Origin of the sequence: Dyadobacter sp. LHD-138, assembly GCF_030929615.1 — a bacterium.
Classification (GTDB): domain Bacteria; phylum Bacteroidota; class Bacteroidia; order Cytophagales; family Spirosomataceae; genus Dyadobacter.
On the sequence record NZ_JAVFVU010000039.1, the window covers coordinates 1 to 57,671 of the forward strand.

Consider the following 57,671-nt stretch of genomic DNA (forward strand, 5'->3'; position numbering starts at 1 on the left):
AAAAACGTGTCAGCGGCGAAACACGGGCTGCTGTCCAACCCTGTTAAACAACTATCTCAAAATTGCACTTTTCTCAACAATTTCAAAGAACTTCAAAGATATGCGCGGCGGACCGCCAAACAAATATCCTATTGGAACAAAAACGTCGAAACATCCGAATGTCCTGGTCCCATCGGTACATTTCGTTGGTCGAATAAATAGATTGATGTGGCTTTCGTCTTCCTATTGGAACAAAAACACCGAAACATCCGAATGTCTTTGTCCCATCGGGACATTTCGTTGGCGGTCCGCCGCGCGGTAGCATGGATAGATCGATGTGGCTTTCGTTCCATTGGAACGTTTCGTGGTATTGATATAGCCAATTAAATTAATGAGGAATGAAAAGAATCTTCAACGACGGGTGAAATGTGGGATAATGAAATGTTAAAAAATCTTCGGGTAGCGTAGCCGGTTGTTAAACACTCATAGTTTTAATGCAAACACAGAACGGATCCGGTATGACAGAATTAACTATCCCAACTATACCCAAATCGGGGAGTATTACCGCAATAAGTTTCTACCAACGCAATGTGCCGATGGGACAAGGAGATAAAGGATGTTTCCCTATTTTTGTTGTAATAGGAACATTTCGTTGGGGTCCGCCGCGCGGTAGCAAGGATATTGAAAAGCATCGTTCCTGTGTAACCAAATGCCAATTTGCGTATATGCCTGTCGTTTCATTGCCGTAAACCACAGTGGATCCGGCATCTTCCACCGTACCATTCGTTAGTATCCAGCCATTGGCGGCACCTTCCTCAAAGCCAATGTTGCCACAATCCACCTTTTGTCCGCAACACACCACAGAAGTAAATAAGACGAGCCCAATCATGAATAGAACTTTTCCCATAATTGTACCAGGTGATGTACGGACGAAAGACGAAAGATGCCTCTGTATCGTGATTACGTCAAAACATATTGAACCGTTGCAGGCATCACTGCCCATGTCTGGCACGGATTTTATAAGTGTAAACAGGATTTTGCTGTGACCCGGTATTATTTGTAAAATTTTAACGATGTAAAAAGTCATAGTAAGTCTACGGGGTACTGAAATTCAGTTTACAAGTTTACGCGAAAAATGTTTAGTGCAGAAAAAAAGCGGAATACTTCAATAGAGATCAAGAAATTATGAATTTTGTATTATTATTGAAATATTCCAAGCAATATTCTGCTTTTTCTGCCATTTTTTGCATTAAATTTGCTCTACCCTTAGATACACAATATTCCTGAATAAAGTAATTGCACCCATTGCGACATGTCCGTGGTGTGGCTTTTTCAGGACATTAATAATGCCTATGCTCAACTGGTTATTCGATAAAAAGAAGAAAGAAATAAATCTGGGACGAATTGGAATGGACATCCATTCTCATTTAATTCCTGGCATTGACGATGGTGTAGAAACCGTCGAAGAAGCCGTACAAATGGTACAAAAGATGCAGGAACTTGGTTATTCGCGCATCTATACCACCCCACACGTGATGTGGGACTGTTACAGAAATTCGCCTGAAACGATATTATCCGGTCTTGAAGATGTCAGACTGGCCTGTAAGACTGCCGGACTAACGGTTGAAGTAAATGCCGCCGCCGAATATTTTATCGACGAGCATTTTATGGAAATCCTGAACACTGGAAAGCAATTTTTAACTTTACCGGGAAACCGGCTTTTGGTGGAACTTCCCTATTCCACCCCCCTGATGAATACCTCCGAAACCCTTTTTAAGATTATTGAAAAAGGATATCAACCCGTTCTGGCACATCCGGAACGTTACACATACTTCTATGCTGATCCGTCTGTTTATAAAAAATACTGCGATCAGGGCTGCGAACTGCAAGTCAACATACTATCCCTGGGCGGTTACTACGGTGAAAATGTGCATAAAATGGCAACATGGCTCTTGAAAAATGAACTTATCACTTTTCTGGGAACCGATGCCCACCGCATGCAGCATTTAGACTTGATCGCAAAGAGTGATAAAGCGTCCTGGCTAACGAAGTACCCTTTCCAAAACGAAAAACTTCTAAGTCAATAAGTTAACCAATTAGTATTTATTCTACATGGGCGATAGAAATATTTAATATGATTTAGTAGCATTAAAAATAAGTTTATATAACTTTGCCGTGATTACAAGATTTTACAGATACTAAAACACCTGAAATCGACCCTTTATACCTCTTTTATCATTATTTCGTCTTGCTTGTTTAATTATGTACATATCAGTCCGTTAATAATTAACAAACAACCAATTTAATCTCAACCTATGAAGAACATGAATTCCGTATTGGCCCGATACAGCGTTTTAATAGTACTACTTTACATAGCCGTATGGGGCGGGACCTCATCCTGCGTATCCCCCAAATCAATTGTATATTTCCAAGGAGACACCCAGAAACATTCTTCACAGGATGTAGTGCAGAATTATATACCGACAATTCAAAGTAATGACCTGCTTTCAATCGTGGTAGGAAGTTTAAACTCGGAAGCGAACGAAATGTTCAACACAGCCAATACGGCGATGACCGCGAGTGCCAACTACTCGGCCAACAGCAGTGGTGCAAGATTACAGCCATTAGGTTATTTAGTGAATTTAGACGGTTTTATTGAAATGCCAATGATTGGTAAAGTGAAAATCAAAGGCTTGACCACCACCGAAGCAGCTGATACCATCCGTCATAAACTTCTAAATTTCTTAAAGGAACCATCTGTGATGGTTCGAAACCTGAACTTTAAAATTTCCGTACTTGGTGAGGTGAAATTACCTGCCGTATATGTCATTCCTGATGAAAAGATTACCCTGCCGGAGGTTCTAAGTCTTGCCGGTGATTTAACCATTTACGGTAACCGCAGCAACGTCATGATCATCAGAGAAGAAAATGGGAAACGGGAATATGCAAGAATCGACTTAACATCCAGGGACATCTTCAACTCTCCGTTTTATTATCTGCATAAAAATGATGTCATCTATGTAGAACCTGTTAAATCAAAAATGCTGGATACCGATAGCCGCGTCAGAACCGTGCCGCTGATTGCCACCATCGTGGGCGGAATCAGCACCCTGGGCATCCTGATTCTTAACATTACGAAATAGTATCAATTAGTACAGACCGAAATCTCAACAGAATGTCACAGGATTTTTTAGAAGACGAGGAGCAGGAATTTAATTTACAGGACTACATCCGTCGTTATTTGCGGTATTGGTATCTGTTCCCCATTTTTATCGCGCTGACGCTGACTGCCGCTTTTTTCTATCTGCAGATCACCCAGCCCGTATATAGCGCTAAAACCAGTATCTTAATCAAGGATGAGAAAAAAGGTCTGGGTGGATCCCAGGGAGACATTTTATCAGAATTAAGCAACCAATTCGGCGGGAACAAACTCGTTGAAAACGAGCTGGAAATCCTTAAATCCCAAACCCTGATGGAACAGGTGATTAAAGATTTGAGCCTGGATGTAGCCTACACGAGCAAAGATGGACTAAGAACAGTCAATCTGTATCAGGAAAGCCCCGTGATCGTTAAGCCTGAAATTGTGACAGAACGAGGACTTGAAGAGCCACTTGTTATTCACATGGCAGACAGTACCCACTTCACCTTTAATGACGAAGACAAATTACATACCTTCGGGCAACGCTTTAACAACGCCTGGGGTGCATTTATTGTATCTAAAGGCAAGCCCAGTGAATTTACCGACATCAAGGTCTCTTTTGGTGATGTGAAGAATCTTGCTGAGGGCATGTTATCACGCCTGACGGTGCAGCAGCCTAACATTAAAAGTACTGTTATTGAGCTGACCTATGAAGACGTCTCTGTTCAGAGAGGCAAGGATGTGCTGAATAAATTACTCGATGTGTATGTACAATCGTCTTTAAGCGATAAAAACAGCGAGGCAAGCAATACCCTTAAATTTATCGAAACCCGTCTGGGACTGATCACCGGCGAATTGGGTGATGTCGAAAGGGATGTAGAATCCTACAAAACCAACAAGGGAATCACAGACATCAGCGCAGAATCTCAGCTTTTCCTGGAAAACATCAAGGAGAATGATGCCAAACTCAATGAAGTAAACACCCAGATCAGTATTCTGGAAAGTGTTGACAGTTACATCAAAAATGCTGGAGACGGCGCAGTAGCACCGGCCACCTACATGATCAATGATCCGGTACTGGTATCCCTGCTGACCAAATTCAATGAACTGGAATTGCAACGCGAAAGGTATGCACGTACCACGACGGCCAACAACCCCCTTTTACAAACCATCAACACACAGCTGGACGGCACCCGCCAGGCGATCCGGGAAAACGTACAGAACCTTCGCCGGGGGATGGATGTAACCAAACAGAATCTCCAGGGGATCAATACCCGTTTCTCTGCCGGTCTGAGAAGTATCCCGCAAAAAGAACGTGAGTACGTGGGTATCAAAAGGCAACAGAGCATCAAGGAAGGCCTATACCTTTACCTATTACAAAAAAGAGAAGAAACTGCTTTGATGTACGCTTCCACTGTTACAGACAGCCGTTTGATCGATGCACCAATCTCGACCTATAAACCCATCAAACCAAAAAGATCGCTGATCTGGGCAGGCGCTGGAGCCGCAGGAATCGCCATTCCGCTGCTTTTAATCAACCTGATATTTCTGTTAAACAATACGGTTCAAAACCGGGAAGAAATAGAAAAAACGACCCACGCTTCTATTCTTGGTGAAATTGGTCACATGAAAACAGCCAAAGGCGAACCTGGTGAGGATGCCATCATTAAAATGACCAGCCGGAGCGCCGTGGCGGAGCAATTCAGAGCCCTTCGAACAAACCTCCAGTACCTTGGAGACGGTAGTTGCAGAGTTCTCATGTTTACCTCCTCCATTGGCGGCGAAGGAAAGAGTTTTGTCAGTATCAATTTAGCAGCCAGTTTGGCGTATTCTGACAAACGTGTACTACTGATCGGTCTGGATCTGCGCAAACCTACGCTACATGACCGTTTACAGGTGCCTAACCAGTATGGTGCGTCGAACTGTCTGATTGGACAAGGAAAACCATCTGACTTTATTCAATCGACGATTGTCCATCCGAAGTTTGATATATTAACCAGTGGGCCGATCCCGCCCAACCCATCGGAACTTTTAAGTAATGGGCGCCTGCCGTTGTTATTGGCGGAACTTCGCAAGGAGTATGATTACATTCTGATCGACTCCCCTCCTTATGGATTGGTAACGGATTCCTCGCTGATTGCCGAGCATGTAGATGCAACCCTATATCTGGTTCGCTACAATTACACCCTGGTCGACCATCTGAAACGCATTGGAGAATTACAGCGCGCCAAACGTTTCTCAAATCTATCCGTGATATTCAACGGCGTCAATTACGGAGCCGGGTACGGGTACGGATATGGGTACGGAGGATACGGATACGGGTATTATGGTGATGATCAAGAAACCAAAGTGCAGAACGTCGGGTACCGTTTAAAAAAACTAGTCGGAAAAGTATAACGACAAATTTGTAGGGTATTTCAACAACAAACTGATGACTTACCCTACAAGTTGAAACAGGACAGCACATCGTCCGGATCAGCAGACGCGGAATATTCTTTTGGCATAATTATCATATTGGCATTGAAGACTATCTTAAAATAAAAATGTAAAATTCCAATAACTACCTCTTTCAATTTGAATTTGTAAAAGTATCTATTGAACTAAAACAAGAAATTGTAAATACATTTTGAATACGATTAAAATAGTATTATTTTCAGTAGTCCTTTGAAATATCTGTACCGTATCTATGTTCGCATAGCCCAAGTCTGCCTGATAAAAAACTTAAAGTGACCATTTTACTCAACGTTATATATGAAACAAGAAACCTATCGCAAAACAAAAGACGCATGCAGACCGCTGGATGGTCTACACGCGTCTTGCTGTGAAATCCGAAGACAAAACCGGTTTCACCTGTCCGTTTCAAAGTACTAACCTCCTTATATCGATGAAAATTGCAGTAGTTGGAACCGGCTATGTAGGCTTGGTTACGGGCACTTGTTTTGCAGAAACCGGCAATCAGGTGATCTGTGTAGATATTGACAGTCAAGAAAGTGCACCTACAATGATAATGAACGACTAACGGTTTCTAACTATACATCTTTTTATGAGCGTTATACATGTTATTTTATCCGGAGGTATAGGCAGTCGTTTGTGGCCCGTTTCCCGCAAATCAATGCCTAAGCAATACATCCCGATGTTCGGCGACAAGTCACTTTTCCAACTGACAGCCGAACGGAACAAACTTTTTGTAGACAACACAATCATTGTTGGCAATAAAGATAACTATCTTTTATCCCAGGCAGATATGATTCGGGCTGGTTTACCCGAATTTACCGAAATCATTGAAGCCGCACCTCGCAACACTGCCGCGGCCATTGTCTTCGCAGCTTTAGCCGCACAACCCGACGACATTCTTCTTGTAACCCCGTCCGATCATATTATTACCAACGAAGTGGCTTACGCTCGGGCAATTTCCGAAGCAATCGACTTAGCAAGAGAGAGTTATCTCGTTACTTTTGGAATTAAACCAACCAAACCAGAAACTGGTTATGGCTATATAGAATACAACGAAAACGAAGTGTTGTCTTTCAGGGAGAAGCCAGATATGGAAATTGCTCGTTTTTTTTTAACCCAGGGAAACTTCTTGTGGAACAGCGGCATATTTTGTTTCAAAGCAAGCACTTATTTACAAGAATTAAGCGATTTAGAACCTGAAATCCTGAAAACTTCTCTAACGTGTTGGGAAAGTAAACAAGACAGTTTCCTTCAGGAAAAAGAAACAATGCAAATTCCCTCCAAAAGCATTGACTATGCGGTGATGGAGCGGTCGGAAAAAATTAAGGTAGTGCAGGCCAATTTTGGCTGGTCCGACCTTGGATCTTTTGAATCCATATGGGAGCATTGGCGAGAACAAGGGGAAGATCACCGTTTCGTTCAAAATAACATGATTGTTGGTTGTACGAAGCATGTCGAGTTTCTAGGCGTGGATAATCTGGTTCTTGTAGAAACTGCTGACAGTATACTGGTGTTGGCAAAGAGCAATTCGCAAGGGGTTAAAGCATTATATGAACGATTAGAAAAAGAGATGCCGGAATTGGTAAAATGACGAACCGGTTAACTTAATAAAAAATGAACCAAGTATCTAAATTCAAATATTTAACTAAATCCGTGCATTTCCCGGGGCTTTCCGCCAATGCGGTTTATACTGCCTCTGTTCTCGGCAGACAAGGACTAGGTTTTTTGATCAATTTACTTCTGGCCAAATTTACTCTACCCGACGTCTATGCTGATTATGCATCTTATTTAAATATAGGAACCTATCTTTTGCTTGCCGGAAACTTTGGGTTCAGTGAATACAGCTTAATCCAATCGGTCAGGAGATCGATCCAAATTGAAAACTATATCTCATTTTTTTTGGGTGTGGCTACATTGGTTCTGGGTATTATTATCACTGGTGGTCACTTATTAGGTTATAGTTTGTTGTTTATGTTGGTCGTCGGGAAAATATTTTTCGATACAGTGCTAAATGAAATTTTACTTCCCTGGTATCAAAAATACAATTTGTTTGGGCGCCTGGCCAAAATCAATTTTGTATACTCCGCATGCTTTGTATTTTTAATTGGTGTTCTTTGGGTTGAACATATTTCAATAGAAGCGTTTCTTTTCGGGGCTATTTTGATTTCTTTGATTTTAACAGTAATTCAAATCATTCCAATAGTCGGTAAAATCTTCACCGGTTCTGAGTTTAAAATCCCCCCTCCTATTGACAAGGATTTAATTTATTACGGGTTGAATTATGTAACGGTGCCAATTTATATGAGATTGGTCCCCCTGCTGGTTGTCTTAATGCTGGATAACAAGTCAATTGCAGAATTTCATCTTGGTTTCACTATTGCTTCCGCATGTTTGGTGGTTGCCTTATCTCAGATCAAGGTAATACTACCAAAACTCATTAGTAGCCAAGATATTAAACCTATTCTTATAAGCAATATTAAAATCCTGACGATTTTTAATATCGCCATATTGTGCGCCTTCATTCTGATAGGGAATTTTGTTATTAATTTACTTTATCCGGGCGAAAACTTTTCCCGATTGTATATGATCACTATTGGAATGATATTGGCTAACATTCTTCAGACTATCAGCGGGGTACTGGCGTGTGTTTTAAGTGCTAAAAACTTTCAACGGAAAAAATTAATGATTCAGATAGAAATTATTTTCTTCTCTTTTCTGGTTGGCTGGGTATTGATTCATTACTGGGGAAGTATGGGTGGTGTTTTGACCATATTTTTGACTTACTCATACGTAATTGTCCGTAATTTTTTAATGTTGCACAAACTGGGGCTGCTGACAAACACAAAATAATTGAAAAATAAATTACCCGGCTCTTTTCTGTATGACAATAAAAACGAAGCCCCCTATAAACAGATCAAAATTTAAAAAAGATGGCCATAATCAGAATTGATAATTTAGTTGTATTCAGTTTTAAATATGCTCTTTCACTGATCAAAAAACTTATTATCAGATTACTTAAAAGGAGGGAGATGGAATCGCAGATTCTCAGCACAATTTTTCAGAAAGAATACAACCTAAAAATTGGACAATATTCTTATGGATACTTTGATACTGCGCGAATTTCAAATGGAACCACCATTGGCAGGTATTGTTCCTTTGGGCCTGGAGTAAGGATGTTTAATGGAAATCATGGAATAGAATGGGCTTCCACACATCCCTTTCTATATAACCCTTCCCTGAATATGGTTGCAAAGAGAAAATTAAGAGAACTAAAGTTACGATTAAAAATGATGTTTGGGTTGGAGCAAACGCAATAATACTGCCAAATGTAAAACGCTTTGGAAATGGAGCAATTATTGGTACTGGAAGTGTGGTAGGTAGAAACCTCTCTAAAATCCTAAAATATAGATTTGAAGAGAAATATCAGTCGATAGTTACAAACAGCACTATTTATGAGCAGGATAAACATCAATTTAAACAGAAAATTAAATATATGTATTCCGTGGATACTTTCCGGTATATGTAATTATCAAATGGCATTTATACTTATTTCAAGATTAACCTAAAAAAATTTAAACTTTTGATTTATGTCAGTACACCTGGTTGATAAAGATAACAAAGGCAATAACTTTCTATTATTAGGAGTCTCCTTTAATAGTGATAACAGAGGCGTAAATGCTCTTGGAATCGGTGCAGCTACCATTATTTACAATGAAAGACCGAACAGTAACATTAGTATACTTTGTGTAAAAACCGGCCCCTGGAAAAGCAATTTTAGTCTTGATTATAATGGAGGCAAAAAAAATATCGATGTATACAATATCCGGTTGCGGACTATAATCTGGTATGTTTTCCAATTCAAGTTATTAAGCCTGTTCAAGATCCAGCCCAATAATGAGTTTGCAAAACTTATTATGAGCAAGGATCTGGTATTTAATGTTAACGAGGGAGACTCATTCAGTGACATCTACGGGCTTCGGAGAATTGTCAGACATTTTTGTGATTCTTATCTGGTTCTTCTTCTGGGTAAAAAGTTAACATTTTTGCCTCAAACCATTGGTCCTTTTAAAACTCCAATTGGCACCTATCTGGGTAAGTATATTTTAAAACGTTGTCATAAGATTTTCGTAAGGGACACCAAGGCATTTAACTTTCTGGATAGTATACCAGTTAAATACAAACTTCACAAAGACATGGCTGTATTTATGCAACCAAAATTTGTTCCTTCGGTGTCGGTGCCACCAGCAACTATTGGTCTGAATATTAACGGGCTCATGTATTTCAATAGTTATGCCTCTATGAAAGGAAAATATGATAACTATAAGGAATTCATCCATCAACTTATCAAGGCCTTAATGAAATTGGATTATCCGGTTCTTTTAGTTCCGCATACATACAATCCCACAACACCGAACGGAGAGGATGATCTGTTGGCAATTAAAGAATTGAAAAAAGATTTTTCAGCAAATGACCTTGTATCTATCCTGGAAGGTGATTATAATGCCCAGGAGTTAAAATATATCATTTCACAATGTGATTTCTTTTTAGGATCGCGCATGCATTCTTGCATAGCAGGTTTATCCACCTCTGTTCCAACGATCGGCTTGGCTTATAGTTATAAATTTGAAGGGACATTTGCTAATTTCAATCAAAAGGAGCAAGTTCTGGATTTGTCTTCTTTACACGCTGAAAATATTGGTCAGATTGTCGATCAAGTACTTTCCACTATTCACGGAAGAGCAAAAATAAGAGAAGAATTGACACAAGTTAATGAAGAGCTCGTTCATTTTTCGGTCATTTAATACCTTGTTCAGTCATAGTAAATAGTATTTTTTTGATCAAATAAAGGTTTTATGTCAATTGAAAAGGTTTTAAAAAATGATTTATGCGTGGGCTGTGGTCTATGCGAAAGTGTATTTGAATCCAAAGTGCAAATTCGGTTGGATGAAAAGGGATTTTTACGGCCTATGCAGCTTAATTCACTGACCGATCAAGAAACAAGTCAACTTAATACTTTTTGCCCCGGTGTAACTATTAAAAATGACATACCAAAAGAAATTGGTAACATCAGCCATCCGATCTGGGGTGAATACAATCAGATTGTGACTGGTTATGCAGAAGATAAAAAAATACGTGAGCAAGGTTCATCTGGTGGTGTACTAACGGCCCTGGCCAGTTATCTTATCGAGTCAGGAGAGGTGGACATAGTACTTCACGCAGGTCAATCGACAACTACCCCGATTTTAACAGAATATAAAATAAGTAGCTCCCGGGAGAACGCAATGAATAATGCCGGATCCAGATATGCGCCTTCTGCTACGCTGATTAACCTGGATGAAATTTTAGATACTTTTTCATCCATTGCTATTATAGCCAAGCCATGCGAGATAGCAGCGGTTCGCAAATACCAGCAGTTGTTTCCTGAAAAAGGCAAAGGCATAAAATACTTGCTTTCATTTTTTTGTGCTGGTGTTCCCAGTATGAAAGGCACAGAAGCCAGTATAAAGAGTTTAGGAGCGGATCCAAAAAACCTTTCTTCGCTCAGATATCGGGGAGAGGGCTGGCCGGGATACTTTAAAATAACAGATAAGGAGGGAAAGGAATTCAAAATGACTTACAATGATTCCTGGGGAAATATTTTGAACAGACACCTTCAATTCAGATGTAAAATTTGTCCTGATGGCACCGGAGAACAAGCGGATATTGTGTGTGCCGATGCTTGGGAAGAATCAGAAGATGGTTACCCCAGCTTTGAACAACGCCCAGGCCAAAGTTTGATCATGACGCGGACGCTGAAAGGTAAACAACTTTATAGTAAAGCGATAAATGAAAAATACGTTTCAATCAGCGACTCAAATTTTGATATTAACACATTAGAAAAAATACAACCCTATCAGTTTCTAAGAAAGGCGAATATCATTCCACGTATACTTGCGATGAAATTGTTTTTCAGGCTAACTCCTTCGTACGAATGGTCCATATTAAACAAAGCATCCAAACAGGTTTCTATGTTTCAGAAAGTAAAGAATTTTATGGGAACCGTGAAGCGATTGTAAATAAAAACTTAACACCTTTAACGTTGAGCGGACCGATCATAATGCTATGACTTACAAAGAAATACATTCTGTATATTATAAATTGGCTAAGACAAAATGTTAACAGTAATATTTTTACCACTCTTGATAATTTCATTATTATTTACCTTTTATAAGGGTTTAAATAAGGGGGTATTCCTTGCTATATCTTTTGCGTTTTCTATACCCAGCTATATGCCGGTTTTTTTTATCGCCGGCCTTCCTATTATCAGTTTTAACCGAGTTTTATCAATATTGCTTTTCCTTGCGGTTATTGCAATTCGTTGGAAAAAGAGCATCAGAGATATCAATAAATTCCCTCTTTTTTTTAGCTATAAATTAATCCTGGCGATTGTTGCAATTTCTGCATTTTTTTCATTTGGAGAAGCCTATTTCTCAATGAATGTGAATCTGGTGCTCTCTATGTTCTTTGATTATTTCATACCTAGCTTATTACTGTGGTGTTTTATTGAAACCGAAAAAGATTTACAAACACTTACTAAGTATATCAATTATTCAATGATTCTGGTAATAGCTTATGGTTTGATAACTTATTTTATTAGTTATAATCCAATAGTAGATTTTTTTAAGTACAACAATCCTTTTCCAAATTCAAAAATTGTTTTTGCAGATTTTTCCGACAAAATGCGAGGGAATGTAAAGGGACGACTTCAGGCCTACTACGCCAATGCTATTTTATACGGAGGGGTATTGGCATTGCACATGGTATTTTCATTTTTGTTCCTCGCTTCTGACTATACGAAAATATTCAGAAAAAATAAAACTGTTGTTCTGATCACCATGATGGGTTGTGTTCTGAGCTTGTTTCTGATCAATTCAAGATCTTCTTTGGTTTGTATGTTTGCTTCCCTCTTTGTGGTTGTTTTATTAGGCAAATTAAAACAATCCCTCCAGTTACTTCTCACCGGTTGCACCTTAATGATTGTGATATTTCTTTTCTTCGGGGATTTACTTGAGAATTATATGCCTACGATTAACAACATCTTCTCTCTTGGAAAAGAGGGCAATGTGTCTGGAAGTAGCTTTGAAATGCGATACATGCAATTTTACAGTGCAATGGCTATTTTTCTCAAGAAACCACTGTTCGGCTGGGGATTTAATTATATACAATACTTACTTGAAGCCGGCAAGACTGGGGATTTACTTGGTGCAGAAAGTATATTATTTCAAGTAATGATCAGTGGTGGTATCACAGGGTTACTTGTTTATATTATTTGGTACTATAAAGTTTATTCCAGTCTGTTTACTTATTTCAGAAAGTACAAAAGTTATGCTGCTGTCATTGGGATTGCCCTTTTTACAGGTTATTTATCCTTTTGTATTTTAACAGGAGATCTGGGACTTATGAAATACATACTTATTTATCTCACCATTATTTACAAACTTAATGTTATACATCACAAAAATAAAAGACGCCCTCGTCCTGTGGTAAATGTAAATAGTGTACAATTAGCGGTGAACTAATATTAATTATCAATCAGAAAATCATATTTATGCAGCCTTGTGTATGTATCATAATTCTCAACTGGAATGGTTACGAAGTAACAAAAGAGTGCTTGCATTCGCTTTACAAAATCAATTACGCCAATTATAAAATCATACTGGTTGACAATGGTTCGGTGGATGGTTCGGTGGATAAATTAAGAGCAGATTTTTCAGATTTCCCTGTTGACTTCGTTGCTTTGGATAAAAATCATGGCTTTACAGGTGGAAATAATTTGGGAATAAAATACGCGGCGGAAAAATACACCCCGGATTACTTCTTACTTCTCAACAACGATACTACTGTGAACGAGTCCTTTTTGGAGATCATGGTTGGGACTTTTTCAACCAATTCCAAATGTTATGCAGTGGTACCTAAAATTTATTATTACGACCGCCCGGATATACTTTGGTACGCTGGGGGTGGTATTTCAAAAATAACAGGAATTGTTCAACATTATGGAATAAATAAAAAAGATTCTCCTGAATATAGTATTCCAAAGGAAGTTGACTTTATGAATGGATGCACGGCTTTGATCTCCAAAGAATCAGTAGCGGACCTGGGTATATTAGACGAAATATTTTTCGCCAATTCAGAAGATGCGGATTATAGCCTAAGAATTTTAAATTCAGACCATATCATTTTATATGCTCCGGAAGCGGTTATATATCATAAGGTTAGTCATTCATTTAAATCAAATAAAGGCAAGTGGTTTACTTTTTATATGGCTACAAGGAACATCATTTTTTTACAGAGAAAACATTTACCAGGTTTTCTGATGCCAGCCTTCTTCCTGATTTTTGGAATCCGATGGATGGGGTATCTCACCATAAAACTCTTTTTTCTGCGAGATTTTAAATCCATTAAGGGCATATACGTTGGATTAGTCGACGGGTTCCTTAACCGTAAACAAATTCGAAGCAGCTTATGAAGCTTACTAAAAATATTAAATTCTTATGCAACGAAGACTCGATTTTCTGGATTTCCTCCGGTTTGTAGCCGCATTTTCGGTTTTACTCCAGCATGGAGGCGAAAAATTGTTCCCATGGTTTAGAGATTTCAGCACCAATTATTTTCAGTTTGGTGTTTTCGGAGTTACCCTCTTTTTCCTGTGCAGCGGCTTTATTATTCCGGTTTCTCTGGAGAAAAATGGATCTCTTAAAAAATTCTGGATAAGCCGGATTTTCAGGCTTTTCCCCTTATACTATGCGAGTATTATCTCAACCTTGATCTTTATATACTTTGGTTTCATGGATGCGTCATTCCCGTCCATAAAAACCATCTTTTGGAATTCAACCATGCTGATGAGATTCGTGGGACAACCTTCCATTTTAGGTTCCTATTGGACCCTTTCGCTAGAAATGTTATTTTACTTTCTTGTCTCCCTTTTATTTCTCTTTAAAATTTTAAATAAAACGGTTGTTCTATCCATTACTGCCCTATGTCTATGTTTGATTTTTGGAGTATTTGCTACCACTATGTTTCATCTTTTCACTAAAGGTTGGGGCACTATGTTTTATCTTGCTACTATGTTTACGGGTACAGTTTTTTATAAAAACCATAAAAGTGAAGTTTCAAATAATACTCTCAGAGCAGTTCTCTTATTTGCCATATTTACTTTAATAACCAATACCTACTCTAATCTTTATGGAAGGCCTAATATTCCTGAGTTAGTAGGTTCTTTGAGTTTCATCCCTGTAACAAGTGCCTTGCTGGCGGGCTATGTTTTATTCTACCTATGTTTTAGCATTAGAAATATAAATTATCATCCGGTCTTTCTAAAAATGGGTGTGATTAGTTATTCCCTGTATCTCGTACAAGGAGCTATTTACACCACTGTCCCCGCAATCACTAATCAACCGGTTTTAAGTTTAATTATGTGGCTCGCCTTGATCATCGCAGTTTCCTTTATCACTTATAATTTCATTGAGAAGCCCTTTTTGAATTTAGGCAATTCTCTCAAAAACAATGTAAAAAGATATGAAGAGGTAAAAGTTACCTCGTGACACCTGATTTGAATTTCAGGATTTATTTAATTCTGGTTACCTCTCTGTTTACGAATCATTCGACAGTAATTAAAAACATATATGCGGATTGGAATTGATGCAAAATGGTATTTCAACGGACCACCAAGTGGGCGTATTGTTGTAAGAAACCTTATTGACCAGATTATACTCAGTAAGGCCAAAAACAATACTATTTATTTGTTTGTAGAGAAAAAGAATGCACCGGAAGCACTGGAATTATGGCAAGAAGAAAGCGTCAAGCTCATTTTTTTACCAAAAATACTCAATCTGATTTCAAATGTATTTTTGGTTTACCATTATGCTTCTATCCATAAACTGGATGCCGTTCTCTTTCAGAATTTTTCTACTTTTTTACCCAGTAGGTGGAAAAAAATCGTTTACATACACGATCTGCTATTTATGGACTTTCCTGAGTATTATACAAAAAAAGAATTTCTATATTTCAAACCTATGTTATGGCTGGCTAAAAAATCTGATGCCATTATTACAATTTCTCAGTCAGAAAAAAACCGCCTTCTAAAATACCATGTTGCCCAAAAATCTGACATTTTCGTAGTGCATCATGGTATCAATGAAAAGTTTGTTCCTGTTTCTGCTTATTCCGACAAGACGATAGAAGATATAAATTCAAAGTATAATTTACCTGCCAACTATTTATTATACGTAGGAAGAATTAACATTAGGAAAAACCTATTAAACTTAATAAAAGGTTTTTTGCTTGCCGGTAAGACTGATCAACATTTGATCATAGTAGGAAAAGTCGACCATAAAAACATAGATGTTACCATCTATGTAAATGAACATAAGCTCGAAGACCGTGTTCATTTCTTAGGCCACGTATCCGATGAAGATTTATATGTTATTTATGCACGGGCGTTCGCATTTTGTTTCCCTTCTTATGCAGAGGGTTTCGGCTTGCCTCCATTAGAGGCCATGAAATGTGGAATTCCTTCAATTGTATCGGACAGAACTTCTCTGCCGGAAGTTTGCGGAAAGGCTGGGATCTATATTAATCCTGATGATCCGAATGATATCGCCAACAAAATAACCAAACTTTTCGAAGAAGAAAGTTACTACGAAAAAATGAAATATGAAGCATTGTCTCAGAGTAGTAAGTTCTCTTGGCGGAAAGCGGCAAATGAGATAATGAATGTAATTACAAACTAAAATGATCGAGAAACTAATCAGGAAAATTAAAGGAAACCCAGATTATCGCTGGGAAAATTCTTATTCTCTTATTGATTTATTGATCATCACTGGGGAGAGAGCGATACAATTACTACGCGGCCTATTATTTACAAAGCTGTTTCTAAAGCATTCTAAAGGACTTTTATTTGTTGGTAAAGGCGTAAAAATCAGGCATTCAGGAAAAATTACAGTCGGCAGCAATTTTATAATAGGAGATTTCAGCGTCATGAATGGTCTTTCTAAAGATGGGATCATTATCGGTGATAACGTATCCATCGGGAACAATGCAACCTTGATTTGTACAGGAGTGATATCACATATAGGTGTGGGAATAAAAATAGGAAATGGGACTGGTATTAATTCATCTGCTTTTCTTGGTGGACAGGGTGGAATTAGTATCGGAGAAAACGTAATTATTGGTCCTGGTGTGAAAATTTTTTCCGAAAATCACATTTTTTCTGACCCTGCAGTCCCCATCAAAGATCAGGGCGTATCCCGGCTAGGAGTTGTGATAAAAGATAATTGCTGGATAGGCTCAAACGTAACCATATTGGATGGGGTAATCATTGAAACTGGATGTATCATTGCAGCGGGTTCGGTTGTTACAAAGTCAATCCCTGCCATGTCAATCGCAGGAGGCATACCAGCTAAAATAATAAAAACCAGGGTTCTATGAAATTACTATCCTGGTTTCTCTGAATCATGCTAAGTACATTTAGCATGTAGTTTTAAAAAATTGATGCCATAATATTTTAAAAATAGTAATTGTTATACTATGAAAAAAAACATCATTTCCAAAATACATAGGATCTCTGTATTTTCAATTTGGCTTTGCCTACCAACGATTTGCAATGCTGTAAATCTGATAAATAGCGGACACCCCGTAAATATTTTTTCATATGATAAAAACAAAATCCACAATGTATTAATCTTAGGAAATAGTATTACACAACATGGCCCTAAGCCATCCATTGGCTGGCAAGGAAACTGGGGAATGGCAGCAAGTGCACAGAATAAGGATTTTGTACATCTCCTGGAAACCAGATTTCATGGGTATAGTTCAGATATTAAGGTTAACTATGGAAGTATTGCAAATACATTTGAAAGAAAGTTTTGGCAAATGGATACATCTGACTTCAGTAAATACAAATCAAGTAAACCAGACCTGATTATTTTAAAAATCGGAGAAAACATTAAGGACTCCCTGGCTCAGAATAGATCTTTGAATATTTACCTTGAAAAACTCGTGGGTTATCTTAAAACAACCCCCAATGCCTATGTTTGCCTGGTAGGAAGTTTTTGGCCTAATAAAAACATAGATACTATTATGCAAAAAGTATGTCAAAAAAATAACTGGTTGTATGTGAGTTTAAGAGGCTTATATGACAATCCGGTCGTTAATACTGCAATGAATAACTTTGCTGATAAAGGAGTTGGTATGCATCCGTCTGATACAGGGATGAAGAATATAGCGGATAGAATATGGGATAAGGTAGGATACCTTTTTAATGGTCTCTAGGCTATACTATTAGCTTATACAAAATAATTTCCCAATGAAGGAATTTAAAAACATATTCATAATTTTTTCCTTTTTACTTGTGTTTATTTCGACCGTAGAAGGACAAAAGAAAAACCAGTCTTTTAAATTAGGTGCCTTCTATTTTGATGGCTGGACAGGGCTAACCACACATTTAACTCCTAAATTGCAAAATGATTTTCCTGACCGAAAACCCATTTGGGGATGGAAAACAAGCACTTCGCAAATCATGCAAAAACAGATTGATGTAGCTGCAAGTGCGGGTATTTCCTTTTTTGATTTTTGTTGGTACTATCAGAAAGGCGGTAACTATGAGAACCCGGCACCACTGAATAATGCCTTGAATTTATATCTTAAAGCTCCCAATAAAAAGAAACTTAATTTTACAATAATGGTGGCAAATCATCCAGGTTTCATATTCAAAGCTGATGAATGGGAACAATTATCAAGATACTGGTGCTCATTATTTAAAGATCCCTCCTATCTCTTGGTTGACGACAAGCCCATAATTACATTTTTCAGTATGCAATCTTTAATTGAAACCTTTGGAACCCCTGAAAAAGTAAACGAGGCTTTTAAAGTATTTAAAAATATAGCAGTGAAAGAAGGTCTAAACGGAGTCGTTATTGCCGGTGCTGTAAATTCATCTCTCCCTATAATTAAACAGGCAGAGCGCTGTGGTTTCGATGTTCTAACGGGGTATAATTATCATGGTTCTGGTCTTAACAGCATAAAAAACGAAATAGTATCAATAGATAGTATGCGGATAAGGGAACAGATCATTTGGAACAATATTACCCAAACGAGTACCCTGCCGCTTATTCCTGTTATTACTCTAAACTGGGATCATCGACCCTGGGATAAAAGTGATACCACTTATTCTCCAAGATTTATCGGATATTCTGGCATCTCTATTAAAAATGCAGTAGCGGCTTGTAAAAAATGGTCAAAAAACAATCCATCTAAAATTGTTAACGAAAACATAGCTATACTATACGCATGGAACGAATATGGTGAAGGAGCTTGGCTCACCCCTTCTAGAAAATTAAAGAATAGTTTATTACAAGGTGTTAAAGCCGGCCTTAAAGAAAATTAAATAAATGAAAATCGCAATCATCGGTACACGTGGAATCCCAAACCACTACGGAGGCTTTGAGCAATTTGCTGAGTATCTGGCAAAGGGTCTTGTTGAGCGTGGACATGCCATTACTGTATACAACTCCCATCTTCACCCCTATCAGCAGTCGGAATGGAATGGCGTCAAACTCGTACATTGCCAGGATCCGGAAGACAAATGGGGTACGGTTGGACAATTTGTCTATGATTTAAACTGCATTCTGGATACACGTAAGAAATCATTTGATATCATTTTACAACTGGGTTATACCAGTAGCACGGTTTGGGGCTGGCTTTTACCACGTAAAAACTGTGTCATCACAACCAACATGGATGGCCTGGAGTGGTCCAGGTCCAAATACGCTAAACCGGTGCAGTGGTTTTTGAAACAGGCGGAATATCTTGCAACCGTATTCAGTGACCATTGGATTTCTGACTCATTGGGGATACAGGATTATTTAACTAAAAAATACAACATTCTCTCTACGTATATCCCATATGGTGCATTCCCCTTTAATACCCCAGACGCGGGAGACTTAGCACCCTACAAGGTCCAGGAGTACAATTACAATATGTTAGTGGCTCGTTTCGAACCAGAAAATAACATTGATACAATTTTGGAAGGCGCAGCCGCTGCGAGTACTAAAACACCTTTTTTGGTGGTCGGTAAACATGCTACCAAGTATGGTGAATATCTAAAGGAAAAATTCAAGTCTCATCCACATATTCAATTTGTTGGTGGCGTGTATGATATCAATATTCTGAACAATCTTCGCTATTACTCTAACCTTTATTTTCACGGGCATTCCGTCGGAGGAACAAACCCTTCCTTACTCGAAGCGATGGCATCACATGCTTTAATTTGTGCAAATCAAAATCTTTTCAATAGCGCCATACTGGAAAAAGACGCTTTCTACTTTTCAGCTGCGAAAGAGGTAAGTGATTATATCGATAAAACGCGGAAAGAAGCTTACGCCAGTTTTGTTCAAAATAACCTTGAAAAGATTGAAAGGATCTATGAATGGAATAACATCATTGATCAATACGAAAATCATTTTGAAACCATATACTCAACGAAAAAATGAAATTTGAAACAACAACCTTACAGGATGTTATCCTGATCAGGCCAGCCATCTTTCACGATGACCGTGGCCATTTCTTCGAATCTTTCAATTTCACTACCTGGAAAAAACAGGGGCTTACAAATGAATTTGTACAGGATAACCAATCCTTCTCTCATAAAGGCGTCGTGAGAGGCCTTCATTTCCAAACCGGTGTACACGCGCAAGGGAAACTGGTCAGAGTCATCCAGGGCAGGGTGATTGATATTGCGCTGGATATCCGTCCGGACTCGCCTACTTTCGGACAATACGAACTTTTCGATCTGGATGCTAAAAATGGTCACATGGTTTATATTCCGGAAGGTTTCGCCCATGGCTTTGTGGCTGTTGAAGACAGCATTTTTCACTATAAATGTACCGGAAATTATTGCAAGGAAGCCGAAGCGGGCATTCACTGGAATGATCCGTCTCTTCAAATTCCGTGGGGTATAGACAACCCTATCGTTTCTCCAAAAGATCAGATCTTGCCGACCTTTCAGGAGTACATCGAAAAAAATCTTGAAAACGTAAGGGTTTAACAATGCCCCATCCCCAATACAACGATCTCGTTTTATTACAAAATAAAGAATCATGAAAAAAATACTAGTAACAGGCGGAGCCGGATTTATCGGCTCTCATGTCGTACGTCGTTTCACAACACAATATCCGGAATATCAGATTTACAACCTGGATGCACTTACTTACGCGGGAAACCTTGAAAATTTAAGTGATGTAGAGCAGCTGAATAACTATCATTTCGTAAAAGGAGATATCACAGACGCCGTTTTCATTGATCAGTTGTTTCAGGAAAACGATTTTTACGGCGTCATTCACCTCGCGGCCGAATCGCATGTAGACCGTTCCATTTCGGATCCTTTATCCTTTGTCATGACCAATGTCGTTGGAACGGCCAATTTATTAAATGCAGCGCGCAAAGCATGGAAAGATGACCTTGGCAAGTCTGATGCGCCGAGATTGTTCTACCATGTATCGACAGACGAAGTTTACGGGGAATTACACGATCCAAACGATTTTTTCCTCGAAACGACTAAATACGATCCCCGTTCGCCTTACTCGGCGTCAAAGGCTTCTTCGGATCATTTCGTTAGAGCATATCACGCAACGTACAAATTGCCGGTGGTTATTTCAAACTGTTCCAACAACTACGGCCCGAATCATTTTCCAGAAAAACTGATCCCGTTAATGATCCACAATATCATCCAGAACAAACCTTTACCCGTATACGGAAAAGGAGAAAACGTCCGTGACTGGCTGTTTGTGGAAGACCATGCACGCGCCATTGATGTTATTTTCCACAAAGGTGTTGTCGGAGAAACGTATAATATTGGCGGCCACAATGAATGGAAAAATCTGGACCTTGTTTTCCTACTTTGTAAAACCATGGATGAAAAGCTGGGTCGGGAAGCGGGCACTTCTGAAAAACTGATCACTTATGTTACGGACCGCGCGGGGCATGACCTGCGTTATGCCATCGATGCGACCAAATTAAAAAACGAACTCGGCTGGGAACCATCCCTTCAGTTTGCAGAAGGTTTGGAGCGCACGGTTGACTGGTATCTTGCAAACGAAGCTTGGCTGGAAAACGTAACTTCCGGCGCTTATCAGAAGTACTACGAGGGCATGTACGCTGCCAGATAACAATCTTTGCGTTTTTTAACCGGTCGGACGGCTAAAAAAGCCGTCCGACCGGTATCCACCAACAGCGCTGACAGTCGACCGCTGAAAGCCGAAAACCACCCATATGAAAGGAATAATTCTTGCCGGCGGATCCGGGACACGCCTTCATCCGCTCACGCTAGCAGTTAGTAAACAACTGATGCCGGTTTACGACAAACCGATGATTTATTACCCACTATCAATTTTGATGCTTTCCGGGATTAATGAAATACTCATTATTTCCACGCCGCATGATCTCCCTCATTTTGAGAAGCTTCTGGGAGACGGTAGTCGCATAGGATGCAAGTTTACCTATGCAGTCCAACCTAGTCCCGACGGGCTGGCACAGGCTTTTATCATTGGAGAGGAATTCATAGGAAAAGACAAAGTTGCTTTGGTGCTGGGCGACAACATTTTTTACGGCTCGGGTTTGTCAAAATTGTTACAGGCAAACAACGATCCTTCTGGTGGTGTGATTTATGCCTACCAGGTTCATGATCCGGAACGTTATGGTGTCGTTGAATTCGATCCTGATTTTAAGGCGTTGTCGATCGAAGAAAAACCACTCAAACCGAAGTCAAACTATGCCGTTCCAGGTTTATATTTCTACGATAATGATGTGGTCGATATCGCAAAAAACATAGAACCCTCACCAAGGGGTGAACTGGAAATTACCGATATCAACAGAAAATATCTTGAACTCGGCAAGCTGAAAGTAGGTGTTTTGGATAGAGGCACGGCCTGGCTTGATACCGGTACTTTCGAATCGCTGATGCAGGCAGGGCAATTTGTTCAGGTTATCGAGGAGCGTCAGGGCTTGAAAATCGGGTGCATCGAAGAGGTTGCATTCCGGATGGGATTCATTAAGGCAAAAGAACTGGAAGAAATAGCGAAACCTTTAATTAAGAGTGGCTATGGCAAATATTTGCTTGGATTGATCTGATTTCGTACTGATTCGAATCATTAACATACCTGGTGCTTAAAACTAAATTTGATGTTCGGCAAATTAAAATAAAACCGAACATCAAATTTAGTTTTCATAAGATATTAATACTACAAAAATCACACTAAAAACATGGTACACAATCAAGAACTATTGGTTTTTTTTCTATATTAAAAAATATAATTAATTGATTACCTGTAATATATGCATCAAGAATTTATTTTAATTGTAATTTATCAAAGAATTTTCGTAAAATTGCTACATCTATTTCTCTACAATAGGTCTAATATAAATTCTACATCTTGAATTTATTTGTATTAGATTTGTAGTCGAATAGTTTTAGATATTGCCTTGGAATACTCATATTGAATATTATTCTGATTAACGCCCTTTCGCTCGTCAGAATTTAATATAGGAAAACTTACTCAACGTTATTTTTAAAATTATGAAAAACCGTTATCCAGGGCTCCTCCCCAAGGCCCATTTATGGACAGATCTCGTCCTGCTGAACGGGGCCTTTCTTTTGGCTTACTTTGTAAGGTTTGGAGATTTGGCCAATCTGTTCCAAAATCAATACGTAAATCTTCTTTTGGTAGCGAATCTGCTGTGGATTTTCACCATCTATGTTCTAAAAACTTATCTTTTCACACGGCTATCCTACAATTTTAATACCCAGATTGGGAATCTTTTTAAGGCTGTCCTGATTCATGCAGCCACGATTATGGCTTTTCTCTACCTTTTCAAAGAGGGTGAGGCCTATTCCCGGCAGCAATTTTTAATGACCTACGGTGCATTCATGTTCATGGCAATAAGTGTTCGGGCTGCCACCGTTTTATCGCTTAAACTTTACCGCCAGGCTGGTTACAATTACAGCCGTTATGCCATTGTAGGTAAGGGAGATCTTGCTTCGCTTATACGTGGTTTCTACAATGACCGTAAAGAATTAGGGTATCGCTTCTGTGGTATGTTTGAGTTCAATAACCACAGCGACGAACTCAATAGCCTTGAAGCTTTGATGGGTAACCAGAAACTTGATTATGTTTATTGCTGCCTGTCCGAGATGAGTGATGAGCAGGTAAAAGGTGTGATTAAACTGGGTGAACGCCAAAAAACACAGATCCGTTTGGTTCCTGACTTCCGTGGTTTTATGACGAATATGGCTACGATCGAATATCACGACATGTACCCGATCATACAGGTTAACACCAAGCCGTTTTCAAGTGTGAATGAACAGACGTTAAAAAGATCTTTTGATCTGATATTTTCAAGCGTTGTCATGCTGTTGGGCGCTCCGATATTTCTGTCTGTGATGGCTGCAGTAAAACTTACATCCAAAGGCCCTGTCTTTTATCGTCAGAAACGCTGCGGACAATGGGGCGAGATGTTTGAAATTTACAAGTTCCGCAGTATGTGTGTAGACGCGGATAAAATGGGCCAGCATTCGACCGGCGACAGCGATCCCCGCATAACGCCTATTGGCAGGCTCATGCGTAAAACGAGACTCGACGAATTACCGCAATTCTTTAATGTCCTGAAAGGCGACATGTCGGTAGTGGGTCCACGCCCATTGTACAAGTATGACGTGGATATGTTAATGGAAGCTGAACCGCATGATTTCCAGAGATTATTGACCGTAAAACCGGGTATAACCTCCATCGGGCAAATCAATGTAGGCTATGCGGATACGGTGGCAAAAAATGTCGAGCGTTTAAAATACGATCTCCAATACCTTAAGTCATACAGTGTGCTGGAAGATATCAACCTAATTGTCAAAACCATGCAGGTAATGGTATTGGGAAGAGGACAGTAACAAGTGTTAAAACAAGTAAAACTAAAAACCACCCCTAGTAAGTGTTGAAATGCTTGTATTTATGAAAATAAATAATTTAAACTATTAATTCCACAAATCAAATTTACTCACGATGAAAAAACGTACGCTTAAATTAGCAGTGCTGAGTCTGATGATGACTGCGATGCTCTTCAACTGTAAGGACAAAGACAAGGATCCGGATGCTCCTGATAGCGGCATCATTAAAGACCTTGATAAAGTTAACATCGCACCTATCACCGTTGATGCACCTGCGGCTGTCAAAGCAACAGAAGCAAAAGTAGAAGCATCTGCAAAGGCTACCGAAGTTAATGGTGCATTGGATGGCATCGCAGCATCCGGTACCGTACCAGCCAGTGTTTCTTCTGCCGCGGCTGATGTTTCGGGAGCGATCTCTGCTTCGGAAGTTAGCACGTTAAACTCCGTTTCTTCTGAAACCGTTGCAGCGGTTGCAGCCGGTGGAGCATTATCTCCAGAGCTAAAAACCCTTGTGGATAAAGCAATGGCCAATCCAGCACTGGCGGCATACCTGCCTAAATTTACACTCCCTGTCGTGGAAGGTGTAACTTTGAAAGGTACACGTGAAGCGGGCGCGGAAGGTGTTGAAAAAGTAGAAGGCATACAGGCTACTGATGCATGTATCGATGCAGCCAACGCTGCCTTTGATGTAGTAAAAACGAGACTAGATGCTTCTAAAGCCACAGAAGCAGCCAAAGTAGATGCTGCTTATCTTACATGGATTGCACCTATCGCACCTGCGCAAACAGCATGTACGGATGGACTTACACCGAAGTATGCCGCTTTCAGAACTGCTGCTCAGCAAACTGCTGCTGCTGCAATCGCTGATCTGGATGCAGCGCAGGGCGTTTTGGGTAATTTGTATCCTGTCTTGAAAGCATTGGTTAACATCCAGCTTCTTGGTGTCCTTAGCTCAATCAATACATTGGAAGCTGCGGACAAACAAGCTTGTATCGCAAAAGCTACTGCCGCCAAGTCATTGGCAGATGCTGCAAAAACAGCCAATCTCGCAAAAGTTAACGCAGCCTACACAACTGCTCTTGCTGAAGCTACCAAACTTAAGACTGCGGCTCTGGCAAGTTGTCATAACCAAGGTGGCGGTAACTAAGAGAATTTTATGAACCCACAACTAACTGGCGTCTTTCGTAAATTAGCTAGGGGGATTCACATTTTATCTACCAGAAAGGGCATGATAACCTTGCCCTTTCTGGTTATTTTATGTGTAAGTGTTCCCGGATATTCTCAAATGAATATTTCTGGTAAACCCGGCCTTATGTATGTACCCACAGCAACCGAAACCAAGGACGGAACCTTTCAATTTGGCATTAATTACAATCCCATTGATTACGGGTTTCGGTTCAACAAAAAAAATTCCGAAAATATTTACTTCATTAACGCGACCATTGTACCGCGCCTGGAAGTAAATGTCAATTTACTCCGCATCAATAACGAAAAGATAAATGGGCAAAAGGGAATCGGTGACCGGCAGATTGACCTGAAATATCTTATTTTAAAAGAGAAAAAATATCAGCCTTCGCTGGCCCTTATCATCTCTGCACCTTTTGGCATCGACAATTCACTAACTACAAATGCCCTCGTAGCGACCAAGTCCTTTAAATTATCCCCGAAATTCTTTGCCGAAGTAACGGCTGGTTTAGGAAGCCCCTATTATATTCAACGGGATGACTCTGAAAAAGACAATTACAATATTTTCCAGGACCTTAAATTTCGGAAAAAGAAAGAACTGGCCTATTACTATTTATCCGGCCCCATTGGCGGAATAAACTTTCGTTACGAAAAAAAAGCCGGCCTAATGGTTGAATGGGATTCACAACATCTTAACATTGGTGCGTACGGAACACTGTTCAAAAGATGGACAATCCAGGCAGGCATTATCAATTTCGACCAAATCACATTCGGGACGTCATATGCCCTCAATCTAAAAACGCTACCCAAGCGGTTAAAAAAAGCGAATGAAAATTAGTACACTGCTTTCAGGGATTCTCTTGTTCTTTGGGATTTCATCGGCATTTGCCCAGAGTGACTCTACGCTGGCAAGGCGAAAATCCCTTTGGTTGAATTACGAAAATACGACTTTGGATCCGCTGAATGGAAGGATCTATTACGAACAACGTCTGGACCGCAATCCGCTCTATGGCTTGCTGGAAATGCGTCAGTCGCTTGCAGACAATAATATCCATGAATACCTGCCCATGTTCCAGGGCATTATCATGGCCAACTATAAACTGGGATCAAAAATCACAGCAACCGTCCCGACTTTGGAAGAGCGGAAAAACCAGCGGATCAAATTTTTCCCGCATCCCAGCCGCTACAAATTTGATTTCTGGATACAACCTTTATTTTCGGCCATTTTTGGTTATCGTGAACAAACCTTACAAAGTAATACCAGTGTGCTTTTGCAAACACAATTTTACTTGTGGCAGGGCATGGTGTTAAATGCGGGGATCCTCTTCCCTATTACCAACGACATGAACAGCCATCCGAAAATCATCCGCCCGGCTCCTGTTTTCCTGAACCAGTTTTATGCATTCGGAAAAAACTTTATCAGTGCATCGGCGGGATATTTCTACAACGATCAGTATGGGGTGAACGTACAATACCGCCATACGGATATGACCAATCCCTGGTCTTTCGGAGCAGAAGCCGGTTTAACGGGTTATTACTATTATCCCAGAGGAGGAATTTATGCAGGGCCGCTGGATCAGTTATTTTTACAGGCCGATGTGGCTTATCGCGTTGCCCGGCCTGATATCACATTGAAATTATCGGGAGGACAATACCTCTGGAAAGACCGTGGCGTCCGGGTAGATTTTGTAAAGCAGTTTACCAATGTAGAAATAGGTCTTTATGCCATGAAGACAACCAATGGCGCAACAGCAGGGTTTAACTTTGCGATCCCTATTCCGCCAGGCAAAATTTTACAGGGACAAAACGCCCGTTTAAGAACAACAGACCAGTTTCGTTGGGAATACTCATACACACGCGGCTTCCAGATCGGCGAACGTTACCGGACCGGTTATCAGCTCGATCAAAAGCTCAGACAATACCATACGAATTACTTAAACGCACAAAGAGAAAATTGACCGGGAGGGAGCTGTTTCCGTCTTAAATTTTTCACTTTCAAATTATAATTCCGTTACTTTACCACGACAATAATTAGCACCTGCACATGAAAATAGTAGTACTTGGAGCTTCGGGACAGCTCGGCCATTGCCTCAAAAAAGTAGCAGAAGAAAGAAATATCACCGACGTATCATTCCCGTCGGAACAGGATGGAAACATTCTGGATGCCAATCTTCTGGATATTTTGTTCAGCAAGGAAAACCCGCAATTTGTAATTAACTGTGCAGCATATACCGCGGTGGATAAGGCAGAAGATGAAATTGATATTTGCCGTAAAGTAAACCGCGACGGGGCAGAAATCATTGCAAAGTCTTGTCTAAAACACAATGCGACCCTGATTCACGTATCAACGGATTTTGTTTTTAAAGGAAATATTCCTCAGCTGTTATCCGAAACTGATCCTGCCGAACCGGAAAATATATATGGTTTGACCAAATTGGAAGGTGAGCAAGCCATTTCCGACGTACTGGAAAAACATTTCACCTTAAGAACCAGCTGGCTTTATTCTGAATTTGGCAACAATTTTGTCAAAACCATGCTTCGTCTGGGCGGAGAAAGAGAGCAGCTTGGTGTGATCATGGATCAGGCCGGCTCCCCTACTTACGCCATTGACCTGGCAGGCGCTATTTTTGACATCATCGAATCAAACAGTGCTTCTTACGGCATCTATCATTACAGCAACGAAGGCGTAACCTCCTGGTTTGATTTTGCCAAAACAATTTTCGATCTCAGTGAAACTTCCGTGAAAGTCAATCCGGTAAAAACTTCCGAATATGTGACCAAAGCGGTGCGCCCTGCCTATTCTGTGATGGACAAATCGAAAATAAAGAGCACATTTGGCATTGAAATTCCCTATTGGAGAGAAAGTTTGAAGGTATGTCTGGCGCGGTTGAGCTAAAAGCGAAAATTCAGATTAAAGTCAAATATTTACCATACAAAAGGACGCCGGAAATGATTCCGGCGTCCTTTTGTATGGAATCGTAAAAATAGCAATCTTAAATTTTACACGTTGCTAACTAATTATACTTCATTTTCAATTCCCAGCCCGAACCACTTTCACGCCTTTGGGCGCATCAATCGTGGATTTTATTTTTCCATCCGCCGATTTCTCATGACGTATTTTCACCACGCCCATCGGGGTGGGAAAGCTGCCTTCAACCCATTTCAAGTCTCCGAGATTGGGTTGTACCTTAATTGATTTACAGCCCGGTTCCAGCACGCTCACACCCAGAACATGCTCAGAAAGCCAGGAAGTAGGCCCCGATGCCCAGCCGTGACAAAGGCTATGGCGTAGATTTTTGTAACAGTAAGCACCGAAATCCCCATGAATATCATCTTTCCCATCCGGGACAACTTCGGTAATGGGTGCCGCATTTTTTGTCCAGTCCAGATCAAAATCTTCCCAGAAAGTAGTTGCGCCCATGTCGAGCATGCCGCCCCAATAATTCCGGATACAATCGATCGCCCCCTGATAATCACCGGCCTTCGCACGCGCCTGAAGCATGTAGTACCCGTAAAAAGTAGACATTCTAGCGCAGCCATCCACGGCTAACACATCACTGTTTGCCTTTTGAGCAGGAACAAGACCAGACAATGCCAGCAAAGCGGCGGCCTGTTTGGATCCATTGGCATCTGGCACATAAAGTTTAAGATTGATGGCGGTGTCCTTGCATTTCTTCGCCTCAGCGGGCTCATCCAAAATCGTACAAAGCTCAGCACCCGCCTCAAGAGTCATCACCATCATGGCATGTAACCCCGCATGAATCGCCTTCGGATTTTCACTGGAAGGCCAGTCAAGAAACCGGGTTCCGTCGAGTGCTTCCTTGTTATCTTTGGTTTTGCTCATCAAAAGATCCAGCAGTTCCACCAGGTATTTCTGTTGTTTCCTTAAATAGGCAAGATCTCCCTGATACTTATAAAGATCTCTGTGGATCAGCACCCACCACATGGAATAGGCGCTGATACCGTTCATCCAGCCGGGAAGCGGCGTGATATCTCTGGCCTGATCAAGACTTTTCGCTACCACTTCATTTTGCCCGAATACTGAGTTGATCGTCATAATCTCCGGGTGCATATCCCCTACCCAGACAAGTCTGTCTCTTTTGATACCATCCCACAAAAACTGCTGCATATTTAAGTGAACCGTATAGGCTCCTGTATTCCATATCTGGTTCAGGCGATCATCACTGCTTTTAAAAGATCCAAGGTAAGGGATGTCCCGGTACTCAAAAATCGCCCGGGCCTCTTTCAGCTGAAGCTCACGGTCAGCGTCGACCAAATCGATACGGACAAAACGGAATCCGGTATTTCCCACCTGCATCACACCCAGCCAGGGAACCTCGATTACGAAATCGCGCATTGCGTGGTCATTTGTGGCTCCGCTTATCGTATCAACCTCCGACATGGTTTCACTTACCGATTCTCCAAAACGCAGCCTGACTTTAATAGGCCGGTGGTCCACAGGCTGGTCAGTCACCAACTGTAAGCCTCCCTGAATTTCCTTCCCAAAATCCAGAACCAGTCCTGGTTTTTCACCATCCTTGCTGATAAGCCTGCAAAAGTTTTTGTGCATAAGGTCAGCCTGCCCGGTTCCGGGACGTAAAAGATTCCCGGCATCAACAATACTTTTACCACTACGGTCCGACTGCCAGACAATCCTCGTGGCCGTCAGGTACTGCCGCACCCGTGAATCTTTTTCCGCTGGATAATCCGTGCCAAAAACCGGAGGCAAATTCTGGGCATTCAGCTGCTGGGTATGTAAACAGAAAAGACAAAAAGCATAGAAGGTAAACTTTTTCAAAATACAGAAGATTAAGGTGATTGACATTAATATTTAAGGAAAGTAAAGCATTATTTTACCACAATCCAGCCTGCTGTATCCTGCCTGTTAATCTTTGAAAATCACGCTGACCAATGAAAATCCGCTTAAAATCATTGACAGATATGATTTAAATAAAAAAACGCACTTTGACGGAGTATCATACATAGAAGTTGATAATCAAGAAGGGATGATATTATTGTAGAAAACACGGGTAAAAATTCTTATTCAACGGCTATTCACACGAATCGGCCACCGCGACGGGGTTTGATGGAACGGCCTGATATTTACTTGCTACAACAATACCATCCCTCCGGGATTTTTGTAGGCTGATGAAATTTTGCCCAACCGCAGACGGCAAAACTGTCTCACGATATAATTCGTTTAACGTATCTTGGATTATCTCAAATAAGTTTAAACAACTTCGTAATTTCCTTCCTCACAGCGAGGCCACTAACAACTCGATTTTTCGTATTTTATGGTAAAAAAAGAGTGTCCGGAAACATTTTAGTGCCGCAATAATTTTTTTTGTCTGTAAATGAAGTGTAACTTAGCCAATATGGTTAACAGACATTTCAAACATCCGTACAAAGTTTCCACCGACAGAACATCTGATTTTGTTGGAGAATACTTATTGCCATACGGTCAGCTAACCTTTCATAGCTTCTGCGTTAAGCTTTATTTTATCTCAAATTTCAAGGACTTCAATACTCTAGCCCCGGACCGCTACTAAAATCCAGGGTTCGGGGAAATGCTCTTTCCGGCAAGATTTCATTTTAACTCATTTTCTGGCATTGGCCGTCTTTGTGCAATTGCATCCAGTCGGGGCTGATACCTTATGGATTTTTTTGCCAAAACTTTCAAAATCTGGTTTCGCGGTTTCCTGGCTCAACGAGCCAGGAGGTAAGACGCGTATGTCAGAATTCTTAAATTTTAACTATCAAAAAATATAATTATGGACAGTTCAAAAACTCCGGTCCTTCTTGGAGAAGAAGACTTCCGCATGCTGAAACAATTTGCAGAGCAGTTTTCTTCCAGTGCAAAAAGTCATGAAATGACGTTATCCTATGAGCTCAACAGGGCCATTGTCGTTGAAGACGAAGTATTACCGCCATGTTGTATACGGCTCAACTCCTACGTAAAAGTCCGCGAGCTGCTCAGCAATAAGGAGATGGAGTTCAGTATCGTTTTACCCGCGGCTTCCAATATCAAAGAGAACAAAATATCCGTTCTAACGCCCATGGGGGCAGCATTGATAGGGTTATGCAAGGGAGAAAAAGTAGAATGGAAAATGCCCGGCGGCATGAAATCACTCGAAATATTGGATGTAATACAAAACCCCTCCTAAGCAGTGGTCATTTAGCATCAGGAAACGGCAGGCTTTCCTGATGCTTTTTGTTTTATACTTCAACAATTCCTCCTTCATCCACTTTATCTTGCATGGATTAAATTGTGTGGTATTCTGGGGCTTTTTTCAACAAAACCCGCGATTTGTAAATCTCCCAGAAAGCTTGCCGGACAAAAACCAAAAAATATTAGTATTGTAATATTCTAATATTAACAAAAAATTACGCTTCCGCCTCTTCACCTGGTTAAAGCAGCCATTTTATGCTGTACCCATCTTTCCGGGCTTCATTCATTGCTTGTCACCACTTCTGGAATTCCTCCAAAACGCATTTAGATTATTCTTTAAAAAGCCGAAACAAACCTTGCAAACCTAAGCAACCGCGCGTATAACTGGTATGGAAATTGATCCGTACAGTGTCAATCTGACAAATATGTCCGAGTTCAATTTATTTAACCCCGGATCTCAACGTTACGCAACATGAAAAAAGCACTTTATTTCCTATTATTCTCGGGCCTGTTCCATGCCGTGCAAGCCCAAAACAACGAGGAAAATCTAAAACCATTGACCAGTGATCAAAAATCGGTTGATTTTCTTCAATACCGTCCACGCTGGAACGTGAAAGTGGGTGCAGGTATCGGAACGACCTGGCGATATAAAAAGAATTTCCTGGATGCCTCTGCTATCTCACTTTCTGTGGAGCCTTCTTACCGGCTGACCAACTATGTGGCCGTGGGGCTTCGTGGAGAATACACTTTTATGAAATCCTATCTTTCCAACGCTGGCAGGATAAAAGCCGATCCCATCGGGTCGATAGCCGTTACGGGCGATGTTATAAAGCTTTGGAATAATAAATTCGCGCCATTCATCGGCTTGGGTGCCGGTGTATATTTTCTGGGCACCGGGGAATATCCGTCCAGCAATAGTCCTTCAAATGAAAATAGTACCAAAGTCAGAACAACTCTGGGTAACCGCTTCGGAATTTCACCAAGAATCGGTATGAACATCATGTCGTTTTCAGTGGCCCTGGAAATGCATTTAATTGATGAAAAAGATTTTAACAACCGGGATTATGCTACTTTAAAACTCGGTTATACGTTAAAATAGCCAGGGCTTTCTATTTGTTAATAAATCCTAATATATGCCGGTTCTCAGAAGTGAAACGTAAAATATGCTAAAACAATCCAAAAAGCGTTCTATTTTTGTCGCGGGCTGTTATACGTCCCGCGTTAATCCCTGAACTCTTAAAAAATGAATAAAAAAGACGGCTTGACTCCGCCAGAGGATCTTGATGGTTTGCCCCCATTCGTAAGTTCCTGGCCTCAGTTGTACGCACTTCTGATTGCGACGCTGGTTATTCTTATTGCCCTCTTTTATTTATTCATGACCCACTTCGAATGAGCTATCTTGACTGGATTGTACTTTCTCTTACCCTTACTTTCATTGTCGCTTACGGCATTTACAAAAGCCGTGAAAACAGCAACATTGATTCCTATCTGCTGGCCAACAAATCGATGCCCTGGTATCATGTAACGTTATCCCTGATGGCGACACAGGCCAGTGCCATCACGTTTCTGTCTGCTCCCGGGCAGGCCTATACCGACGGCATGCGTTTTGTGCAGTTTTATTTCGGACTTCCGCTGGCCATGGTCGTGCTTTGCATCACTTTTGTACCCAAATTCAACAAGCTTAAGATTTTTACGGCTTACGAGTTTCTCGAAGGTCGCTTCGACCTGCGCACCCGCACGCTGACTTCATTTCTTTTTCTTTTGCAGCGGGGGCTTTCGACAGGACTTTCTATTTATGCGCCATCACTGATTCTCTCCTCGATTCTCGGCTGGGACATCACCTGGACCAATATTATTTCGGGGGGGATCGTCATGCTTTATACCGTGTCGGGCGGGGCCAAGGCGGTTTCCCATACCCATCTTCAGCAAATGGGTATCGTCACCGTGGGTATGGTCCTTGCCGGATTTATGGTCGTCAAGCTTTTACCTGAAAATGTGTCTTTCACCGATGCCCTTCATGTGGCAGGAAAAATGGGGAAAACCAACCTGATTGATTTCTCTTTTGACCTGAACAACCGTTACAATGTATGGTCCGGGCTTATTGGCGGCTTTTTTCTTCAACTCTCCTATTTTGGCACCGACCAGTCGCAGGTTGGCCGATATCTTACGGGAAGTTCTCAGGGCCAAAGCCGTTTGGGGCTCGCCATGAATGGCCTTTTAAAGATCCCGATGCAGTTCTTAATTCTGCTCGTTGGCGTGCTGGTTTTTGCATTTTACCAATTTACCAATCCGCCGCTTTTTTTCAACCAGGTGGAAGTAAACAAGATCAAAAAAACACAGTATGCCGGTGCATTTGAGAAGCTTGAAACCGAGCACGCCTTAATCCAACAAGGCAAACATACGCATGTGATGGCCTTAACCGACGCCCTTAATAACGGCGATCAGCCTGCTATTGATAAGTCCCGGATTATTCTGGGCGGCATTGAAAATGATGTTAAAGAAGTAAGAGGAAAAGCGCAGGCACTCTTGTCAAAAGCGAATGGCGACGAAGTCAATGATGTCAATTATATCTTCCTCCGTTTTGTCATCGATTACCTGCCCGTGGGCATGCTTGGACTATTGATTGCAGTGATATTGCTGGCCTCTATGGGATCCGTCGCAGCAGCCTATAACTCACTGGCATCCTGCACCGTAGTTGATATTTACAAGCGCATGTATCATAAAGACGACCAGGACAGAAACTATGTCCGGGCTTCCCGGTTGGCCACTTTTTTCTGGGGTATTTTCTGCATTTTCGTTGCGCAGTATGCAAGCCGTTTAGGCAGTATGATTGAGGCAGTTAACGTACTGGGCTCCCTGTTTTACGGTGTTATTCTGGGTATTTTTCTCGTTGCATTTTATTTCAAAAACATTGGCGGCAGAGCCGTTTTTTGGGCGGCCGTGCTCGGAGAGATTTTCGTTGTGCTGAGTTACTGGAAAGACCTGACAGCCTTTTTATGGCTTAACCTGATTGGCTGCGTACTGGTTATTGCCTTTGCATGGATACTGGAAAAAATATGGCCCGAGAAAACGATTGTAGCCAAAGAACAAGCCGTCTCGTGATCAAAACAGGCTTCCAATTTCACTAAATTTTGCACTATGTCAATATTAACTCTCATTAATCAAATAACTGTTTGATTTTTTCAAACAAACGTTTGATTTATTTTCTTTAACACCTATCTTTGTCCTGTTATCAGTGCGCCCGGCCTTACTATGATGGCGTCCGATTACCTAGCCAATGGAATATAACAGCAAACAATTGCAAATTATCGGAGTAGCTGAAAAGCTATTTGCGGAAAAAGGTTTCTCCGGAACTTCTGTCCGGGACATCTCCCAGGAAGCCGATATCAATGTCTCTATGATATCGTATTATTTCGGTTCCAAAGAGAAGCTGATCGAAGCACTTTTCGAAGTCAGGTCTAAGGATTTCCTGGCGCGTCTTGAAAGTCTGCTGCTCAATGCCGACTTATCTCCCTTTCAGAAAGTAAACCTGATGATCGATGGTGTTGTTGAGCGGTTAATTGAAAAACAGTGTTTTCATAACATTGTGGTGAGAGAACAACTCGCGGGCAACCGCACCCCCATCATTTCCGACCTGCTCCGGACTATGAAGGCAAAAAACCTCAGAGCCATGGAAAACATCATCGAAGAAGGCCAGCAATTGGGGGTTTTCCAAAAAGAAATCGACGTGTACATGCTTTCCACAACGCTTTTTGGAACCATCAACCAGACCCTTAGCACACAACCTTTTTACCGTTCGCTATACGGTCTGGAAGAAGCAACGCAGCAGGATGTCGACCTGCACCTGAAACAAAAACTGAGTACGCACTTGAAAAAAACCTTTCGGGTGATACTTGATCAGGAATTAAATCAGGCGATTGGCAGTTAATGCTGCAAGCACCTCCTCCTGAAATTCATCAACACTTTTTTTCATTATCAAATTAACATTTCCCTTTTCATGAATTTTCATTTTAAAGCTAAAACGATCAGGCTTTTAGCAATGGGTATTTCACTTCTGCTGCTGGCTCCGGCGCTGGTTTTTGCTCAAACAAGCGTAGCCAACCAGCAAAACAGCGCAGAACAAAATACGCTTGCCAGTGGTACTTTGGAAGATATTCTTCAGTATGCCATGAAAAATCAGCCTCTAATTCAGCAGTCGATCATTGATGAGCGTGTGGCTGAAAACACGGTTAAAAGTAAACTTGCAGACTGGTATCCGCAGATTAACTTCAATTACAACCTTCAGCATAACTTTATTATACAGACGAGTGTCATTGGAGGAAACCCGGTAAAACTTGGGGTAAGTAATCTTTCCGCCGGCCAGTTTACGGTCTCACAGGCGATTTTCAACAGAGATGTTTTACTTGCCAAAAGAACAAAAGGTGACGTATTGCTTCAGGCAAACCAAAACACATCTTTCAACAAGACAGACCTTGCCGTGAATGTATCCAAAGCGTTTTACGATGTTTTGGCAACGACACAGCAGATCCGGGTTTCGGCAGAAGATATTGTACGTCTGGAAAGAAGCTTAAAAGATGCTCAGAATCAGTACAAATCAGGTGTTGCGGACAAAATCGACTACAAGCGTGCAACGATTTCGCTCAACAATACCAAAGCCTCCAAGAAAAGCAATGAAGAAATTCTGAAAGGCAAAATTGAATTCCTGAAATCGCTGATGGGCTATCCTTTAGGCAACGAGCTAAAGATCAGCTACGACAGCCTTCAGATGGAAAGAGAAATTATGCTTGACACCCTTCAGGCACCAGAAGTTACATCCAGAATCGAATTTCAACAGTTAACGACACAGAAAAGACTGCTGGAATCGAATCTTAAATACAACAAAATGAGCTTCCTACCGACAGTCGCTGCCAACGGAGCTTACAATTTAAACTATCAGAACAAACGATTCGGTGATCTTTACGGAAATAATTTCCCTAACTCGTTCGCAGCGGTAACACTTACTTTACCACTTTATCAGGGTGGAAAACGCAAAGCCAATATCAATTCGGCGGAATGGCAGGTGAAAAGAGTGGACCTGGATATCACCAACCTGAAACTGAATGTGAATTCAGAATATACCAACGCACTGAGCTATTACAAAGGAAGCCTTGCAAACCTGCTGTCCCAGAAAGAAAACGTGGATCTGGCAAAAGAAGTTTACGATGTAATCCAGTTGCAATATAAGTCAGGGATTAAAACGTATCTGGAAGTAATTACATCTGAAACAGACCTTCGTCTTGCCAGAATTAATTATTACAATGCACTCTATCAGGTACTGGCGAACAAAATCGACGTACAGAAAGCCCTTGGTCAACTTAACTATTAATTATTGAAATCCCCTTTGATACCATGTCTTTAAATACCATGAAATACTATACAGCAGCTTTATCGGTTTTCGTACTGGTTTCCTGCGGAAAAAAGGACGCTCAGCAGGCAGCTATGCAGGCGCCTCCGGCGGTGAATGTAACTTTGCAGGAAGTAACGACCATGGATGCAGTCTACCACGATCAGTATCCGGCTTCGGTTACGGCACTTAATCAGGTGGAACTTCGTCCGCAGGTAACTGGGTTTATCACAGGCGTACATTTCAGCGACGGCGCGCGTGTTAGAAAAGGACAATTGCTTTATTCTATCGATGCCCAACTTTACTCTGCCAATTACGAGCAGGCGGTTGCGAACCTGAATGTGCAAAAAGCCAATGTGGTAAAAGCACAAAAAGATGCTGACCGCTACCATGAGCTTGATAAAAATGACGCCGTTGCAAAGCAACTGGTCGACAACGCCGATGCAGCGCTTGAAGTAGCTAAAAAGCAAGCTGACGCGGCACAGGCAAGCATTACAGCCGTTTCTACCAACGTACGTTATACCAAAGTGGTCGCACCATTTGATGGTGTGATCGGTATTTCACTTGTCAAAGTGGGCGCCGCAGTATCAGCCGGACAAACGATTTTGAACACGGTTTCAACAGACGGACAACTTGCAGTTGACTTCAATGTAGACCAAAAGGAGATTTTCCGTTTTACCAATCTTTTGAAAAACAGCAATGGTAAAGACTCTACTTTCACCCTGGCATTTGGAACAGATATCTATCCCTACCCGGGTAAAATTCAGCTGATCGACCGTGCCGTAGATCCACTGACCGGAACCATTAAAACACGTCTTGTTTTCCCGAATAACAGCAATCTGCTTCGTGCAGGCATGACAGGAACTGTGCGCGTTCTTAACAATGGATCGGCCAAAGCGGTTATGATTCCTTACAAAGCGGTTACTGAGCAGTTGGGTGAATTCTTTGTATATGTTGCCGGAGACAGCAGCAAAGTTAGCCAGAGAAGACTCGTTTTGGGGCAGCCAATCGGCAGCAATATCATTGTGAAAGAAGGATTGAAAGAGGGTGAAAAGATTGCAGTGGAAGGTGTTCAGAATTTACGTGAAGGAGCAACAATCAAAACAGAAACCGCACCAGCTCCTGCTGCTGGCGCACCATCAGTAAGATAAGTTTAAACGGAATTTTTGCCTTTTAAGGCATTAGACTCCTTCTGATTCCCTTAAATACTAAAAAAATGATTGCAGATATTTTTATAAAAAGGCCCGTTACGGCAATCGTTACATCGATTGTAATCGTGCTCGTCGGGCTTATTGCACTAACAACACTGCCCGTAGCGCAGTATCCGGACGTAACCCCTCCGACCGTTACCGTATCCGGGATCTTTACCGGCGCGGATGCCCAGACGGTGGAGCAGACAACGACCACCGCCATTGAAACCCAGATTAACGGTACGCCTGGCATGAGTTATATGTCGTCCAACAGTACCAGTAGCGGCCAAAGCAGTATCAACGTCGTTTTTGACATCGGTACAGATGTTAACATCGCGGCGCTTGACGTTCAAAACCGTGTGAGTGTGGCTGAGCCATCACTTCCGGATGCTGTAAAAAGACTTGGTTTAACGGTTCGTAAAAGACAGCCAAGTATCATGATCGCTCTGGCGCTATATTCGCCAAAGGGAACGCACGATGCTCAGTTCATTGGTAACTATGCCAACATTTACGTGAAAGACGCCTTGCAGCGTGTGAAAGGTGTGGGGGATATTGTTTCGCGTGCGGATGATTTCGGTATGCGTATCTGGTTGAATCCGGAAAAACTCGCGAGTTTACAAATGACGCCAAGCGATATTTCAGCGGCACTTGCCGAGCAAAACTTACAGATTGCAGCAGGTACTGTCGGCGGAAACCCGCAGCCAAACAAGCAGGCATTTGAATACAGTGTGCTTACAAACAGTCGTCTGAATACGCGGGAACAGTTTGAAAATATTATCGTCCGCTCTTCACCGGCAGAAGGAAGCCTTGTATACCTGAAAGATGTAGCCCGTGTTGAACTGGGTAAGTTTGACTACGGAAGCAACGCCTTCGTTGATGGGAAACCGGCTGCATTCGTTTTGATCTATCAGGCACCGGGCGCCAATGCGCTTGATACCTATGATGGTGTTATGAAGGCCCTGACAGAGCTTAAGAAGACTTTCCCGAAAGACATTGACTACGTGATACCCGTTGAAACGGCGTCTGTTGTACGCGTGTCTATTGAAGAAGTACTTCATACATTCGCAGAAGCCATGATTCTGGTGGTTCTTGTGGTATTCCTGTTCCTTCAGAACTGGCGTGCAACACTGATCCCGATTCTTGCGATCCCTGTTTCTTTGATCGGTACATTCATATTCTTTATACCGTTTGGATTTACGATCAATACGCTGACGCTATTCGCATTCGTACTGGCCATTGGTATTGTAGTGGATGATGCGATTGTGGTGGTCGAGGCGGTCCAGCATAACATTGACCATGGCCGGCTTTCGCCAAAAGCTGCCACTGAAAAGGCGATGAAAGAAATATCCGGCCCGGTAATCGCGATCGCCCTGATCCTTGCGGCCGTATTCGTTCCGGTAAGTTTTGTACCCGGTATTGTAGGAAGGCTTTATCAGCAATTCGCCATTACCATTGCCGTTTCTGTTCTTCTTTCCGCTTTTGTTGCACTTTCACTAACACCTGCACTTTGTGCAATGATGTTGAAACCGACCAAAGGCGCCAACGAGAAAAAGAATTTACTTGAAAAATTCTTCGACAAGTTTAACGCATGGTTTGACAGGGTTTCGCATTCTTATACCAGAGGTGTTTCGAAATGGATCAAGGGCACACCTTATGTGATCATCATGATGATCTGTCTGTTTGTCGGTCTGGGTTATCTTTTCAAAAGCAAACCAACCGGATTTATCCCGCTGGAAGATGAAGGCCGTCTTTTTGTTACCTATGAAATGCAGGAAGCTGCTTCAACAACGCGTAACATTGAGATGATCAAGGAAATCATGAAGCGTGTTTCCGCTATCCCCGAAATCAAAACGGTGGGTGGTCTTGCCGGACTTAACGTAATCAGTTTTTCCAACAAGGCCAACGTAGGTACCATGTTTGTAACCTTACATCCCTGGGCTGACCGGGTAGGTGCAGAACACCACGTACAAGCTGTAATCAAAGAAATCCAGAAACGTACTGCTGATATCAAAGAGGCCCGCGTTCTGGCCATTGCCCCTCCTGCGATTCCTGGTCTGGGTCAGACATCCGGTTTTACCTTTGAATTGCAACAGACAACCAGTACGGATGACATTAAGAAATTTGAAGCTGTCACCCAGAAGTTTTTATCAGAGGTAAACAAACGTCCTGAAATCGGATTTGCCTATACTTTCTTTAACGCCAAAACACCTTCTTACCAGATTGATGTGGACCGCGATAAAACCAAAAAATTAGGGGTTCAGGTTAACGATGTCTTCAACACCCTGTCAACTTTACTGGGTAGTACATACGTGAACGACTTTAACCTTTACGGACGTAACTTCCGGGTTATGGTGCAGGCCGACAGCAGTTTCCGGTCAAACATTGAGCAGATCAACAAGTTTTATGTTCGCAACAAAGCAGGCAGTATGATCCCGCTTTCGGCAATCGTGAGCACAAAGGTCGTGGAAAACCCTGCGTTGATTTCTCACTATAACATTTATCGTGCGGTAGAGATCAACGGTACACCAAAACCAGGATTCAGTAGTGGCCAGGCCATTAATGCGCTGAAAGAAGTGGCTGCCACTTCCCTTCCGGCCGGTTACGGGTATGAGTTCTCCGGTATGAGTAGCGAGGAGATCAAAGCGGGTGACAGTACGACAACGATTTTTGCGATCTCCATTGTGTTCGTGTTCCTGTTCCTGGCTGCTCTGTACGAAAGCTGGTCTATTCCGTTCTCTGTACTTTTTGCGGTACCTATCGGTGCATTCGGTTCGATTTTGACACTTACTTTCCTGCCAAATCTTACCAATAATATTTATGCCCAGATCGGTTTGATTACCCTGATTGGTCTCGCCGCGAAAAATGCGATTCTGATCGTAGAGTTTGCCAAGGAACGTGTGGATGCCGGGATGGATTTGGTTAAGGCGACACTCGAGGCGGTGCAATTACGTCTTCGTCCGATTATCATGACTTCGCTGGCCTTTATTCTAGGGGTACTTCCACTGGCCTTTGCAAGTGGTGCAGCGGCAGAATCCCGTAAAACAATTGGCTGGACTGTGTTCGGAGGGATGCTTGCAGCCACCTCACTCGCAATCTTTGTAGTTCCCGTCCTTTTTGTAGCAATCGAAAAAATTGCCTTCAAACGAAAGGAAAGGAAAAAAGCCAGGGAGTCGAGATTATAGTCTGAATGAATAGCATAAATAAAAACAGGCGCGGGGCTTACAGCTTCGCGCCTGTTTTTATTTATAACTCGTTACATGCTTAAATAATTATTGAATACCGTTTTCTATCCATGTTGTAAGTTTCAACCGATCAGCGCTTGCGTTGTCTCATTTATTTCGCTCTATGCTCTCAATTTATCAAGCACTTATAAATTGATTTATTTCATAAATACTGAAACAAATGTATTTATGTCGTTATTTATGAAATAAAAGCAAACTGCTGTATTTCCAATTTAAATCTGACTTATTACGAAATAACTTTACCTGAATGTACGTAAAAGAAGTATTCTCAATTTGGCGCCTTTTGAAGGGCATCTGGCCAGGTGTGCTTGCAGTAACCACCTATGCCGCAGTCGTCTTTTATCTGTATCAATACCATCAGTGGCATTTCCTTATCTTTCCGCTTTCCATTATTTCCATTGTCGGGACTGCCCTCTCGCTGCTGCTTGGTTTCAGGACCAACTCGGCCTATGACCGCTGGTGGGAAGCCCGCAAGTCCTGGGGCGCGATTGTTAACGACAGCCGGACACTGATCCGTCAGTCTCTTGCCTTTATTAAAACGGAACCCGAAGAAAAAAAAGAAATCGTCCATAACATCACACATCTCCAGATTGCCTGGTGTTATGCGCTGTGTAACACTTTGAGGGGAGATCCGGTACTGGTTAGTGCCAATTTACATTTAAACGAGCAGGAGCTCGAATATGTATCCAAACATAGCAACGTCCCCAATGCGATTCTATTTCTGATCCAGCAGCGAATTAACGACGCTTACGACAAGGATTATCTTCATCCGCTGTTTTTCCAAAATCTGGATGACACGCTGAGCAGACTTTGCGACGCCATGGGGCAATGCGAACGAATAAAAAACACGATTTTCCCGACACAGTATAGTTTTTTCGTCCACTTTATCATCTTTCTTTTTACACTTATCCTCCCCATGGGGCTGATCGACAGCATCGGACGGATTGCCATCCCGATCACCTTCCTGATTTCCTTCTTGTTTTTCTACGTAGAAGGTATTTCCTACGTGATGCAGAGCCCTTTCGAAGGGAATCACAATGATATACCGATGACGGCCCTCTCGCGCACCATCGAAATTAATCTCCTTCAGATTATTGATGCATCGCCCATTCCTGATAAAATTTTACCAAAAGACGGATACATCATGTAGTGATGCGATCAATCCGAAGTATTTTTAATAAAAAACGGTTGCAGTTAATCCTGCAACCGTTTTTTGTTAAAAATATTTATCCGTTAAACCACTACAAATACCTTATGGTTTTAATGTTGTATAGTACAGTTCCAGCTTCACACCAGGCTCTACTGTATTTTGCTGGCTTCCGATGACAAGGCGTGTAAGGCTTTGTGCAAATTCAGTTTGCGTTTCAGGATACTCGGCACTGCTTAGCGGTGATGTTAGGAACAGCAGCCCATTGGATTCTGAGGACGCGCTGGCCAGTATGGCTGTAAACTGCGCACTCACATCAAAAGAATAATATTCCTTATTGTTAATCATATCGTTTACATAGACGCCCGTTACCGCCTTTTGAGCCAAATCCGATAGCGGCACCAAATTGCTTCCGTCAGGTCTGTAAAACTGATTATTTTTATCACAAAGATACACATAAATGACCGGAGGTGCTCCAAATACACCTTTTACAACGGAGTTTTTGAAAGGCGTCACCTTCAAAAATGCCCGGTTGGGAACCGAATATTTTATGTCTCTCAGATTTCTCACCGTTGGAAAATCTGCGCGCGCCATTAGTCCCACCCCTCCCTGAATAAACACCTTATCACCAGACTGAGCAGAAGGCAATGCAATTCTGCTTGTATTTGGTAACTTTGCCAAATCCGTACCGCTTCTATCCGCCAAAATTTGGTTGTACTCACGCTCGATCACGAATGTACCAACCCCTTTTGTTATTCCGTCTTTCTCAGCAGTATGATAATGAAGTTCCACTACCGTACTATCTACTCCGGTTTTAAACCCGATCACAGAAGCATTATCCTTTGCTCCCGCTACGACCATTAAACCTTTTACAATATTGATCCACTGATCATTGCTAGTCAACAAATTGGCTGCGCTTTGATCAAAAACTTTTTTACCCAGCACATCTGACAACTTGATCCGTAAAGAATTAACCGCTGTTGGTGTTGGTTTGAAGCTTTTTGTTCCGATCGGCGTTGCATCAAAGGGCGTTGTATTGCCATTGAAGTAAAGACTTTTGGTCATGATATCCTCCTGAAGTGTATGTACAGAAAAATTCAGCGTCTTAGTCGTATCGCCATAATAATACTTATCATAGGCAAGCTTCAACACCAAAGAATCATAGACCGCTTTTTCGGGAAGTGTGAAAGACGTTTTCAGGCTCGGCTGAAAAAATACCGTTGAATGCATTTTCCCAAAATAAGGATCTGCAAAACGTCCGGCAAACATACGACTTGCACCGCCCGTCATCATCGAGTCGAACCCGACAGTGGAGAGTTTAACTGTACTGGTATCGGAAAACAGTACAAGGAAATCATCAGGATTCCGCTGTTCGAGCGAAACTATTTCATCTCCTGACTGACAACCCGATATTGAAACGCACAAATATAATCCGGCAAGGATGCTGGAAACCGGCGAAAATAGTCTTTTAGAAAAACAATAATTAAATTTCATTTAGCGCAAGAACAGTAAAAATGCAAAAATATCAGATATAAACCTGAATAACAAAAGGAATTAGACAAACAGGCAAAATGTGTAGACCAAAATTAAATGCAACAAAATTGTCTGTTATCACGTATAGCTCTATATTACATCCGAAATTGCATTTTAAAGTACACATGAGGAAGATAAACTGTATTGTAATTGATCAAAGAGAACCGGATCTGAAAGTTTTGAGTCAGCACATTCACAGCATTCCTTTTTTTGAATTGTTAGGTACCTATGCTACTTCCGATGACGCGGCAGACATGCTTAGAACGCAAAAGGTAGACATTCTATTTTTGGATATAGAAAATTTTGGACTGGATGGCTTACATTTTCTTAAAAGTCTTTCTTACAATACACGGATAATTATCACAACAATTCATGACAATTTTGCGTTAGAAGCCTTTAACCTGAATGTACTGGACTACTTGTTAAAACCGTTCAGTAGGGAGCGTTTCCTGAAAGCATCAGACAAAGCATATGAACTATTTAGTCTGCTGGACCTTCGGGAGAAAAAAAATTACGCCCCGGAAGAGCATTTTATCAATCAGGAATATTTATTTGTCATGTCTGATTATGCACTCGTCAAAGTAAAATTATCGGATGTCAGCTATATCGAAGGATTAAAAGATTATCTTAAAATCTATTTCGTAAATCAGCTAAATCCGGTCGTTACCAGAATGACTATGAAATCGTTAGAGGAAAAATTACCCCGGAGCCAGTTCCTCCGAGTACATAAATCTTATATCGTTTCGATTGATAAAATAGATATTATCAGAAGCCAACGCATCAAAATCGGTCAAATTACAGTACCTATCAGTGATGGTTATTATGAAACTTTTCGACAAAAAGTAAATATATAATTTTTCTAAGCAATTCCAAGATGTTATGTTTGCAGTAGATTTGGTCAAAATGTCTCTTCATCTACACATTCAGCCAGTTCATCGCAATTGCTTTTTTTATCCCTAGTGTACCACGATTTTTGTTTTCATTTGTATTAATTAGTCAAACCAGAATTTTTTCATGTTTAATACCTTAAAAAAGTCATCGTTAACCCTTCTAATCGCTTCAACTGCACTAATTCAATTCGGATGTGGTAGTGAGTCTGATCCTGACAAAGTTGGAAACTGGTACAAGAAAGATATTCCTTCTTTTGGAGGTATCCCAAGAAACAGTGCAGTAAGTTTCATGATTAATAACAAGGGATATATCGGCACAGGATATACCAACGAAAGCGTAGCCCGCGTAAAAGATTTTTGGTCTTACGATGCTGCCACCAAAATCTGGGCACAGGTTTCTGACTTTCCGGGCACGGGAAGAAATGACGCCGTGGCTTTTGTTGCAAGTGGAAAAGCCTATGTAGGCACAGGCTATGATGGAAACACAGCCGTTGATAATGGATACAAAAAAGATTTCTATCAGTTTGACCCAACCACCAATAAGTGGAAAGCCGTAGCTGATTTCCCTGCCTCGGCGCGCCAATACTCCACGGCTTTCAATGTTGGGGACAAAGGCTACGTGGGATTAGGATTTAATACTGCGGGATATCACCAGGATTTCTATGAATATAACCCCGTTACCGATGCATGGACTGAGGTGGCTACATTCCTTGGCGGAAAAAGAAGAGGCGCTACCGGCTTTACGATTGGCAGCACAGGTTATGTAGGATTTGGAACCAATAATTCGGTAGCGGACGTACGCGATTTGTATCAATTTGTTCCGGGAGGGACCAGCGGAAAAGGAGCCTGGACGCAAAAAACAGTCTTTAATGACGATAATGGAGATTTTCCGTCAGTAAGATCTAATGCATTTGCCCTTGTCATCAACGAAAAAGCATACATCGTAGGTGGTGCCAGAAACTCAGATACCTGGGAATGGTCTCCGACTACTGATAAATGGGTTGAAAGAACCGCTTTTGAAGGAGGTACACGTGGGTATGCTGCAGGTTTTGTTATAAACAATGTTGGTTACTTTGGCACAGGCGCTTCCGGAACAAACCGTGTAGACGATTTCTGGGGCTTCAATCCTGATGCAGCCGTTGACGCCGACGATAACTAAGAAGTGATTAAAAAATCAATACATTTCAGAATTGCTCTGATTTGCATATGGACCTTCGCCGTAACAATTTTCATTTCATCGTGTCATGCGAAGAAAGAAAATGCTAACAGCGAAGGTCTTCGCAATTACAAGGTATCCGCGATTCCCGTAGACAGCACCTGGGGCTACCGCATTTATCAGGATACCGTGGCGATCATCGAGCAAAGAGTTATTCCCGGATTGCCAGGCAATAGCGGGTTTAAAACAGAACAGCAGGCTCTCTCAGTAGGTGAGCTCGTCATTAGTAAACTGGAAAAGGGTGTTTTCCCACCTTCGGTTTCAGTTAAGGAGCTTGACAGTCTCGATATCGCTTATCCCCATTAAATTGATTTCCTGTTATCATAAAAAAGCTGCATATCCCAAGGGGGATATGCAGCTTTTTTATGATAATCTATTTCTGGTTATTGCTTCCTTTTACTACTCACGCTTAACTGAATACGTTCCGATACTTGGATTGTGATCAGAGTATTTAATATTATTCCAGGTTTTAAAATCATAGAGTGTTAACTTCTTATCGTTATAAAACTGGTTATCGATCCGGATAAACCAGGGGATTTTATTGTAGGTAAAACCAAACCCCTCTCCCTTATCTTCAAAAGCATTGTTTAACAATTGCCTGGTTTTCCCATAGAAATAACTGTAAGGTGTCTCGTTAAAATCCCCGCAGACGATAACCGGATACGGCGATTCCTTAATCCATTCTTCCAGTAGTTGTACTTCCAAAATCCTCGACGTAAACCCGTTTTTCATCCTGGCAAATGTCCCTTTGGTCTCCCGCTTAATCCCAGCCATTTCCTTCTGTCTCACGAGTGTAGACAGCCTTAAAGACATGGAATAAAGATGCACTGCAATGATTCGTACCGTATCTTTCCCAATAAGAACATCGGCATACATCAGGCCATTTTGTTGTTCTGTGGGCTTTTCACGGTGTGAAATGATCGGAAATTTCGAGAATATGGCCAGCGTCTGATAGCTGGCACCCTCTTTCATTGTTTTGTTTTTCAGGAAATTATGGTATTTATACCCGGCCTTTTTTAAATATTCCGTCGTCTGGAATGCCCGTTTGTATTCTTCGTTGTTAAACTCCGGCATGCAGAGGATATCGGCATTTTGATCTACCAGCCATTGTTTCATTTCATTTGTTTTAACGTCATCCTTTTTGGTATGGGAAGGCGTAATCCAAAAGCCATATACATTGTAATTAAGTAAACTAAATGTTTTCCCTGATTTTTCAGCGGACCGTTTATCAGAGCCAAACTGATAAGTCCGCGACATAAAAATACTGCCCAGACAAATCAGGAACAAGGGTACAAGCGATTTCTTAGGATCAATAAAAATCCAGAACACAAAAAAGAATAAGCTGACGAGAACAGTGACCGGAAGAGACATCATCAAAAAACCAGCGACCCAATGCGGTGTAGGCACCCAATACGTTAAAGCGTACACCAGCAAACTATAAGCCCCGAAACACTTAAACAAAAGCCAAAAAAAACCTTTCAATCCTTTCACAATGCGCTATGATTTCAATCCTTCCACAAAAATAGATGAACACTTCGAATAAAGAACACTTCTTCAAGAGTTTGTACAAATCATAAAAAAGTTTTACATTTGCATAATAATTCGAGTTTGATCGGTTGATTGAGGGGGGTATTTAATCCCCTTTTTTATTTGTAGTACATCTTACATGACAATAAAAGAACATTTGGAAGTTTTGCTGGCTCCGTTTTTGGAAGAAGGCAATTATTTTCTGGTGGATATTCAGATAAAGGCTTCCAAAGTGAGCCAGAAAGTAACTATTCTCGTCGACAAGGACGAAGGTATTACCATTCAGGAATGTACGTCCATCAGCCGCAGACTTGCGAAACAACTGGAAGAACAGGAAATTTTCACTGACGCATATACACTGGAAGTTTCATCCCCTGGTTTAGATCAGCCACTGGTTCTTCTACGCCAGTATTTAAAAAACCTTGGAAGAAATTTGAAGGTTACTTTAAAAACAGGCGAAGTAATTTCGGGTCAGTTGACGGAAGCAAAAGAAAATGAGATAACGCTGCAATTACCAGAGCCCAAGAAAAAATCGAAAGTACCGGTAGATGAAGCATCGCTGAAACGTGAGATCCCCGTGGATCAGATCTCGAAGGCACTTGTTGAAATCTCGTTTAAAAACTTATAGATCGGATTATCATTTCAATCTGATTTGCAGGAAATTATATATTATGTATAACTTAGTATCAGCAAATATTCTTAAGCATTACAATGGATAGCGGAATATTAATTGAGTCATTTGCGGAGTTTGCCAGCTCAAAAAACATTGATCGTCCAACGATGATCAGCGTTTTGGAAGAAGTATTTCGTACAATGATTCGTAAAAAGTACGGCACTGATGATAATTTTGATGTAATCATTAACCCGGAGAGCGGTGACCTCGAAATGTGGCGCACACGTGAAATTGTTGACGACAATTCCGAAGATATCTGGGATTACAATAAAATACCTCTGGCCGAAGCGCGTAAGATTCAGAATGACTTTGAAGTCGGCGAGGAAGTTGCGGAAGAAGTGAAATTGGTTGAATTCGGTCGTCGCCTTGTACAAACAGCACGCCAAACCCTGATCCAGAAAATTAAAGATATGGAAAAGGAGATCATGTACGAAAAGTACAAGGATCAGGTTGGCGAAATGATTACAGGCGAGGTATACCAGACGCTTCGTCACGAGGTGATTATCATGGACAGTGAAGGAAATGAACTTTCCCTTCCACGTACTGAACAAATTTCGAAAGACCGTTTCCGTAAAGGTGAATCTGTTAAATCAGTGATCCATAAAGTGGAAATGAATAACGGAACACCGAGAATCACTTTGTCCAGAACCTCTCCTGTTTTCCTTGAACGCTTGTTTGAAGTGGAGATTCCTGAAATTTACGATGGAATTATCTCTGTAAGACGCGTCGTTCGTGAGCCGGGTGAGCGTGCGAAAGTAGCCGTTGAATCATACGATGACCGCATTGACCCGGTGGGTGCCTGCGTGGGTATGAAAGGTTCGCGGATTCACTCCATCGTGCGTGAGTTAGGGAATGAAAATATTGACGTGATCAATTATACGGAAAATCTGGAACTGCTTATCAGCCGTGCGTTAAGCCCTGCCAAAGTAAGTTCAATGCAGATTGACCGTGAGGCAAAACGTGTATCCGTTTTCCTGAAACCGGATCAGGTTTCTCTGGCTATCGGTAAAGGTGGTCAGAACATCAAACTGGCTGGCAGACTGGTTGGAATGGAAATTGATGTATTCCGTGATATCGAAGAACAGAATGACGAAGATGTGGATCTTTCTGAATTCTCGGATGAAATCGACGCATGGATGATCAGTGAGTTGCACAAAATAGGATTGGATACCGCTAAGAGTGTTTTAGCGCTTAATAAAGAGGAACTTGTTCGACGGACTGATTTAGAAGAAAACACCGTTGAAGATATTCTGGATATCCTTCGCAAAGAGTTTGAATAATTACAAGAATATGTGGAGGTATTGACATAGTGTTTATATTTCCACGGATGCAAAAACTTTTTTCTACAAATTGCTAATATGGCAGAAGATAAAATGATGCGCCTAAGCCAAGTGGCAAGGATCCTGAACGTAGGCATTACTACGATCGTGGATCACCTGTCTGCCAAAGGGTACAAGGTGGAAAGTAACCCCAATACCAAAATTAATTCGGATCAAATTGATTTCCTTGCGAAAGACTTCAAATCTGACGATCTTAAAGCTTCATGGTCTCCGAAAAGTACTTCTTCGGAACCGGCAGCCGAAGCGAAGGAAGAAAAACTGAAAAGTGACGTTGACGGAATTTTGTATTTCCGTAATTCGCCCTCTAAACCTATTGAAGAAAAGCCTCAGGTAGAAGAAAAAGCAGAATCAAATACGCCTGCTTTGGAAAACCGACTTCCGGGTATTAAAGTGGTTGGAAAAATCGATCTTGATGCAAAAAGACCGGTTGCGACTCCAAAACCAGAACCTGTTCAGGAAGTAGTGAAAGAGGTTAAGCCAGAAATACCACAGCCCGTAGTAACATCAGAGCCAAAAGCCGAGGTGAAGGAAGTGGAGCCTGTCAAAGTACAGCAGGAAGTGAAGCAAGAACCACAGCCGGTTGTAACACCGCCTGTTGAAAATACAATTATCGAACAACCAAAGAAAGAGCTAGTTGCTGAAAAAGAGGTAGTAGTTGAAAAACCGGAACCTGTGGCCCCGGTACAACCCGTTGCCGAAGTGAAGCCGCCTACTCTAAAAGAAGAGTCAAAACCGGTGGAAACTCCCGTAAAAGAAACAATACCTCCTGTTGCTGAAAACAAGCCAGTTGCTGAAAGCAGCCCTGCAACACCAGAATCCAACGAATCCGAATTGATTGAAGCACGCGGTGAGCAGCTTCGTGGTCTTCGGGTAATTGGGAAAATTGAACTGCCTTCCGACCGGATCAAAAAGAAAGACCCGGTAGCCTCAAGCGATTCGGCATCCGATAAAAAACGCCGTCGCAAGAGAAAACGTATTCGTGATGGTGTTGAAGTAAGACCAGCCACGCCTGGTGCTCCTGCAACTACGCCAGCAACAGGGACAACAACAGCTCCTGGTACTACGCATAACAGAGACAGAGATAACAACAGATCCAGAACGCCAAACGGAGCACCAAATCAGAATGCTCCTAGAACGGCCAATACAGGTAATACAAATACTGGCAATACAAGACCAGCAGCCGGAACAACAGGCACTACGCCTACTGCCGGAACAACAGGTAACACCAGCACCGGAAGTGGAGGAGCTGCAAACAAAGGACGCAGCAACACCCGAAGAGGCGGAAAAAGAGAAGAAGTTTCTGACAAAGAGGTTTCTGACAATATCAAGGCCACAATGGCGCGTATGGGTGGAGGAAACAGCCGTACTGCAACCCGTGGAAAAGGACTTCGCCGTCGTGACCGCGCAGATCAGAATGATCCGAACGCCGATGGAACTGAAGAAACAAAAGTACTTCGCGTAACGGAATTCGTTTCGGCAAATGACCTGGCTTCTTTGATGGAAGTTACCGTTCAGGAAGTTATTTCGGTTTGTATGAGCATGGGTATGTTCGTTTCGATCAACCAGCGTTTGGATGCCGAAGCCATCACCTTTATCGCTGATGAATTCGGGTTCGAAGTTGCCTTTATCTCAGCAGAAGAAGAAGTTCAAAACGACGTTGTTGAAGAAGTTGATTCTGAAGAAAGCCTGGTTGAAAGAGCTCCGATCGTAACGATCATGGGTCACGTTGACCACGGTAAAACATCGCTTCTGGATTACATTCGTCAGGAAAACGTTGCCAGTGGTGAAGCAGGTGGTATCACCCAGCACATTGGTGCATATAGCGTAAAAACAAAAACAGGCAAACAGGTTACATTCCTTGATACACCGGGCCACGAAGCCTTTACAGCGATGCGTGCCCGTGGAGCAAAAGTTACCGACGTTGTCATTATTGTAATTGCGGCGGATGATAGTATCATGCCACAAACACGTGAGGCGATTAATCACTCACAAGTTGCAGGTGTACCTATTGTATTCGCATTTAGTAAGGTAGATAAAGCGGGTGCCAACACGGAAAAAATACGTGAGGAACTTGCCAACATGAATATATTGGTAGAAGAATGGGGTGGTAAATACCAGACTCAGGAAATATCTTCGAAATCCGGTTTAGGTATCGATCTTCTTTTGGAAAAAGTGCTTCTGGAAGCAGAATTACTAGAACTGAAAGCAAATCCGAACCGTCGTGCGATCGGTAGTGTTGTTGAAGCATCTTTGGATAAGGGACGTGGATACGTTACAACGATCCTTGTTGAAACAGGAACTCTGAAAGTGGGTGACGTGGTTTTAGCAGGTGCGCATTTTGGTAAAGTAAAAGCAATGACCGATTATTTAGGTCGTAAGCTTAAAACAGCCGGTCCTTCGATGCCCGTTCAGCTACTCGGTTTGAATGGAGCACCACAGGCGGGTGACCGTTTCAATGTTTTTGAAAACGAACGTGATGCACGTGACATCGCTGTGAAACGTGAGCAGATTCAGCGTGAACAGACAATTCGTACACGTAAGCATATTACACTGGAAGAAATTGGCCGTCGTAAGGCGATTGGTAGCTTCCGTGAGCTTAACCTGATCATTAAAGGTGACGTGGATGGATCTGTGGAAGCACTTTCGGATTCGTTATTGCAACTTTCAACCAATGAGGTTCAGGTTAATATCATCCACAAAGCAGTTGGTCAGATTTCCGAATCAGATGTTAACCTTGCCATTGCTGCGGATGCGATCATCGTTGGATTCCAGGTTCGTCCTTCTTCCAATGCGAAGAAAATGGCAGAACAGGATCAAATCGAGATTCGTCACTACTCTGTAATTTACAGCGCGATTGATGAGATTAAGGATGCGATGACAGGTATGCTTGCACCGACGATCGAAGAGATTATCACGGGTAATATCGAGATTCGTGAAGTGTTCAAAATCAGCCGTATCGGTACGATTGCAGGTTGCTATGTTACGGATGGTTTCGTGAAACGAAGCAATAAGATTCGTATCGTTCGTGACGGTATTGTACTTCTAACGGGTGAAATCGACTCGCTGAAACGTTACAAAGATGATGTTCAGGAAGTTAGAAATGGTTATGAATGTGGTTTGAGTATTAAAAACTACAATGACATAGAAGTTGGCGACATTATCGAAAGTTTCGAATTACGTGAAGTGAAGAGATCCCTATAAGGTCCGTTGACGATCAATAAGAAAGAAGCCGGTTTTGAGCAATCAAAATCGGCTTCTTTGTTTAGCTAAGTGACACAATCAACTAGCTCATACAATACATATACAGGCTTTTCGCCGAGCATGTACCATGTGCCCCTTCCCTGTTGATTAAAATTAACCCTTCACTTCCGATGAAGATCGGCACGCGATACATTTATCCAGGATCCCGCTTAAAATTCTTTTTGTTCGTTTTGTCAGGTTCTGAGCGATTTCTTATAAAACTTTGGATGGAAATCATTCAATTTTTTAACCTTTTAATTAGTCAACAATGAAAGCAGGATTAAGTTTTGGAAGTGCTCTCGTAACATTAAAGGCAGGCGCACGTGTCAGCCGTGAAGTATGGGACGAAAATGGGATGTTCATCTTTATGAGTCCGGGCAGCACACTTACCCAGGATTTCATACCCAAGGTAAAATCCTTGCCTGAATCAGTTAAATCCTTTCTTATCAATCAGGAAAAAAACATCGAGTTTCTCCCCTTCATGTGTTTATGGACCGCGACCGGTGAAGTGTTAAATGGTTGGCAAGCCTCTCAATCTGACATGCTCGCACAGGACTGGTGTGTACTGCATTAACCCATACCATTTCCGGAAGTCAATACGCAGATAAACGGCGTTGGCTTCCGGCCTTTTTTAAGTTTTATAAAAGCCTGATGCGCCGGTAGTATGCCACCAGGCTACTTTGGTGCTATATTAAAGAGGCCTAATAAACAAATTTCATCGTCATGTTTTGGAAGAACGGGATTTTAACCATGAAGTCGTCAAAACTTATAAATAATCCCGAAGGGATGATATTATTGTAGAAAATGCGGTAAACATTCGGGTCATAACCCTGAAAGGGTGATATAACCATTTCAGGAAAGCTTTGAAAAAAATCTTGTCAAGATCCTTTTAGCAATATCAATCAGGCCCCGGAAGGAATTCGGTTTAGTCACAAAATCATCTACGCCTGCTTCTTTGGCCTTCCGAATCAGGTCCGGGTTATCAGAGGTTGTTAGCATCACCGTGGGTACTGCCGCCAGTTCCGGATCCGCTTTTATGGCAGCCACAGCTTCCAGACCATTCATTGTAGGCATATTCATATCCACCACAACCACTGACTCTGACAGGTCATCAGAATTCTTCATGCTGTCGATCAACTCCCTTCCATTTTCAGATTCAACAACCTTCACTTCGGGATTCGCTTCTTCGAACGCCTCCTTCATTAATTGCCTGTCATCTTCATCATCGTCGGCCAGATGAACCGTTTTATTGTCTGCCATTGTATATAACGCGCTCTATACGAAAAGGATAACGTCCACAAAAATAACAATAAATCAATTAGGAATAATAATTTGATGCTTCTGGTCCTACATCAAGTCATTATCATTCCAAAATGAAAAAGCCTTTTTTTTTCGGTTTGATAACGAAAGAGGTGATGATGAACAGATTGCACATAAAAAAATATCACCCTTCGTTTTAACGAATCAAAAATTCGCTGAAACGGCGGAACCTGAATTTGAAAAAATCGATTAATTCGTCTTTTGAATACGAGAAAAAAGGTTTCTCTTCGATATCTCCCCACAAAATAAAAGATAACTCCATCTCCGGTTTTTGAATAAAACAGAAGTAAATGGTTGTAATGTTTTCGCGTGTGTTCACTTGCCTGACTCCCGCATCCTGCGCATTTTGTTCTTCAATAATATACGGCTCGCGCACAATCCGGTTTACCCGAATGCCAATTTCATTGTATCTCCACGCATCGAATTCCGGGTCAAATCTCCGGTAAAATGCTGCAATTGCCTTTTCAAAATCGGGGGCATCATTGGCATTAAAAACGTCAGAGCGAAAGAAATCTCTTAACGCATCAGGACCTGGTCTGTTCATGACAGTAAATTTACTATGCAAAGCTTAAAAAATTCATGCTATTCAAAGAAGCTGTCCAAAATCGGTAAAGGCATTCGGTTAACTTCAAATTTACGGCTTGTGAAATCCGGAACAAGTATAGTTGAACAACAAAAAAGCGTTGCAAAACCTGGGTTTTGCAACGCTTTTTCAATTTCGTAGGACGTAGCGGTATACCTGTATTTCTTCCTCTTCTTGCTGTTTCCGGCCGAAACGAACTTTTGATCCCTACAATATCGTATATTTGATATTGAAAAGATCTAAAAAGAAGTAAAATACCTAATTTGTTTCAGCAAATGTTTCAGCAGAAATATGGTTTCATACAATATAGAATTAAGTCAAAGAGCGAATAAATCCGGTTTATGGACAATTTATATTCGGGCAACAGAAAACCGAAAACTAAAAAGGATCAAAACTCAAATTCAGATTGCCAAAGATCAGTTTAATCCCCAGGCTAAATGGGGACGATGGATACGTAGTTCTAATCCCAAATCTGTAAAATATAATGCAGATCTGGAAGATTTAATTAATAGTTACAAAGAAAAGGCAGAGATTTTAAAAAAAGATGGTCAGTCTGTTTTACAAAGACTGGATTCCGGTCCGGTGGACGAGCAGTTGATTTCTGTAAAAACTTATTTTAATGAAGTACTCGAAAATCTTAAAATTGAAAAGTCGTACATACATTATAAAAGCTCAAAGTCGATGCTTACAAGATTTCAAGTTTTTGTTGGTGAGGTCTTGCCGCTTCAATCAATTACACCTGATCATGTACACCGGTTTAAAATTTCTTTGATCGAAAAGAAATTATCCAATGTGACCATTAACAACATTATGAAAAAAATTCATAATGCACTAATTCCAGCCCTTAGAACAGAGTTGATTGATAAAGATCCATTCCGTGCCCATGACCCACTCCCTGAGAAAGCTGCAACTAAACAACGGCTTAATGACGAACAGATTAAAAAACTCGAAGAGCTTGAATTGAATACTGATAGGGATAAAAACTGGCCATTCCACACGAGGAATATGTATCTCTTTTCTTATTACAATGCTGGTATAAGAGTCGCTGATTTAATCCAGTTAAGATGGGTAAATATTACCTCCGACGGGCGGCTAGAATACGAAATGAATAAAACTGGTCACAAAAAAAGCATTTCCCTTAATAAAGCTGCTTTGAGAATATTAAGTCTTTATAAGTCTGTGAACATCAAAAAAAACGATTACATTTTTCCAGTTCTTGACAATAAAGCACATTACGCATCCTTTAAAACTTATGAAGAAAAAAGTAAAATGAATTTTGACGAAAAAGAAGAGCTCTTCAAAGCTTTGACTTCAAAAACGTCACAGATCAACAATAATTTGAAAGTATTATCAGATAAAATCAAATTACAAAAGCCGATTACATTTCACACTTCAAGGCATTCATTTGCAGACAAAGCCAGGCGCTCAATGAAGAAATCTGAGAAAATAACCATGTATGACATTAAAAATATGCTTGGACACAGTTCAGTGGTAACTACCGAAAAATATATGTCTTCTTTTGATAAAGACTCTCTCGATGAAGCAATGAGCAATATTTTTGATTAAAATAAATGCCCACCAGTTGGCGGGCATTTTCCACAAAATATGCTATCTATTCGATTCTGTAACCGTTTGCCAAAATTTCCTGAATTACATTTATATCATTTGTTGCGGCATGACTTGTAATACTTTTCAAAGGCCCAAACTTAATCATTTGAGATTCAGGAATCGCGCTAAAATCGTTTGGCTTCAACGTACTCGTGACTAGCACCCTAGAATTCATTTTTTCAGAAAAGTATATTCTCAGGTTTAAATTGATCTTAAACTCTGATTCATCAAACTTTTCAGGACTATTTTCTGAAAGAAGCGTGAAAGTCCCCCATTGAGCCCATAATTCTTCTGAATATGAATTAATATCTCTCCTCTTTGGTATTGTAACATACAATGAATAAGGATAATTATCACTTTTATAAGTGCAAGAAATTTCAGATTTCATTTTTTATTATATTAAGCAACAGTAATTTGCAATTAATTTATATAGTTGAATTTTAATGTATCCATTTCACAATATTAAATTAAATCAGTATGTTTTCCTCAAGGAAGTTACACCCTTTTATAGCTGTTTTCCCATTATTTGAGGACAAATTTTCGTAATACAACAAATTGACTCTGTCATAAAATCAAATATTCTATTTTTCAATTTTATCAATTAATGAAAGCATTGCGAGCGTCACACTACCCTTTTCGTCAACTGCGTTAATTCCCTGTTTAAGAATTTCAATCTGTTCGTCTGAAAATTCGAATTCAATTTGTTTTTCAGTTTCAATGTCCCACTTAATTGCTCCGTTTTTTAAGTCCTGCAATTTGTAATCTCGGATCTCCTCAGGAGTAAATGAAATGGAGGAAAGCATCGATCTGACCAAGGACATGGTTACCCGTCCACCAGTGGCAGGCATCAGAGATTCTAAATTAATTCTGTCGGCTACAC

At 41.2% G+C, this 57,671-nt stretch carries 48 protein-coding genes and 1 pseudogene (1 of these 49 running past the window's edge); 41 read left to right on the forward strand and 8 right to left on the reverse strand.

Translation table 11 applies throughout. The features are described 5' to 3' along the window. Positions 1-1,331 precede the first annotated feature (1,331 nt). The 25 genes and pseudogenes from RB622_RS24350 (at position 1,332) to rfbD (ending at position 28,626) form a co-directional block, all read left to right on the forward strand. Positions 1,332-2,066 (forward strand): CpsB/CapC family capsule biosynthesis tyrosine phosphatase, encoded by a 735-nt coding sequence (locus RB622_RS24350; RefSeq protein WP_308049345.1) that lies wholly within the window; start codon positions 1,332-1,334, stop codon positions 2,064-2,066. Positions 2,067-2,294: 228 nt separating this feature from the next. Then, complete coding sequence (locus RB622_RS24355) at positions 2,295-3,122, forward strand: polysaccharide biosynthesis/export family protein (protein WP_308049346.1); 828 nt, start codon at positions 2,295-2,297, stop codon at positions 3,120-3,122. Positions 3,123-3,154: 32 nt separating this feature from the next. Then, complete coding sequence (locus tag RB622_RS24360) at positions 3,155-5,515, forward strand: polysaccharide biosynthesis tyrosine autokinase (protein WP_308049347.1); 2,361 nt, start codon at positions 3,155-3,157, stop codon at positions 5,513-5,515. Between the two features lie 487 nt (positions 5,516-6,002). Next, positions 6,003-6,107 (forward strand): annotated as a pseudogene (locus RB622_RS24365) (hypothetical protein); the annotation flags it as partial. A gap of 54 nt (positions 6,108-6,161) precedes the next feature. Beyond that, complete coding sequence (locus RB622_RS24370; RefSeq protein ID WP_308049349.1) at positions 6,162-7,163, forward strand: mannose-1-phosphate guanylyltransferase; 1,002 nt, start codon at positions 6,162-6,164, stop codon at positions 7,161-7,163. A 23-nt stretch (positions 7,164-7,186) separates the two neighbouring features. Then, on the forward strand, positions 7,187-8,422 hold the full coding sequence (locus RB622_RS24375; RefSeq protein WP_308049350.1) for a hypothetical protein: 1,236 nt from the start codon (positions 7,187-7,189) through the stop codon (positions 8,420-8,422). An 80-nt stretch (positions 8,423-8,502) separates the two neighbouring features. Further along, on the forward strand, positions 8,503-8,889 hold the full coding sequence (locus RB622_RS24380) for a hypothetical protein (protein ID WP_308049351.1): 387 nt from the start codon (positions 8,503-8,505) through the stop codon (positions 8,887-8,889). Between the two features lie 270 nt (positions 8,890-9,159). Next, a complete protein-coding gene (locus RB622_RS24385; RefSeq protein ID WP_308049352.1) occupies positions 9,160-10,374 on the forward strand; it encodes a polysaccharide pyruvyl transferase family protein in 1,215 nt (404 codons plus the stop codon). Positions 10,375-10,425: 51 nt separating this feature from the next. Further along, complete coding sequence (locus RB622_RS24390; protein ID WP_308049353.1) at positions 10,426-11,628, forward strand: Coenzyme F420 hydrogenase/dehydrogenase, beta subunit C-terminal domain; 1,203 nt, start codon at positions 10,426-10,428, stop codon at positions 11,626-11,628. Positions 11,629-11,724: 96 nt separating this feature from the next. Next, on the forward strand, positions 11,725-13,131 hold the full coding sequence (locus tag RB622_RS24395) for an O-antigen ligase family protein (protein ID WP_308049354.1): 1,407 nt from the start codon (positions 11,725-11,727) through the stop codon (positions 13,129-13,131). Between the two features lie 29 nt (positions 13,132-13,160). Then, entirely contained in the window at positions 13,161-14,081 is a 921-nt protein-coding gene (locus tag RB622_RS24400) for a glycosyltransferase family 2 protein (RefSeq protein WP_308049355.1), read from the forward strand. A gap of 25 nt (positions 14,082-14,106) precedes the next feature. Continuing rightward, complete coding sequence (locus tag RB622_RS24405; RefSeq protein WP_308049356.1) at positions 14,107-15,156, forward strand: acyltransferase; 1,050 nt, start codon at positions 14,107-14,109, stop codon at positions 15,154-15,156. An 81-nt stretch (positions 15,157-15,237) separates the two neighbouring features. Beyond that, positions 15,238-16,344 (forward strand): glycosyltransferase family 1 protein, encoded by a 1,107-nt coding sequence (locus RB622_RS24410; protein WP_308049357.1) that lies wholly within the window; start codon positions 15,238-15,240, stop codon positions 16,342-16,344. Between the two features lies 1 nt (position 16,345). Further along, the gene (locus tag RB622_RS24415; RefSeq protein WP_308049359.1) at positions 16,346-17,041 is read left to right on the forward strand and encodes an acyltransferase; all 696 of its coding nucleotides are present in this window, start codon (positions 16,346-16,348) and stop codon (positions 17,039-17,041) included. 99 nt (positions 17,042-17,140) lie between these two features. Continuing rightward, positions 17,141-17,884: an SGNH/GDSL hydrolase family protein gene (locus RB622_RS24420; RefSeq protein ID WP_308049360.1), complete on the forward strand. Its 744-nt coding sequence runs from the start codon at positions 17,141-17,143 to the stop codon at positions 17,882-17,884. 34 nt (positions 17,885-17,918) lie between these two features. Further along, positions 17,919-18,998: a glycoside hydrolase family 99-like domain-containing protein gene (locus RB622_RS24425; RefSeq protein ID WP_308049361.1), complete on the forward strand. Its 1,080-nt coding sequence runs from the start codon at positions 17,919-17,921 to the stop codon at positions 18,996-18,998. A gap of 4 nt (positions 18,999-19,002) precedes the next feature. Next, the gene (locus tag RB622_RS24430; protein WP_308049362.1) at positions 19,003-20,103 is read left to right on the forward strand and encodes a DUF1972 domain-containing protein; all 1,101 of its coding nucleotides are present in this window, start codon (positions 19,003-19,005) and stop codon (positions 20,101-20,103) included. Continuing rightward, a complete protein-coding gene (rfbC, locus tag RB622_RS24435) occupies positions 20,100-20,657 on the forward strand; it encodes a dTDP-4-dehydrorhamnose 3,5-epimerase (protein WP_308049363.1) in 558 nt (185 codons plus the stop codon). The genes RB622_RS24430 and rfbC overlap by 4 nt, the downstream gene beginning before the upstream one ends. A 52-nt stretch (positions 20,658-20,709) precedes the next feature. Beyond that, positions 20,710-21,777 carry a dTDP-glucose 4,6-dehydratase gene (gene rfbB, locus RB622_RS24440; RefSeq protein WP_308049364.1) on the forward strand — a complete coding sequence of 356 codons (1,068 nt, stop codon included), beginning with the start codon at positions 20,710-20,712 and terminating at the stop codon, positions 21,775-21,777. Positions 21,778-21,880: 103 nt separating this feature from the next. Beyond that, positions 21,881-22,738 carry a glucose-1-phosphate thymidylyltransferase RfbA gene (gene rfbA, locus RB622_RS24445; RefSeq protein ID WP_308049365.1) on the forward strand — a complete coding sequence of 286 codons (858 nt, stop codon included), beginning with the start codon at positions 21,881-21,883 and terminating at the stop codon, positions 22,736-22,738. A 445-nt stretch (positions 22,739-23,183) separates the two neighbouring features. After that, positions 23,184-24,548: a sugar transferase gene (locus tag RB622_RS24450; RefSeq protein WP_308049366.1), complete on the forward strand. Its 1,365-nt coding sequence runs from the start codon at positions 23,184-23,186 to the stop codon at positions 24,546-24,548. 112 nt (positions 24,549-24,660) lie between these two features. Continuing rightward, complete coding sequence (locus RB622_RS24455; protein ID WP_308049368.1) at positions 24,661-25,692, forward strand: hypothetical protein; 1,032 nt, start codon at positions 24,661-24,663, stop codon at positions 25,690-25,692. Positions 25,693-25,857: 165 nt separating this feature from the next. Then, positions 25,858-26,568, forward strand: coding sequence for a YjbH domain-containing protein (locus tag RB622_RS24460; RefSeq protein WP_308049369.1), 711 nt, complete (start codon positions 25,858-25,860; stop codon positions 26,566-26,568). Next, positions 26,558-27,688 carry a YjbH domain-containing protein gene (locus tag RB622_RS24465; protein ID WP_308049371.1) on the forward strand — a complete coding sequence of 377 codons (1,131 nt, stop codon included), beginning with the start codon at positions 26,558-26,560 and terminating at the stop codon, positions 27,686-27,688. Before RB622_RS24460 ends, RB622_RS24465 begins: the two co-directional genes overlap by 11 nt. An 86-nt stretch (positions 27,689-27,774) precedes the next feature. Beyond that, a complete protein-coding gene (gene rfbD, locus RB622_RS24470; protein WP_308049372.1) occupies positions 27,775-28,626 on the forward strand; it encodes a dTDP-4-dehydrorhamnose reductase in 852 nt (283 codons plus the stop codon). 135 nt (positions 28,627-28,761) lie between these two features. Here the strand turns inward: rfbD and RB622_RS24475 are convergent, their stop codons facing one another. Next, positions 28,762-30,528, reverse strand: a complete 1,767-nt coding sequence (locus RB622_RS24475) for an alpha-L-rhamnosidase C-terminal domain-containing protein (RefSeq protein ID WP_308049374.1) — start codon at positions 30,526-30,528, stop codon at positions 28,762-28,764. 973 nt (positions 30,529-31,501) lie between these two features. Between RB622_RS24475 and RB622_RS24480 the strand changes: the two genes are divergently transcribed. The 8 genes from RB622_RS24480 to RB622_RS24515 all read left to right on the forward strand — a co-directional run bounded on the left by RB622_RS24480 (position 31,502) and on the right by RB622_RS24515 (position 42,864). Beyond that, positions 31,502-31,894, forward strand: coding sequence for a GreA/GreB family elongation factor (locus RB622_RS24480; protein WP_308049375.1), 393 nt, complete (start codon positions 31,502-31,504; stop codon positions 31,892-31,894). A 477-nt stretch (positions 31,895-32,371) separates the two neighbouring features. Next, a complete protein-coding gene (locus tag RB622_RS24485; RefSeq protein WP_308049377.1) occupies positions 32,372-32,998 on the forward strand; it encodes a hypothetical protein in 627 nt (208 codons plus the stop codon). Between the two features lie 290 nt (positions 32,999-33,288). Beyond that, positions 33,289-35,001, forward strand: coding sequence for a sodium:solute symporter (locus RB622_RS24490; protein ID WP_308049378.1), 1,713 nt, complete (start codon positions 33,289-33,291; stop codon positions 34,999-35,001). Positions 35,002-35,176: 175 nt separating this feature from the next. Further along, on the forward strand, positions 35,177-35,827 hold the full coding sequence (locus tag RB622_RS24495) for a TetR family transcriptional regulator (RefSeq protein WP_308049379.1): 651 nt from the start codon (positions 35,177-35,179) through the stop codon (positions 35,825-35,827). A 69-nt stretch (positions 35,828-35,896) separates the two neighbouring features. Continuing rightward, on the forward strand, positions 35,897-37,264 hold the full coding sequence (locus RB622_RS24500) for a TolC family protein (RefSeq protein ID WP_308049380.1): 1,368 nt from the start codon (positions 35,897-35,899) through the stop codon (positions 37,262-37,264). A 38-nt stretch (positions 37,265-37,302) separates the two neighbouring features. After that, a complete protein-coding gene (locus tag RB622_RS24505; protein ID WP_308049381.1) occupies positions 37,303-38,433 on the forward strand; it encodes an efflux RND transporter periplasmic adaptor subunit in 1,131 nt (376 codons plus the stop codon). A gap of 65 nt (positions 38,434-38,498) precedes the next feature. Further along, positions 38,499-41,654: a multidrug efflux RND transporter permease subunit gene (locus tag RB622_RS24510; RefSeq protein ID WP_308049382.1), complete on the forward strand. Its 3,156-nt coding sequence runs from the start codon at positions 38,499-38,501 to the stop codon at positions 41,652-41,654. A gap of 307 nt (positions 41,655-41,961) precedes the next feature. Continuing rightward, on the forward strand, positions 41,962-42,864 hold the full coding sequence (locus tag RB622_RS24515) for a bestrophin family ion channel (RefSeq protein ID WP_308049383.1): 903 nt from the start codon (positions 41,962-41,964) through the stop codon (positions 42,862-42,864). Positions 42,865-42,966: 102 nt separating this feature from the next. On the opposite strand, the gene RB622_RS24520 is transcribed toward RB622_RS24515, so the two are convergent. After that, positions 42,967-44,355: a DUF4270 family protein gene (locus RB622_RS24520; protein WP_308049384.1), complete on the reverse strand. Its 1,389-nt coding sequence runs from the start codon at positions 44,353-44,355 to the stop codon at positions 42,967-42,969. A gap of 164 nt (positions 44,356-44,519) precedes the next feature. Between RB622_RS24520 and RB622_RS24525 the strand changes: the two genes are divergently transcribed. The 3 genes from RB622_RS24525 (at position 44,520) to RB622_RS24535 (ending at position 46,806) form a co-directional block, all read left to right on the forward strand. Further along, positions 44,520-45,248, forward strand: coding sequence for a LytTR family DNA-binding domain-containing protein (locus RB622_RS24525; RefSeq protein WP_308049385.1), 729 nt, complete (start codon positions 44,520-44,522; stop codon positions 45,246-45,248). 160 nt (positions 45,249-45,408) lie between these two features. Further along, positions 45,409-46,443, forward strand: a complete 1,035-nt coding sequence (locus tag RB622_RS24530) for a galactose oxidase (protein ID WP_308049386.1) — start codon at positions 45,409-45,411, stop codon at positions 46,441-46,443. Between the two features lie 3 nt (positions 46,444-46,446). Then, positions 46,447-46,806 carry a DUF4907 domain-containing protein gene (locus tag RB622_RS24535; protein ID WP_308049387.1) on the forward strand — a complete coding sequence of 120 codons (360 nt, stop codon included), beginning with the start codon at positions 46,447-46,449 and terminating at the stop codon, positions 46,804-46,806. Positions 46,807-46,899: 93 nt separating this feature from the next. Here RB622_RS24535 and RB622_RS24540 read toward each other — a convergent pair whose 3' ends face one another. Continuing rightward, positions 46,900-47,991 (reverse strand): endonuclease/exonuclease/phosphatase family protein, encoded by a 1,092-nt coding sequence (locus tag RB622_RS24540; RefSeq protein WP_308049388.1) that lies wholly within the window; start codon positions 47,989-47,991, stop codon positions 46,900-46,902. Positions 47,992-48,166: 175 nt separating this feature from the next. Here RB622_RS24540 and rimP point away from each other — a divergent pair, with 175 nt between their 5' ends. The 4 genes from rimP to RB622_RS24560 all read left to right on the forward strand — a co-directional run bounded on the left by rimP (position 48,167) and on the right by RB622_RS24560 (position 53,854). Next, on the forward strand, positions 48,167-48,655 hold the full coding sequence (gene rimP, locus RB622_RS24545) for a ribosome maturation factor RimP (RefSeq protein ID WP_308049389.1): 489 nt from the start codon (positions 48,167-48,169) through the stop codon (positions 48,653-48,655). Positions 48,656-48,738: 83 nt separating this feature from the next. Then, the gene (gene nusA / locus RB622_RS24550; protein ID WP_308049390.1) at positions 48,739-49,980 is read left to right on the forward strand and encodes a transcription termination factor NusA; all 1,242 of its coding nucleotides are present in this window, start codon (positions 48,739-48,741) and stop codon (positions 49,978-49,980) included. A gap of 78 nt (positions 49,981-50,058) precedes the next feature. Continuing rightward, a complete protein-coding gene (infB, locus tag RB622_RS24555) occupies positions 50,059-53,241 on the forward strand; it encodes a translation initiation factor IF-2 (RefSeq protein ID WP_308049391.1) in 3,183 nt (1,060 codons plus the stop codon). A gap of 307 nt (positions 53,242-53,548) precedes the next feature. After that, entirely contained in the window at positions 53,549-53,854 is a 306-nt protein-coding gene (locus RB622_RS24560) for a DUF2829 domain-containing protein (RefSeq protein WP_308049392.1), read from the forward strand. A 127-nt stretch (positions 53,855-53,981) separates the two neighbouring features. On the opposite strand, the gene RB622_RS24565 is transcribed toward RB622_RS24560, so the two are convergent. From RB622_RS24565 to RB622_RS24575, 3 genes are all read right to left on the reverse strand, one after another. Continuing rightward, positions 53,982-54,131, reverse strand: a complete 150-nt coding sequence (locus tag RB622_RS24565; protein WP_308049393.1) for a hypothetical protein — start codon at positions 54,129-54,131, stop codon at positions 53,982-53,984. Position 54,132: 1 nt separating this feature from the next. Next, the gene (locus RB622_RS24570) at positions 54,133-54,540 is read right to left on the reverse strand and encodes a response regulator (RefSeq protein ID WP_308049394.1); all 408 of its coding nucleotides are present in this window, start codon (positions 54,538-54,540) and stop codon (positions 54,133-54,135) included. Between the two features lie 196 nt (positions 54,541-54,736). Then, on the reverse strand, positions 54,737-55,144 hold the full coding sequence (locus RB622_RS24575) for a hypothetical protein (RefSeq protein WP_308049395.1): 408 nt from the start codon (positions 55,142-55,144) through the stop codon (positions 54,737-54,739). 330 nt (positions 55,145-55,474) lie between these two features. Here RB622_RS24575 and RB622_RS24580 point away from each other — a divergent pair, with 330 nt between their 5' ends. After that, positions 55,475-56,749, forward strand: coding sequence for a tyrosine-type recombinase/integrase (locus tag RB622_RS24580; RefSeq protein WP_308049396.1), 1,275 nt, complete (start codon positions 55,475-55,477; stop codon positions 56,747-56,749). 46 nt (positions 56,750-56,795) lie between these two features. Here RB622_RS24580 and RB622_RS24585 read toward each other — a convergent pair whose 3' ends face one another. Together RB622_RS24585 and RB622_RS24590 are read right to left on the reverse strand one after the other, a co-directional pair. Next, positions 56,796-57,179 (reverse strand): hypothetical protein, encoded by a 384-nt coding sequence (locus tag RB622_RS24585; protein ID WP_308049397.1) that lies wholly within the window; start codon positions 57,177-57,179, stop codon positions 56,796-56,798. Positions 57,180-57,372: 193 nt separating this feature from the next. Next, positions 57,373-57,671 carry the 3' portion of a hypothetical protein gene (locus RB622_RS24590; RefSeq protein ID WP_308049398.1) on the reverse strand. The gene runs 19 nt beyond the window's last position, so the window shows 299 of its 318 coding nt (coding positions 20-318); its start codon lies beyond the right edge, outside the window; the stop codon is at positions 57,373-57,375.

Bases quoted from the DNA above. Each gene is read 5' to 3' on its own strand.
- RB622_RS24500 (WP_308049380.1), top strand. From the start codon at position 35,897: ATGAATTTTCATTTTAAAGCTAAAACGATCAGGCTTTTAGCAATGGGT.
- RB622_RS24515 (WP_308049383.1), top strand. From the start codon at position 41,962: ATGTACGTAAAAGAAGTATTCTCAATTTGGCGCCTTTTGAAGGGCATC.
- RB622_RS24390 (WP_308049353.1), top strand. From the start codon at position 10,426: ATGTCAATTGAAAAGGTTTTAAAAAATGATTTATGCGTGGGCTGTGGT.
- RB622_RS24570 (WP_308049394.1), bottom strand. From the start codon at position 54,540: ATGGCAGACAATAAAACGGTTCATCTGGCCGACGATGATGAAGATGAC.
- RB622_RS24360 (WP_308049347.1), top strand. From the start codon at position 3,155: ATGTCACAGGATTTTTTAGAAGACGAGGAGCAGGAATTTAATTTACAG.
- RB622_RS24560 (WP_308049392.1), top strand. From the start codon at position 53,549: ATGAAAGCAGGATTAAGTTTTGGAAGTGCTCTCGTAACATTAAAGGCA.
- RB622_RS24400 (WP_308049355.1), top strand. From the start codon at position 13,161: ATGCAGCCTTGTGTATGTATCATAATTCTCAACTGGAATGGTTACGAA.
- RB622_RS24490 (WP_308049378.1), top strand. From the start codon at position 33,289: ATGAGCTATCTTGACTGGATTGTACTTTCTCTTACCCTTACTTTCATT.
- RB622_RS24430 (WP_308049362.1), top strand. From the start codon at position 19,003: ATGAAAATCGCAATCATCGGTACACGTGGAATCCCAAACCACTACGGA.
- RB622_RS24460 (WP_308049369.1), top strand. From the start codon at position 25,858: ATGTATGTACCCACAGCAACCGAAACCAAGGACGGAACCTTTCAATTT.
- RB622_RS24395 (WP_308049354.1), top strand. From the start codon at position 11,725: ATGTTAACAGTAATATTTTTACCACTCTTGATAATTTCATTATTATTT.
- infB (WP_308049391.1), top strand. From the start codon at position 50,059: ATGGCAGAAGATAAAATGATGCGCCTAAGCCAAGTGGCAAGGATCCTG.
- nusA (WP_308049390.1), top strand. From the start codon at position 48,739: ATGGATAGCGGAATATTAATTGAGTCATTTGCGGAGTTTGCCAGCTCA.
- RB622_RS24485 (WP_308049377.1), top strand. From the start codon at position 32,372: ATGAAAAAAGCACTTTATTTCCTATTATTCTCGGGCCTGTTCCATGCC.
- RB622_RS24350 (WP_308049345.1), top strand. From the start codon at position 1,332: ATGCTCAACTGGTTATTCGATAAAAAGAAGAAAGAAATAAATCTGGGA.
- RB622_RS24525 (WP_308049385.1), top strand. From the start codon at position 44,520: ATGAGGAAGATAAACTGTATTGTAATTGATCAAAGAGAACCGGATCTG.
- RB622_RS24465 (WP_308049371.1), top strand. From the start codon at position 26,558: ATGAAAATTAGTACACTGCTTTCAGGGATTCTCTTGTTCTTTGGGATT.
- RB622_RS24480 (WP_308049375.1), top strand. From the start codon at position 31,502: ATGGACAGTTCAAAAACTCCGGTCCTTCTTGGAGAAGAAGACTTCCGC.
- rfbB (WP_308049364.1), top strand. From the start codon at position 20,710: ATGAAAAAAATACTAGTAACAGGCGGAGCCGGATTTATCGGCTCTCAT.
- RB622_RS24580 (WP_308049396.1), top strand. From the start codon at position 55,475: ATGGTTTCATACAATATAGAATTAAGTCAAAGAGCGAATAAATCCGGT.
- RB622_RS24565 (WP_308049393.1), bottom strand. From the start codon at position 54,131: ATGGTTATATCACCCTTTCAGGGTTATGACCCGAATGTTTACCGCATT.
- RB622_RS24455 (WP_308049368.1), top strand. From the start codon at position 24,661: ATGAAAAAACGTACGCTTAAATTAGCAGTGCTGAGTCTGATGATGACT.
- RB622_RS24405 (WP_308049356.1), top strand. From the start codon at position 14,107: ATGCAACGAAGACTCGATTTTCTGGATTTCCTCCGGTTTGTAGCCGCA.
- RB622_RS24355 (WP_308049346.1), top strand. From the start codon at position 2,295: ATGAAGAACATGAATTCCGTATTGGCCCGATACAGCGTTTTAATAGTA.
- RB622_RS24520 (WP_308049384.1), bottom strand. From the start codon at position 44,355: ATGAAATTTAATTATTGTTTTTCTAAAAGACTATTTTCGCCGGTTTCC.
- RB622_RS24505 (WP_308049381.1), top strand. From the start codon at position 37,303: ATGAAATACTATACAGCAGCTTTATCGGTTTTCGTACTGGTTTCCTGC.
- rfbC (WP_308049363.1), top strand. From the start codon at position 20,100: ATGAAATTTGAAACAACAACCTTACAGGATGTTATCCTGATCAGGCCA.
- RB622_RS24385 (WP_308049352.1), top strand. From the start codon at position 9,160: ATGTCAGTACACCTGGTTGATAAAGATAACAAAGGCAATAACTTTCTA.
- RB622_RS24495 (WP_308049379.1), top strand. From the start codon at position 35,177: ATGGAATATAACAGCAAACAATTGCAAATTATCGGAGTAGCTGAAAAG.
- RB622_RS24575 (WP_308049395.1), bottom strand. From the start codon at position 55,144: ATGAACAGACCAGGTCCTGATGCGTTAAGAGATTTCTTTCGCTCTGAC.
- RB622_RS24415 (WP_308049359.1), top strand. From the start codon at position 16,346: ATGATCGAGAAACTAATCAGGAAAATTAAAGGAAACCCAGATTATCGC.
- RB622_RS24510 (WP_308049382.1), top strand. From the start codon at position 38,499: ATGATTGCAGATATTTTTATAAAAAGGCCCGTTACGGCAATCGTTACA.
- RB622_RS24370 (WP_308049349.1), top strand. From the start codon at position 6,162: ATGAGCGTTATACATGTTATTTTATCCGGAGGTATAGGCAGTCGTTTG.
- RB622_RS24530 (WP_308049386.1), top strand. From the start codon at position 45,409: ATGTTTAATACCTTAAAAAAGTCATCGTTAACCCTTCTAATCGCTTCA.
- RB622_RS24410 (WP_308049357.1), top strand. From the start codon at position 15,238: ATGCGGATTGGAATTGATGCAAAATGGTATTTCAACGGACCACCAAGT.
- RB622_RS24425 (WP_308049361.1), top strand. From the start codon at position 17,919: ATGAAGGAATTTAAAAACATATTCATAATTTTTTCCTTTTTACTTGTG.
- rimP (WP_308049389.1), top strand. From the start codon at position 48,167: ATGACAATAAAAGAACATTTGGAAGTTTTGCTGGCTCCGTTTTTGGAA.
- rfbA (WP_308049365.1), top strand. From the start codon at position 21,881: ATGAAAGGAATAATTCTTGCCGGCGGATCCGGGACACGCCTTCATCCG.
- rfbD (WP_308049372.1), top strand. From the start codon at position 27,775: ATGAAAATAGTAGTACTTGGAGCTTCGGGACAGCTCGGCCATTGCCTC.
- RB622_RS24380 (WP_308049351.1), top strand. From the start codon at position 8,503: ATGGCCATAATCAGAATTGATAATTTAGTTGTATTCAGTTTTAAATAT.
- RB622_RS24420 (WP_308049360.1), top strand. From the start codon at position 17,141: ATGAAAAAAAACATCATTTCCAAAATACATAGGATCTCTGTATTTTCA.
- RB622_RS24375 (WP_308049350.1), top strand. From the start codon at position 7,187: ATGAACCAAGTATCTAAATTCAAATATTTAACTAAATCCGTGCATTTC.
- RB622_RS24585 (WP_308049397.1), bottom strand. From the start codon at position 57,179: ATGAAATCTGAAATTTCTTGCACTTATAAAAGTGATAATTATCCTTAT.
- RB622_RS24450 (WP_308049366.1), top strand. From the start codon at position 23,184: ATGAAAAACCGTTATCCAGGGCTCCTCCCCAAGGCCCATTTATGGACA.